Source organism: Granulicella rosea (assembly GCF_900188085.1).
GTDB classification, from domain to species: Bacteria; Acidobacteriota; Terriglobia; order Terriglobales; family Acidobacteriaceae; genus Edaphobacter; species Edaphobacter rosea.
The window spans coordinates 1-55,215 of record NZ_FZOU01000015.1; the positions used below are offsets into that span (position 1 = coordinate 1).

Genomic DNA, 55,215 nt, shown 5'->3' on the forward strand with positions numbered 1-55,215 from the left:
AGCGTCGATCTGGTGCTAAAGGCGGCGCAGGCCTTCGTACTGAATGGAAGTGCGGCTTGAGCATGAACGTTTCGGCAAAAGGCCTGCTGTTCGATTAGCACACATCGTAATCGCTCGCAGCGTTTGTCGAGTTCAAGTACACGAGGCACCCCCTCGACGAAATAAGCACGTTCATGCAGCACAAAGCCCCCGTCCATGTGAGCGGGGGCTTTGTGTTTGGGAACGGAATTACTCGTAGCGGAGCGCGTCGATGGGGTGGAGCTTCGAGGCGGTGTAAGCGGGGTAGAAGCCGAAGAAGACGCCGGTCGCCGCCGAGATCCCGAAGGCCATCGCAACCGAGCCGAGGGAGATATCCGCCGGCCATTCGAGCAGCGTGGAGACGATGTACGCCGCGGCAAACCCGAGGATGATGCCCAGCACGCCGCCGCAGACTCCGAGGGTGAGGGCTTCGACCAGGAACTGGTTGAGCACGTCGATCGAGCGGGCGCCCAGAGCGCGGCGGATGCCGATCTCACGCGTGCGCTCGGTGACCGAGATCAGCATGATGTTCATAATGCCGATGCCGCCGACCACCAGCGAGATCGCCGCGATCGCCGCGAGCAGAGCCTTCATCGTGTTGCCCGCGCGGTTCAGCGTGCCGGACATCTCTTCCATGTTCACGGCGTCGACCTTGGGCATGTTGGCGAGAATGAAGGCCGCAACCGAGGTGTAGAGACCCTTGGTGAGCGCCTCGGAGGCCTGCGTCTTGACGGTGAAGTCGTCGGCGACGCTGGTCTTGCCGGGCATCTGCAGGCCGGTGACGACGCCGGTGTTCTGCTTGGGCTTGTTCTCGTCCAGGTGGTGGCGCTGACGGAGCAGGGGAACAATGGCCTGCTGCACTTCTGTCGTCTTGCCTGCCTCGGAGGCGGCGACGGTGATGCTGTTGAGGAAGTTGATATTCAGCAGCTTCTGCGCGTTGGTGTAGGGGATGAAGACTGCCTCGGCCTGCGCGCCGTCCTCGATGGCCTTGATCCAACCCACGACCTTATAGGTCTGGTTGCGGACGAGAACGGACTTGCCAACAGGGTTCTCGTCGCCGAAGAGGCGGTCCTTCAGGGTGGGTCCGAGGACGGCGACGTTGGCCGCGTCGGAGACATCGCCGGATTTGAAGAACTTGCCCTTGCCCATGTTCCAGTTGTAGAGCTTCTGGTAGGAGGCGTCGACGCCCATGACGGCGACATACTCCTTGGCGCCTTCGACCGCGACCCAGCCCGTGCCCTTCACGTTCGCGCTGTACTGGGCGACGTTGGGGAGCTGGCCGATGGCCGTCGCGTCCTCCGCGTTCAGCGTGGTGGACGATCCGCCGCCGGTGGCGATGTTCGTGTCCTCGCCGCCCTTGGTGTAGTTGCCTCCGCGAACGAAGAGCAGGGTGGTGCCGGCGGATTTGACGTTGGAGCTGACGTTCGACTGCGCGCCGGTGCCGAGGGCGATCATGGTGAGGACGGCGGCGACGCCGATGGTCATGCCGAGCATGGTGAGCGCGGTGCGCATCTTGTTGCGGCCCATGGCCTTGATGGCGATTCGCAGGCTGGTCTGTAGCATGTTTCCTCCGGTGTTCGGCTGAATATGGTGGTGGTACTAAAAGCAGATCCTCCGCTACGCGAAGGATGACAACCAAAGGCTGATTACTCGTGCTTCAGGGACTGGATCGGCAGCACGTTCGAAGCCTGCCGGGCTGGATAGTAGCCGAAGAAGATGCCGACGGCGGCCGAGATGCCGAAGGAGATGAGGACGGCTGGAAGCGAGATCTTCGTCGACCACTGCACCGTCCTCGAGATGCTGATCGAGGTCGCGACGCCCAGAGCGATGCCCAGCAGACCGCCGACGATCGAAAGCGTCGAGGCTTCGAGCAGGAACTGGGTAAGGACGTCGCTTGCTCGCGCTCCAAGCGCCCGGCGGATGCCGATCTCGCGCGTCCGTTGCGAGACCGAGAGCAGCATGATGTTCATGATCCCAATGCCGCCGACTAACAAGGAGACAGCCGCGATGCTGGTCAAGAGAGCCGTCATCGTGGCCGAGGCCTGATCGAGCGTCTTGCCGAGCTGCGAGAGCGTGACCTTTTCGAGCGTGGAGACGTTGGCGGTGACGGCGGCCGAGACGTCCGGACGCATGCCGCCGCTGGTGAGCGCCTTGCTGGCCTCGCTGTTGACCTGGAAGTCGTCGGGCGCGGTGTCGGGTATCTTGTGGCGCTGGCGGAGCAGGATGGTGACCTGCTTGGAGACGCGGGAGACGTCGCCGGTGCTCTCGGTGGTGATGGTGATGTCGTTCAGCTTCGAGAGGTTCAGCAGCTTCTGCACCGTGGTGACGGGCATGTACATGGCGTCGAACTGGTCGTCGCCGGCGGCGGGAGTCAGCATCCAGGAGCCGGAGGTAAGGACACCGACGACCTTGAAGGGCTGATTCCAGACGGTGACGGTCTGGCCGACGGGGTTGCTCTTGCCAAAGAGGTTCTCGGCCACGATGGAGCCGAGGACGAGGACGTTTTCGGCATTCTTCTCCTGCCTGGCGGTGAAGTAGCCGCCGTGGGTGAAGCTCCAGGAGCGGCGGATGAGGGGCTGCGAGACGTCGTCGCCGTGCATGCGCGTGAACCAGCGCTTGCCGTTGTAGGCGATATGGGCGTTCTCGTGGAGGCCCTCGGAGACGTACTGGACGCCCTTCATCTTGCGGATGACGTTGGCGTCGTCGATGGTGAGGGTGGCGGCGGAGCCCAGGCCTGCCTCGGAGTCGCCCAGTCTCTGTTTGGAGACGGGGTGATCGTGGATGGCCATGGGGTCGTCCTCCGGGTGGAAGACGCGCAGAAGATGAGCGCGGTTTGGGCCGTCGGGATGGTAGGCGGCGCCGAACTCGATGGCGCCGTCACCTTTTGGCTCCGGTTTCTTGGCGAAGTTGCCGGCGGTGACGACGATGATGTTCATGCCGGCGGAGCGGACCTGATCCTGAATGGCCTGCTGGGCGCCCGAGCCGAGCGCGATCATCGTCAGGACCGTGGCCACGCCGATGGTCATGCCGACCATCGTCAGAGCCGTCTGTAACTTGTTCTTTTTGAGCGCCTTGACGGCGACTGACCAGGAGTTTCCCAACGTCATCGAATGGCTCCTAGTGGCTTCCCGCGGCTGCTGGCGCCATGACCGAGATCTCATCGAGTGCGATGCGGCGGCTCTCGTTGGCGACGTCGGACAGAATCTGACCGTCCTTGAACGAGACGATGCGCGAGCCGTAAGCCGCCACGTCATGCTCGTGCGTGATCAGCACGATCGTGATCCCGCGCTCGTCCTTCAGCTTCTGAAAGATATTCATCACCTCGACCGAGGTCCGCGAGTCCAGGTTACCGGTCGGCTCGTCGGCCAGCAGCATCGTCGGGTTGTTCAACAGTGCGCGGGCGATCGCCACACGCTGCTGCTGGCCGCCCGAAAGCTGGTTCGGGTGGTGATGCTCGCGACCCTTCAGGCCGACCGCCGCGAGAGCCGCCATCGCGCGCGACTTGCGCTCCGCTGCGCTCACCGCTCCGTCCGGGTTATAAAGCAGCGGCAGCTCGACGTTCTCAAGCGCGGAGGTGCGGGTCAGCAGGTTGAAGCCCTGGAAGACGAAACCAATCTGCTTGTTGCGAACGCGAGAAACCTCGTCATCCGACAGGTGCGAGACGTCCTTGTTGTTCAGAAAATACTGGCCGCTGGTCGGTTGGTCGAGGCAGCCGAGGATGTGCATCAGGGTCGACTTGCCCGAACCCGAAGGGCCGATGACCGAGACAAACTCACCCTCGTGAATGTCGAGCGAGATCGAGCGCAGGGCGTGTACGCTGATGTCGCCCATCTGGTAGGTCTTCGTCAGGTTGCGAATCGAGATTACGGGTTCCATCGTATGTATCCAATCTGCAGTAGGTCTGCGATGGTTGGGGTTGCCGGGAGTTGCCGGAGAGGGCGCGCGGCAGACTGGGGCGCCGCCCTCTCCACGTATGTTCGGTTCAATTCGTTCATGGGGCTAAAGCCCCATGCTTCCACCAAAGCCTATTGTTTGCCGCTCTTCGGGGGAACGGTGGTGATCTGAGAGTAGTTGTAGATGACGGCTGCGATCGACTTCTCAGCCGCCGCCATGCCGTAGGTCTTGCCCGCGCCTTCGATCACGTAATACTCGTTGGCCGCGTGTGCGCGTCCGCCGGAGCCTACGTTGCCGCCGGCGATGGGCAGGCCGATGGGGGTGATGTTGGGGTCGCCCTGCTCGGCGTTGGTGAACAGGTAGCTGGGCCATGCGCCGGCGCCGCCCGAGTCCATCAGGATCGAGTTGCCGTCGACGCGCTCGCGGGCCGGGCGGTTGAACTGCTGCGCCATCTTGTCGGCGGCGTGAGCGATGTCGGTGTCGTAGCTCATCTTCGACCACGGCATGTCGCCGATGAGACGGAGCTGGACGTCGGTGTAACCATTCTTGTCGAGCTGCGCGCGAATCTTCTTCAGGATGTCCGCCGAGTGCATGTTGGGGATGTAGCGGATGGAGTGCTTCGACGTGATCTTGTTGGGCAGGATCGCGCCGGAACCGCCGGCGTACATGTTGCCGCCCCAGATGCCGTCGAGGTTGAAGGCCGTGCCGTGGCGCGACATCATCGTCATGGTCAACGGATCGTCGGAGATGAAGCGGGCGACGCCGGCGTTTTCGGCTGCTTTCTTCAGGTCGACCTTCTTGGCCGCGTCGGTGAGGATCTTGGTCTCGGAGGCCGAGAGCGGCGCGATGCCGTCGGTCCAGCCGGAGATCATGGGCGTATTGCCATCTTTCGAGGTCAAAGAGGCGAGCATCTGGATGTGGCGCCAGGCTGGGCTATCGACCGAACGCTTGAAGATGCCGTGAATGTCCGAGACCGTCGGGCCGCGTCCCCAGGCCTTGCCCGAGGTGGTGAGCTCGATGTACATCAAGCCTTCGGAGCCGCCGCCGCTGACCATGGCGTCGGCGCTCTTAAGGAGCTCGGGGTGGGTCGTGACGAACTTGCGCAGGCCCATGGACATACGCTCTTCGTCGCCTTCGGCGATGAAGATGAGGTTGACAGGCAGCTTGCCCATCACCTGTTTCATGGAGTAGATCGCGTTATATTCGGCCATCTCGCCGCCCTTGGAGTTGGTGGCGCCGCGGCCGATGAGAACCTTCTTGATCGCGGGATCGAGGCCGGCGGTCTTGCCGTCGACGAGGCGGCCTTCAAATGGCGGGGCGACCCAGTTGTCGGGCTGGGTGACCGGCATGGTGTCGTACATCCAGTAGATGATGAGCGTCTTGGGCGCGCCCTGGTCGAGTTTGGCGTAGACGACGGGATTGCCGGGCTGGCCCCACTCAGTCATGCCCATGTCGTAGACCTTGGACTCCTGGCAGCCGAGCTTGTCGAAGAAGCCCTTGACCATCTCGGCCGACTCCGGGATGCCTTCGCCCGAGTTCGAGATCGACGGCTGCTGGATCCATTTCTGCAGGTTGACGACGTGCTCGTCGATGTGGCCGTCGATGTAGTCGAAGACCTTCTTCAGGTCGGGCTGGATGAGCGCATCGTTGATCTTGATGGTCTCGTCGCCGTAGGGACGGATGCCGAGCTTGGCCTCGGCCGGTCCGGCGGCAGGCGCGGCTGATTCCGTCTTGCTCTTACAGCCGGTAAACGCGAGTACGGCCGAGAGACCCAGAGCGATGCCCAGGGACCGGACCGAAGTGAGCGAGGAACGCATAACGCCTCCGTGTGCTGCGGATGAAGTTGTCGGGGAACGGGCGGGTTTGAGTCGCCGTTACCCTGCTATACGTTCGGCGTTCCGCGAAAGACGCGGCCAACGGCCGAAATCGTTGAAAACTCAAAACTCGCGTGTCTTGCCAGAGTAGCCGTTTCTTTGGGACCAGTTCTACAAACTACGGTTTGGGTTATGGGCGAGGGTGGAAAATCGTATGGCGCTCCACGTCCGATAAGTCAATTTATGTCCTTCGCTCTGTGGGGCCGGTCTATCGCTTGCCGCTCTTCGGCGCTACGGTGGTCATTTTGCTGTAGTTGTAAATCTCGGTGACGATCGACTTCTCCGCTCCGGCGAGGCCGTAGATCTTGCCCGCGCCCTCGATCAGCCAGAACTCGTTCGCCGCATGCGAGCGCCCGCCGAAGCCTACGCCGCCGCCCGCGATCGGCAGACCGATGGGGGTGATGTTCGGGTCGCCCTGTTTGCCGTTGGTAAAGAGATAGCCCGGCCATGCGCCGGCGCCGCCTGCGTCCATCAGGATAGACTCGCCCGCCGCCGGGATCGAGTAGGAGATGCCGAAGGCGTCGTACATCTTCTCGACCGAACGCGCCACGTCGGTGTCGTAGGACATCGTCGACCAAGGCATGTCCCCGATCAGCCGGACCTGCACGTCGGGGTAGCCGTTCTTGTCGAGCTGCGCGCGAATCTTCTTCAGAATGTCGGCCGAGTGCATGTTCGGCAGGTAGCGAATTGAATGCTTTGACGTGATCTTGTTGGGCAGAATCGCGCCCGATCCGCCGGCGTACATATTGCCGCCCCAGATGCCGTCGAGGTTGAAGGCGGTGGCGTAGCGCGAGTTCTTCAGCACGGTAAGAGGATCGTCCGAGATGAAGCGGGCGACGCCGAGATTCTCGGCGGACTTCTTCAGGTCCATCTTGGCGGCGGCAAGTTTGAAGTTCTCGAGTTCAGCCGTGCTGAGCGGCTGGATGTTATCCATGAAGCCGTCGATCCTCGGCGTATTGCCGTCCTTGGAGGTCAAGGAGGCCAGCATCTGGATATGCCGCCATGCAGGCGAGTCGACCGAGCGCTTGAAGGCGCCGTGGATGTCCGAGACCGTCGGGCCGCGTCCCCAGGCCTTGCCCGAGGTTGTGAGTTCGAGGTACATCAGGCCTTCGGAGCCGCCACGAATGCCCGAGGCGGCGGCGCCGTTGCCAGTCTGGCCGCCGAACATCAGCAGCGCGTCGGCGGGTTTGATGAGTTCGGGATGCGTGGTGACGAACTTGCGCAGGCCCATGGACATGCGCTCTTCGTCGCCTTCGGCCACGAAGATCAGGTTGACCGGCAGCTTGCCCATCGCGGCCTTCATGCTCATGATGGCGTTGAGCTCGGTCATCTCCGGGCCCTTGGAGTTGTTGGCTCCGCGACCGATCAGCACCTTCTTAAAGGCGGGATCGAGACCGGCGGTCTTGCCGTCGACCAGGCGGCCTTCAAACGGCGGGGCGACCCAGTTGTCCGGCTGCGTGACCGGCATGGTGTCGTACATCCAATAGACCATCAGGGTCTTGGGCGCACCTTCGTCGAGCTTTGCGTAGACGACGGGGTTGCCGGGCTGGCCCCACTCCGTCATGCCCATGTCGTAGACCTTCGACTCCTGGCAGCCGAGCTTGTCGAAGAAGCCCTTGACCATCTCGGCGGTCTCCGGAATGCCTTCGCCGGAGTTCGAGATGCTGGGCTGCTGGATCCACTTCTGCAGGTTGGTCACATGCTCGTCGATATGGTCGTCGATGTACTTGAAGACGGGCAGCAGCGCGGGCTCGATCTTGCTGTTATCGATCTTGATCGTCTCGTCGCCGTAGGGGCGGATGCCGAGCTTCGGGCCTGCGTCAGCGGTGGACGCAACGGTCTTCGGGGCATCCTGCTTGCAGCCTGCGAGGGCGAGGGTCAGGAGAGCGGAGGTTGCGACGAGCTTAGGGTAGCGCATGGACGTGGCTCCTGGGGTGGCCTTGGTGCGACGACGAAGACAAGAACAGAAGCAGATTCCCTGCGGGAATGACAAACAAGAAAAGTGAGGGCGGGGTTGTCTTCCCGCCCTCGGTGGAGTTAGTTGGCCGGCTTGCCGCTCTTGGTCGGAACGGTCGTCGTGTGTGCGTAGTTGTAGATGATCTCGGCGATCGACTTCTCCGCCGCCGCCATGCCGAGCGTCTTGCCCGCGCCTTCGATCACGTAGTATTCGTTGGCCGCGTGTGCGCGACCGCCCGAGCCGACGCGAGCGCCTGCGATGGGCAGACCGATCGGGGTGATGTTCGGATCGCCCTGCTCGGCGTTGGTGAAGAGATAGCCCGGCCATGCGCCGGCATTGGCCGAATCCATCAGGATGGAGTTGCCGTCGGCGTGCTCAATGTGCGGCAGGCCGAAGTGATCGCTCATCTGATCGACCGAGTGCGCGATGTCGGAGTCGTAGCTCATCTTCGACCAGGGCTGGTCGCCGATGAAGCGGATCTCGACGTCCTTGTAACCGTTCTTGTCGAGCTGCGCGCGGATCTTCTTCAGGATGTCGGCCGAGTGCATATTCGGGATATAGCGGATGGAGTGCTTGGACGTGATCTTGTTGGGCAGGATCGCGCCCGAGCCGCCGGCGTACATGTTGCCGCCCCAGATGCCGTCGAGGTTGAAGGCCGTGGCGTGACGCGACATCATGACCATCTTGAGCGGATCGTCCGAGATGAAGCGGGCGACGCCGGCGTTCTGCGCGGCCTTCTTCAGGTCGGTCTTCTTGGCGGCGTCTTCGAGCAGCTTCTGCTCGGAGGGTGTGAGCGGGGCGATGTTGTCGTTGAAGCCGTCGATCTTGACCGAGTTGCCATCGAGCGAGGTCAAAGAAGCGAGCATCTGGATGTGGCGCCAGGCTGGCGAGTCAACCGAACGCTTGAAGATGCCGTGGATGTCCGAGACGGTCGGACCGCGTCCCCAGCTCTTGCCCGAGGTCGTCAGCTCGATGTACATCAAGCCTTCGGAGCCGCCGAAGCCGAGCATCGCATCCGCCGGCTTGAGCAGCTCGGGATGCGTGGTGACGAACTTGCGCAGGCCCATCGACATGCGCTCTTCGTCGCCTTCCGCGATGAAGATGAGGTTGACCGGCAGGTGGCCGAGAGCCTGCTTCATCGAGAAGATCGCGTTGTACTGGGTGATCTCCGGACCCTTGGTGTTGGTGGCTCCGCGGCCGATCAGCACCTTCTTGATGGCCGGGTCGATGCCGGCGGTCTTACCGTCGACGATGCGTGCCTCGAACGGCGGCGCGACCCAGTTGTCGGGCTGCGTGACCGGCATGGTGTCGTACATCCAGTAGACGACCATGGTCTTCGGCATGCCTTCGTCCAGCTTGGCGTAGACGACCGGGTTGCCGGGCTGTCCCCACTCGGTCATGCCCATGTCGTAGACCTTCGACTCCTGGCAGCCCAGCTTGTCGAACAGGCCCTTGATCATCTCGGCCGACTCGGGGATGCCTTCGCCGGAGTTCGAGATAGACGGCTGCTGGATGACCTTCTGGAGCAGTTCGACGTGCTCGTCGATGTGGTCGTCGATGTACTTGAAGACCTTCTTGACGTCCTCGGGCTCCTTGGACATGTCGATCTTGCTGGTCTCGTCGCCGTAGGGGCGGATGCCGAGCTTGGGTTTGTCGGCGGTGGCGACGGGAGCTGCAGTCTCGGTCTTCTTGCATCCGGCGAGGCCGAAGGCGAGACCGAGACCGAGGATGCCGGCGGTGAGTGTGGCTGCTGTACGCATGAGACTTCTCCTTGGGGCTGCTGTGCAGAAATCGTGTCAGTGAATCGTTGTGCCGGGCGGCGGTTCGATCTGCATCCATCGCCGATAGGTCGCCCAGCGGTCTTCGTCATTGGCCAAAAAGCGGTTCAGGATATCCGGGCCGACCGTGTAGGTGACCATGTAGCTGCGGAACTCGTTGAGGTACTTCAGGGTCTCGAAGCCGCCGCCCATCAGGGCTTCGTCTTCGAGCGCCTGGGTGGCGCGGGCAAACTCAAGATCGCCGTCGACGTACCGGCGGGCGATGACCGCGATGGCGGGGTGAAGCTGCTCGACCAGTTGCTCGACCTTTAAGTAGCGGTCGATGTCTTTGGCGTCGATGCCGGCGATGGGCGCCAGCTCGTCGCGCTCGAAGCGAGCGCGCTCGGCCTGCGGAAACGCCATCTGGATGGCGATGGCCGCCGCGCTTTCAGATAACAAAGACTGCTGGCTGTACATCGGCTGGACGGTGAGCTCAAGCTCACCCTTGCCGCGTACGAGCGCGTCATCCTGGGTCATGTTGAAGGTGTGGTGGCCGGGGTAGCTCTCGTGGCAGGCAAGATCGAGCGCGCGGTCGAGGGTGACGGGAAGGTCCGTGTTGAAGGTAACGACGCTGTGATGATGGCCCTGGTAGAGGCTGTATCCCGCCCATGGCTCGTTGCCGGTGAAGACGACTTCGATGCTCTCGTCCGACGGTAAAGCGATGTGCTTCACGGTCTCGGCGCGACAGCCCGCAATGGCGCGGGCCATGACGGCGCGAACGCGGTTGCCGGGAACGACGTACTTCGATTGGAAGGTGGCGTAGCGTTCGGCGAGAGAACCGCGGCCGGGACCGAGCAGCGTGGAGATCTTCGCGCGAATGGCGGCGAGACCCTTCTCATCGTAGGACGCAGGCGAGACGATGCCGAAGGCGCAGCGCGACTCCTCGTCGAAGGAGGTGTGCGCGCCGGCAAGCGCGGAGGCGCGACAGGCGATGGACTGAAGCTGTCCCGCCATAAAGCGTCTGCGCGTCTCGCTCGTCTGGTCGTGTAAGGTCATGCGATTCAAATCCCCGATGAGATCCAACGATGACTGGCGAATCTGGGTGCTGCCTGGAGCCTGTTTGCGAATGTCGGCGACCCACGCGGGCGGGCCGTAAAAGTAATCGATCGAATCGGCGTCGTGCTCGCCGAGCGCGACCGCCAGCCGGACGTACTGGCGGGCGGCCGCGTCGAGCGTGAACTCCGGCGCCGGCTGCGGCGCCCTTTTGCATCCGGCGATGCACCATGCCAGGCCCAGCGCCGCGACCTGAACGTACCGGAGAGGAAGCGATTTGCGGCTCACTCGAAACGCAGCGAGTCGATGGGTAAGATCTGCGAGGCCTGCCGCGCCGGGTAGTAGCCGAAGAAGATGCCGATTCCCGCCGAGATCAAGAAGGAGACCAGAATGGCCGGCAGCGAGATACGCGTCGACCACTGCACCATCTGCGAGAGCGAACCCGAGACGATGCATCCGATGACGATGCCCAGCAGCCCGCCCGCAACCGAAAGCGTGATGGCCTCGAGGAGAAACTGGGCGAGCACATCGGCGGCCTGAGCACCGACCGCGCGGCGTATGCCGATCTCGCGCGTGCGCTGCGAGACCGAGAGCAGCATGATGTTCATGATGCCGATACCGCCGACGAGCAGGGACACCGCCGCGATGCTGGTCAGCAGCGCCGTCATCGTGGCCGAGGCCTGATCGAGCGTTTTGCCAAGCTGGTCGAGCGTAACCTTCTCGAAGCCCGAGACGTTGCCCACGACCGAGCGCGCGACCTCGGGCCGCATGCCGCCCTTCGAGAGCACCTTGCGAGCCTCGCTGTTGACGCCGAAGTCGTCCGGGTCCGCCATGCCGATGTGATGACGCTGACGCAGCAGCGCGATGATCTGCTTCGACACGCGCGTGACGTCGCCAGTGCTCTTGGTCGTGACCGTGATGGTGCTGAGGTAGTCGCGCTTCATCAGCTTCTGCATCGTCGTTACGGGCACGTAGACCGCATCGAACTGGTCGTCGCCGGCGGTAGGCCGGACCATCCAGCTCCCCGAGCCGATGACGCCCTCGACCTTGAACGAGACGCCGCGCACCATGACGGACTTCCCTGTCGGATCGACGTTTGCGCCGAAGAGCTTCTCGCTCGCAATCTGGCCGAGGACGATGACGTTGGCGGCGTTCTTCTCCTCGCGCTTCGAGAAGAAGCCGCCGTAGGGGAAGACCCAGCCGCGGCGAATGGAGGCCATGGTCGTATCGTCGCCGTGCATGGAGGTGACGTAGGAGTTCGAGCCGTTCTCGATGATCTGGTTCTCGTGAATGCCCGAGGAGACGTACTGAACGCCTTCGAGCTTGCGCATCTCAGCGGCGTCGTCCATGGTGAGCGTGGTGGCGGCGCCCATGCCGGCGGCGGAGTCGCCGGGGCGCGGCATCAGGCGGCCGGGGCCGGTCATCGTACCGCTGTCTTTGTTGACGATGACGGTGGGGTCGGCGTTGACGCCGGGTACGGACTGCACGCGCATCAGATGCGGGCGCATGCGCGGGTCATACGTCGCGGGGCGGAAGACCGGCTTGTGGAGGAACGGCTCGTACGCGGCGGCCGAGGCCGACGGACCTTCGACGCCATCCGCCGTCCCAAGCTCGACTTTGACGTTGTAGTTACCGGAGGTGACGACGAGCAGGTTCATGCCGGCGGAGCGGACCTGGTCCTGAATGGCCTGCTGGGCGCCGGAGCCAAGCGCGATCATCGTCAGAACCGTGGCGACGCCGATGGTCATGCCGACCATGGTCAGGGCCGTCTGAAGCTTGTTCTTCTTCAGCGCCCGGATGGCGATGCCCCATTGATGCTTGACCTGCGCCATCTAGTGGCTCCCTGCCGGCGCTGGCGCCATGACCGAGATCTCATCGAGCGCGATGCGGCGGCTCTCGTTGGCGACGTCGGACAGAATCTGCCCGTCCTTGAACGAGACGATGCGCGAACCGTAAGCAGCCACGTCATGCTCGTGCGTGATCAGCACGATCGTGATCCCGCGCTCATCCTTCAGCTTCTGGAAGATGTTCATGACTTCCACCGAGGTCCGCGAGTCCAGGTTACCCGTCGGCTCGTCGGCCAGCAGCATCGTCGGGTTGTTCAACAGCGCGCGAGCGATCGCCACACGCTGCTGCTGGCCGCCCGAAAGCTGGTTCGGGTGGTGATGCTCGCGACCCTTCAGGCCGACCGCCGCGAGAGCCGCCATCGCGCGCGATTTGCGCTCCGCGGCGCTCACTGCTCCGTCAGGGTTATAAAGCAGCGGCAACTCGACGTTCTCGAGCGCGGAGGTGCGGGTCAGCAGGTTGAAGCCCTGGAAGACGAACCCGATCTGCTGGTTGCGCACGCGCGAGACCTCGTCATCCGACAGGTGCGAGACGTCCTTGTTGTTCAGAAAATACTGGCCGCTGGTCGGCTGGTCGAGGCAGCCGAGGATGTGCATCAGGGTCGACTTGCCCGAGCCCGAAGGGCCGATGACCGAAACAAACTCGCCTTCGTGAATGTCGAGCGAGATCGAGCGCAGGGCGTGTACGCTGATGTCGCCCATCTGGTAGGTCTTCGTCAGGTTGCGAATCGAGATTACGGGTTCCATGGGTCTCCGTCCTTGCGGTAGTCATTCCTGGGGTGGACAGTTCAGACCGTACGACGTGGACGGTGTTGGCTTTTGGTTAAATGTAACCGAAAGCTCTTCGACTTCCCTGCTTCAATCTCGTATTCCATAGTTGGCCAAGCGATTTCATGTTCCGTACGGCAAGAACACTTGTTTTGTTAAGGGCATGGCTTCAGCCATGCCGCCCAGCCAAACTCGAATCCGGCTTTAGTCGCAATACAACAACAGCGTTTGCGGCACGGCTAAAGCCGTACCCCTAAGCGAAGCACTCTATGCAACCAGCTCGAGCGCGCTCTTCCACTCCTTGCCCTGCGACTGTGCGACGCCTTCGCAGGCGAGCGACCCCTGGAAGGTGTTGAGGCCCTCGGCGAGGCCGGTGCTGTGCTTGATCGCGGGAATCGGGCCCAGGTTTGCCAGCATCGCGACGAACGGAAAGGTAGCGTTGGTGAGCGCAAGCGTCGAGGTGTTGGGCACAGCCGCCGGCATGTTGGTGACACAGTAGTGGACCACGCCGTCGACCACATAGGACGGATTGGTATGGCTGGTAGGGCGGGCGGTCTCGATGCACCCGCCCTGATCGATGGCGACGTCGACGATCACCGAGCCGGGCAGCATGCGCTTGACCATGGCGGCGGTCAGAATCCTGGGAGCGGATTTGCCGGGGATCAGCACAGCTCCGATAACCAACTCGGACTGCTCGACTGCCTTCGAGACGTTATAAGCGCTGGAGGCAAGGGTTTTCACGCGACCGTTGAAGATGTCGTCTAGGTCGCGCAGGCGATCGAGCGAGAGGTCGACGATCGTGACATCGGCGCCCATGCCGAGCGCCATCTTCGCCGCGTTCGTGCCAACGATGCCGCCGCCGAGGATACAGACCTTCGCCGGAGGCACGCCCGGGACGCCGCCCAGCAGCAGACCGCGGCCTCCCTTCCCTTTTTCGAGATAGCTGGCGCCGACCTGGATCGACATGCGGCCGGCAACCTCCGACATCGGCGTCAGCAGCGGCAGGCTCTTGTTGATGCCCGTGACGGTCTCGTACGCAATGCCGGTGACCTTGTCGCGCAGCAGCCGCTCGGTGAGGCCGGGCAGTGGCGCGAGGTGCAGGTAGGTGAAGAGCGTGAGGTCCGGGCGAAAGTTCGCGTACTCGGCCTCGACCGGCTCCTTCACTTTGAGAACCATCTGGGAGTCGGCCCAGAGCTTGGCCGAGTGCTCGTAGATGCTGGCCCCGGCTGCAACGTACTCTTCGTTCGAAAAGGCGGAGAGCGCGCCTGCGTTGTTCTCGATCAGCACGGCGTGTCCGAGGTCCACCAGCGACTTGACCCCGGCGGGGGTAAGGGCTACGCGGGTCTCCTGATCCTTCAACTCTTTCGGTACGCCGACAACCATGGAAGGGGCTCCCTGCACGCTTTTTAGAGCGTGTTGTTAGATCGCATCACTGCGCCTTTTTGAAACCGAATGCGGTTATTCCAAGGCGATCGTGTTGCGAGTAGGTTTCGTAAGCGAGATTTGTGCGTCTACGCAACGAAACAAAGAGATTCAGTGATCTGTAAGCAAGTGAATATAAGGTAAACGGTTTGCGCAGCACACCGTTTGCAAAGCGCATGGTACGATTTGCTATATGAGCACAAAACGAGTGAACACTCCAATTATTGAGCATGAAACTCGCGCCACCGCACTCGATGAGATTGATACCGCCATTATCCGGGTGCTGCAACGCAAGGGTCGCGCGACCAACGACGAGGTAGGGGATGCTGTGGGGCTCTCCTCTTCGGCAGCCTCCAGGCGCATCCATGCGCTCGAAAGCCGCGGCGTGATTACGGGCTACCAGGCGCTGATCGAGAACAAGATTCTCGGCGCCGACATTACGGTCTTCGTGCGCGTCACGCTTGAGCGCCAGGCCGCGGCAGCGCTCCAGAACTTCGAGTCGGCGATCCGCCGGTGCAACTCGGTCGCGAGCTGCCACCTGATGGCCGGCGAGTACGACTACATGCTGCAGGTCAAGGTCGCGAGCATGGCGGACTACGAACGGCTGCACCAGCAGGAGCTCTCGCGCTTCCCTGGCGTCAGCCGCCTGGAGTCGAACTTTGCCGTGCGCGACGTCATTGAGCGCGAAATCGGGATTTGATGACGCTCGCGTAAGGCTTCGACGCAAAGCTAGAACTGGAAGTAGATGAACGGCCGGTAGCCCAGCGGCAGCATCGAGAGAGCGAGCGCCCAGATCATGCCATATACCAGCGCAAAGCGCTGCAGGCTTAGCCGCGTCATCCTGCCTTCGACGTCCGACTTTCGCATGATGAGCTGGCCCAGCAGCAGCACGGGTCCAAGCAGTGCGAGCCATGCCGGAATCATCTCGGCGCCTCCGTGGTTGAGTCCAAGGTAACGGCGGATCATCAGCCACGCCACCGGAAACGTGGACGCTCGAAAGAGAATCCAGCACAGGCAGACGAAGTTCAATGTGAGGAACCAACTGAGTATGCGACGGTAGGGCTCCTGCTCGGGCTTTGGCGGGAGATGTTTGCGAAACTCCTGATGAATCACCTGCGCGGCGCCATGCGCGCCGCCCCACGCAACGAAGGTCCATGCCGCGCCGTGCCACAGTCCGCCGGCCAGCATGGTGATCAGCAGGTTGCGATACACGAGGTACCGTGTGCGCATGCGGCTGCCGCCGAGCGAGATGTAGATGTAATCGCGGATCCAGAGCGAGAGCGAGATGTGCCAGCGTCGCCAGAAGTCCTGGATGGAGTCGGCCAGGTAGGGCGCGTTGAAGTTTGGCGCGAGCTTGTAGCCCAGCAGAGCCGCCACCGCAATCGCCATATCGGAGTAGCCAGAGAAGTCGCAGAAGATCTGGATGGTGTAAAGCCAGGTTGCATTGAGGCAGGAGAAAGCTGTGAACCCGGCCGGATGATGGAAGACCTGGTCGACGTAGGGGCTGATGTTATCCGCGATGCAGACCTTCTTGATGTATCCCAGTAAGAACAGGTACATGGCCTGCTTCGCTTCATCCAGCATGACCGTGCGGGAGGTCGCCATCTGCGGCACGAAGTATCTGGGCCGCACGATGGGGCCGGCGACCAGTTGCGGAAAGAAGCTGGAGAACATGAGGTAATCCCGCAGGCTGGAGACAGCGGGAATCTCATCGCGGTAGACATCGATGGTGTAGGACAGCGACTGGAAGGTGAAGAAGCTGACCCCGACGGGCAGGATGATGTGCAGCGTAGGTTCGTCCAGCTTCAACCCGGCGGCGCCGGCGGCTGCAATGGCCGACTCCACGAAGAAGTGAAAGTATTTGAAGAAACCGAGCACGATCAGGTTCATCGCGACGGAGAGCGTAACGTACATCCTGCGTGTACGCAGCGCCGCGGCGTCGGCGCCCTTCGCCTCTGCGATACGCAGGGCGAAGAACCAGTCGGCGGTGGAGATGCCACAAAGCATGAGAGCGAAGCGCGGATCCCACGAGGAATAAAAATAGTAGCTGGCAAGCAGCACGAACCATTTGCGCAGGTTGTTCGTGCGCAGCGACCAGTAGACCATCAGCACAATCGCGAAGAAGAGGAAAAAGCGAGGTTCTACAAAGAGCACGCGGTATCGGTCTCCACGCCGGATGGATGTCGAGGTAAAGTGCGAAGCCGGTTCATGAGCCGCATGCCGCAGGCGCTCCATGCGTGGCGTACCATTCGGCCAGCTTCCGGCCCATCAGGGTGGAGACCATCCGCGCCCCTTCGCCGCCCAGGTGTGCGTCGTCGTGCCAGATTCCGGGGACGTAAAGCTCCGGATACAGATCCGGCCGGCCGAGGTTGAGGATCGGCACATCGCGTCCTCCCACCGTGATGTGGTCGGGATAGCTCTTGATCTCGTCCACATCGCCAAACCTGGGCCATTTGATGTAGACGAAGGAGAGGTGATGCACTGGACTGGCGGCAACCAGTTGTTCGATGAGGGCGAAGTGGCCACGCAGCACCTCGCCCTTTGCCACGGCAGGCTGCACGGGGCGGTTCGCAATCAACCGCGCAATGCCGTTCGTATCGGGCGCCAGAGCCCTCTCCAGGTGAAGTCCGCGGCGATCGTCCTCGGTCTGACTCAGCATCGTCTCCGCGTTCAGCGAAGGCGAAAAGATAAGGCTAGAGAGCATGCCGATGTTCAGGTAATGCAAGCCCATCGCCGCCATCGCGAAGCCCGAGCGTCCCCAGCGCTGCGTGACCGGCATGGCCAGGCTGGAGAACTGGCTCATCAGCCGCATCGTGGGCCAGTCGTAGATATTGATGGCGCGCGGATGCATCAGATGATTGCCGCCGAAGTTGGCGCCGGCATCAAGCTCCAGCAGGATCAGGCAAGGCTGAGGCTGGGCCGGCGTCGTGAGTTGTTCGACAAACGACTTGGCCATCGCGCGCTGCTCGGACTGACTTCCGCCCGCTACGGCGAGGTTGACAGAGTGCGTGGGCTCGGGCGTCTGGCTCATAATAGCGTCGAAGGCGCGCGGATCAAAGCCGTTGTTGATGTGGCTGGAGCCGAAGGCGGCAGAAAACTCGTCCCCATGCAAGCTCTGGAGCATGGCCAGCTTCTCGCTCCGCAAGTCCGCGTGCAGGCGGATGGTATCGTGGACTCGCGCAACGATCAGAGCATGAGTGACTGTAGCGGCAAACAGAAGACCGACGGTAAACAGGCCAAGGGCTTTGACTATCTCTCCAAGCCGGGGCTTCTCATCAGGAACTGCAGGCGTACTTTCCTGGCGGGTCTTCACTGAATTCTTACCGTCCAAAGAAGATAGCTGAGCGTTAAGTATACAGGGCACGAATTTCCGTCCGATCGACAGCTGTATACCGTCCGCGTATCGCCGTGGGGCTCTCCTCGTCGGCTGCCTCGCGGCGCATCCATGCGCTTGAAAGCCGGGGCGTCATTACTGGTTACCAGGCGCTGATCGAGAACAAGATCCTCGGCGCGGGCATTACTATCTTCGTGCGGGTGACGCTCGAACGCCAGGCCGCGGCGGCGCTGTAGAATTTCGAGTCGGCGATTCGCCGCTGCAACTCGGTCGCAAGCTGCCACCTGATGGCTGGCGAACACGACTACATGCTGCAGGTGAAGGTCGCGAGCATGGCCGATTACGAACGCCTGCACCAGCAGGAGCTGTCGCGCTTTCCCGTGGTCAGCCGGTTGGAGTCGAACTTCGCCGTGCGCGACGTGATCGAGCGTGAGATCGGCATTTAGCACGGCGATTCGATTACAGGTGCTTGCGCAGAATGTCGTCCACCCTCGCCTGCCAGCCGGCGCCTGAGGATCTTAGGGAGTTCACTACATCGGGCGACAGCCGTATCGACACGGGAACCTTTCTGGGCGCCTTTTGCGGTCCGCGTGTATGAGCTTTAAGCGCGGCTTGTAATCCTGCGGGCAGGCCACTCATGGGAACAGCGCGGGCGAAATCCTGCTGGGTCCACTCCGGATTGTCGCCTTGCTCAGCGGGCTTCGCGATACTCTTTTTGCTCATGTTTGGTTGCCTTCCGCAGACTGATAGCGCGAATCGTTTCGTCTTCCTGTGTGAACACCAGAGCGTAAATATGAGCCTCGATAAAGCCGATGGCGCGATACCGTATCTCGCCATAGTCTTCCCGGTCATCGACGGTATAGAGAGCGGAGTCGAAATCGAACTCTTCGGTACGGGCCAGGGAAATACGATGCTTTCGCTTGTTGATGGCATCTTTCGATGGGTCGAATTCGATCGCCACAAACCTGATTGTATATACATTCACGATGAATTCAACGAACAATGCGCGGAAGTTCCCATGCCCTGACGTGCATACGCTGGATATATTTCACAGAACATGGGAGCGGGTGGGCTTCGTCCGTCATAGACTCATCTGTATGGATAGGACGGTTTCAAGGACATGAAGATTGCAGTAGTCGGTTCGGGTTACGTTGGGTTGGTCGCGGCTGTCTGCTTTGCTGAAATGGGTCACGACGTCATCTGCGTCGACAACGACGAGCGCAAGGTCAAGGCGTTGCAGGGTGGCGACTCGCTCATTCACGAGGAGTATCTGCCTGAGCTGCTGAACCGGTATCGCAATACCAAGGTTCTGTTCATGACCGACCTTGCGGAGGCGACGCGCGAGTCCGAGGTGATCTTTATCGCCGTTGGTACGCCCCAGTCGGATACGGGCGACGCCGATCTGTCGTACGTCGAGGCCGTTGCATGTGAGATTGCGCGTTCGCTCACCAGCTACAAGGTACTGGTCGAGAAGAGTACCGTACCCGTCTACACGAACGAGTGGATACGCCGCGCGATCGAGCGCAACGGTGTCGCACGCAGCATGTTCGACGTGGTCTCAAACCCTGAGTTCCTGCGCGAAGGCACAGCCGTCGCCGACTTTCTCCACCCAGACCGGATCGTGGTCGGCGCAGACTCCGAGCGCGCCACCAAGCTGCTGCAGGAGATCTACGCCCCGCTGACCGAGGGCAGCTACTACCGCCGGCCGGATGCGATCACAGGCAGCTGTTCGGCTGAGGCGCTGCCTCCGTTGCTCATCACCTCGACCAAGTCGGCCGAGATCATTAAACATGCGTCGAATGCCTTTCTCGCGCTGAAGATCAGCTTCATCAACGCCGTCTCGAACCTGTGCGAGGCAGCCGATGCGGATGTCGAACAGGTCGCCATGGGAATGGGTCTGGACTCACGGATCGGCCCCAGGTTTCTGCGGCCGGGGATCGGCTATGGCGGCTCGTGCTTCCCCAAGGATGTCGCGGCCTTTCGCTCCGTTGCGGGTCAGCTTGGCGTCGACCTCGGCATTCTGGCCGAGGTCGAGAAGATCAACGCTCAGCAGAAGAAGCGCTTTCTGTCGAAGGTCCGCGCAGCACTGTGGACGCTGCGCGGCAAGCATCTCGCCGTGCTCGGCCTGGCGTTCAAGGGAGGCACGGACGATATCCGCGCTTCCCCTGCCATTGACCTCATCGGAATGCTGATCGGCGAAGGCTGTTCGATTACGGCCTACGATCCAGCGGCTATCGAACGGGCCCGCGAGAAGATGCCGCCAAGCGCCTGCCTGAAGTATGTCGACGATCCGTATGTCGCGGCGAAGGACGCCGATGCCCTGCTGATTCTCACCGACTGGAGCGAGTTCGGCAGCCTCGAGCTGAAACGTCTCTACAAGACCATGCGCTACCCGATCGTCATCGATGGCCGCAATCTCTACGAGCCGAAGGTGATGCTCGATAAAGGATTCACGTACGTCAGCATAGGGCGCCCAACCCTGCACCAGGCACGCTAAGGCCAACTAAAATACCGTACCGATGCGTAAAGAGCCCTCTGCCCACTCCGGCAGAGGACTCTTTTGTCGCGTTTTGCGACAGTGCGCTACACCCAGGTAACGAACGCTTTGCACGCGGTGTACGAAAGCGGCATTGCGTCCATTACCTCCGTGTAGAGCAACCTGAGACAGCGACCGCAAGACAAAACGCAGCACCGATGAACCTCTTGAGCGCAGCGCTCAGGACGGACATGATCGACCCCTTCGGCCAGCCCATCCTCTACATGCCCATGGTCAGCGCCGGACGTGGCAAGGTCACTGGCGTCGAGGTGCAGTACGACACCGATCTGCACCGCCGTATCTTCGCGCAGATCAATGCGAGCTCCAGCAACGTCCAGCACCAGGCGCTCGACGGCGTATGGCGCCGCGCCAACTTCGACATGCCCGTCATGGCCAATATACTGGCCGGCGTTAATCTGACCCGACGTCAGATCCTCACCAGGTCCGTATGAGCTCACCCAGCTGGGCCGCCAGATGGACGGCGGTATGTGGAGCTTCTGAACGTTTAGAACGACCCTGCCCATCAGCCCCTCCGCCAGCGGGGGGCTTTCTACGTTGCTTTTCTCCGCAACCATAATAGAAGGGCGTCGATTCTTTTTGCCGTACCCAGGGTATGTTTCACCCCCTGGGTACGTTTCAACCATGGAGCCCTGTCCACGTTTCGTACGTAGGATAGAGCACCCTTCATACCCTCCCCTGTGGATGAAACATCCCCACCCCCAGGGGTCGTTTCATCCACACAGCTTAAGCAATATCTTAGGGAAGTGTTTTTAATGACAATCGGAAAGAAACGAGCGACGGCGACGTTTGACCTTGGTTCTGTCCGAGATGCTCCGAATCCAAAAAATCCATATTGGAAGGCCTTGTCGATTTCTGTCATGGGTTGTGTACTTTTACCCTTGTCGCTGCCGATATTATCCAGTAGGGTTACCTTCATGAGAAAACCATCCCCGCGAAATGTGTCCATCTGGCTGCGATCGGCAGAGGTAGCGTCGGTCCTGGGAATCTCTCACCGTACTCTCATGCGTAAGCTCGCGGCAGGAAAGGTTTTAGAGCCCGCGCGCGATCCAGAAAACAATTACCGGCAATGGCGGCCGGAGGAAGTAAACGCCATTCAGCAGCAGCTAATGAGGGAAAAAGCATGATTCGTCTCGTCATCTCCAACCAGCGTGGCGGCGTCTCGAAGACCACGACCACCACTACCCTTGCCCGGGAGTTCGCCGACCGCGGCAAGCGCGTCCTGGTGATCGACACGGACCCTCAGGGATCGATCAGCAGCGTGCTCGGACTCAAGCCCGAGTATGGCCTGTACAACTTCGTCATCGAGAAGCTCCGTTTCGACGACTGCATCGTGAAGATCAGTCCGCAGCTCCATGTCCTCTGCTCCAATCGTGAGACGACCAAGGTCGAGACGATCCTGATGGGAAACGTCGCGCGCGAGCACGCCTTCAGTCAGCTCTTTTCGCAGGTCGAGAAGGACTACGACGTGGTCCTGATCGACGTCAGCCCGTCGATCACGCTGCTGCAGACCTGCGCCATGGTGTACGCGGAGCGGGTGCTCATCCCCATTGGCATGGACACGCTCTCGTTCCAGGGTGCGATGGCCTCGATCGAAGCCTCGAAGTCGCTCAACCAGCTGCTGAAGGCAAACATCCGCACGGTCGGGCTACTGCCAGTGATGGTTGACCGGCGCCTAGCCATGACGACGACGGTTCTTGAAGGCCTCGAAGGTCTGTCGCAGGGAACGAAGATTCCGATGCTGCACCCGATCCGTACGGACCAGAGCGTGACCAAAGCCGCTCGTGCGGCGCAGTTCATCGTCGACTACGACCCCAAATGCAAGGCAGCCGAAGACTACCACCAGGTGGCGGATGAGTTGGAGAAGCTGCTCAAGGAAGATTTGAATGTCACAGCTGCCGCGTAGCTCACGCAGACAGAAGATCGAACCCCTGAACTGGACCGAGGCCGCACAGGCTCCGGCCCTGAAGGGGATGACTTCGTTTCTGGATGTGAGCGCAGAGGATGTCCGCAACGGAACCTTCCATAGCTTTGGCCCGCACTTTATGGGCAAGCATGTTTCATCCCCTAGAGATGAAACATCCCCAGGGGATGAAACATCAGTTGATCGTTCTGCATCCCGTCAGATCCGTTCGTCCAGTGCAGTCACTCCTATTACGGTCAGGAAGCTAACGACATCGACTGCTCCGCACGATCTGGCAGAGCCCGTATCGCGCGCAGGGGTGGAATTGTACCCAGGGGTGCTTTCATCCCCTGGGTATGAAACGTATATAGGCTCTGATGAGCCTCTTGCCGCCGACCTCGCACCGCAGGTTCGAGATGGTTTGACCCCTGGGCGTGGCCGTTCCAAGGTAAGGCGTTGTGTGCTGGCTCAGGATGGCCACTCGCTCGGCGAGGAGGCGATATACCAGGTGATGTGGCGCGCCGGACGGCCTGAGAACAACGACCCGAACTGTGCCCGCACGATCCGGATCGGTGCGGCAGACATCGGCTGCAAGGTCAATATGGCGAAGAAGAATGTGCGCCAGAACATCTCCCGGCTCTTCGAGAAGCTAGCGATCGAGATTCTCGAAGACTTCGAGACCATGAGTTCGCAAGCCCGGCTCTACCGGGTCTACTCGTATAAGCAGATTCTGGAGCGCAGGCGTGCGGCTGGGCTGGACTACGTGCTGCGCAATAAGGGGGTAGTGTTCTGCACGGCGGATGGAGAAGAGGTTGTTTCATCCCCTGCCTACGTTTCATCCCCAGGGGATGAAACGTATATACGTCCTGCTGCTCCGAAGAAGCGCCGCGCTCCGCAGCCTCCCAACGCACTGGCTCCGCTTCATCCAGCCCTTCGGCAGGCAGCGCCGCAGGAGAGCTCCGAAAGCATGGACGTCGAGATCGTTTCGCAGGCGCTCAATCGGTACTGGCCTGTCGATCAGCCGGCGGCCGAGCAGCTGATTCGCGACTGTCGCCGCATCCGTCCCGATGCGACGGGGGAGGAGATATCCTTCTTTGTCCGTGAGAAGCTTGAGCTGGCGCGACAGAACCGGAATATCGCCAACCCGATTGGCCTGATCCTTGCGACCGTGCCCCAGTCATTCGTAGGCGCCACCTTTCTCGGCTTTCGCGAGCGCATGGGGCGTCAGGCAATGCTCGCGGCGGAGGAGCAGCAGCGGAAGCAGCAGGAACAGGCGGAGCTTTCGACCTGGCTGCTGAACGAGCGAGAGCGCTACGAGACGATCGCGGGAGACCCGGATCGCTCGGACAGAGAACGGATCAACGCGGAGAATCGCTTGCGTCAGCTCGCGTCGTGGAACCTGTAAACCTCGTATTGAGGCAGGAAATGAGACGATCAAGCCCTAAGGTATAGCTGCGCGTATGCGCATCTTCGGAGGGTGAGTTCGGTTTTGGAACAACATAAAGCGGGTCGTGATCTTTGGCGCGACGTTCGCTGTCCGTTCTGGAACCTGCAGACGGAGCTCGACGGGCGCGGCGTTGAGGACGCCATCGCTGCCGCCATGCTCCCCGAGAAGCAGTTCGAGAACGGATTCTTTACCGATGCGCCGCGTCGCGTTCTGGCAAATCTGCTCAGAAAAGGAGGCTCGGTCGCGACGCTTCTGGAGTGGATGGCCGAGCCGAGACCGTTGCCTCCTCCTACTGCTGTGCCGGAGCCGGCTTCCATCCCCGACCCACCTCCTCCTGAGAATCGAGGACGCGGAGCCGGAGCGCGCAAGTCCGCCTTCAAGAAGAAGCACAGTGCGGGACGGGAATGGAGCCTCAACCTCAACGTGCCCATCAGCAGAGCAGGGCTCAATCGGAACAACCTCTTGAGCCTCCAAAGCTAGATACCCCTCGTCTCTCGACGCCAGAAACTTATGACTTCCAATCGGCGGATGGTGCAGGTAAGCCACAATTCCCGGATAGCTATAGCCTCACGGCGCGTTCAGATAGCGATACATGTCCGACGCTTCCATCGACTTTCGCGGCAGCAACCAACCAGTAGAGCGGCGGAACTGCGAAAGCCCGTCGATAGATGCGCGAACGCGTAAGTATCGGACAGAAACGCAGCGTTTTCAGCCGGATACACATCGAGCCTTCGGGGCCGCGCCGAACCTGTACTGTAAAGCCGGGACGGGGAACGGAAGTGCTACCATTAAGTCCTGACACGTCTAGCCGCCAGAACGAACTGCTTTCCGTTGAGGCATTCCGCTGCGAACCGTCGCATCGAGGTTTCTACCCAGGCATGTAAGTTTGACACGGGAATGCTCGAAATGGAGCTGGATTGTTCCTTACCCAGATGCAGAACAGTAAAACCCAAATGGCCGCCACGGGTCGTCGGAGTTCGCGCAAGACGGGATGCGGCATATCGTTTGGAGCGGTGACGGTTGTGTCGCAAGGGAGATCGTAATGAAGCGTAACGTTCCTGTCCTAGCTCTTTTCGTCCTGTGCGCTTCGAGTGGCGTTGTCCATGCACAGACGCTCCCTGCAGGCCCGGAGCCGCAGCTCCATCTCGCTTTGAACAATTTCTCGACGCCTGAAAGCCTTCATCTCACATCCTCCGATACGGAGCCGGCTGCCAGGGCAGTCGAGACATCGGAGGCGTTTCGCGCCGCGTCCTGGCATGAAGGCCTGTTCAAGAAGCGTCAGGGCTTCAAGTTCGCGGGCAACCGCAGCTCGGTCTATCTCCCCGACGATAGCTGGATCTACCCCGAGATGACGCGGCTGTATTCGATGGGCTATGTCGACTCGATGTATCTAAGCATGCGGCCGTGGACGCGTCTCAGCCTGCTGCACATGTTGCAGGAGACGCAGGACAACATCATGAGCGGCTCGAACGAAGAGGCGAAGGAAATTCTCGCCGTCGTGCTCCGCGAGCTGACCGACGAGGAGACCGTAAACGCCCATTCTGGCGGAACGATCTATGGCGTGGACTCCATGTACACGCGGATGATGGGCATCGCCGGCCCGTCGCTGCGCGACAGCTACAACCTGGGCCAGACGATCGTCAACGACTACGGCAGACCGTATCAGCCGGGATTCAACACCATCGATGGCGTCTCGACGACAGAAGAAAAGGGACGCTTCTCGCTTTACATCCGCGGCGAGTATCAGCATTCGCCCTCCGGTACGGGATACTCGCCCGAACTGGCGAACACACTCTCCATATTGGATATCGGTCTGCCGTATATCGCGCCCAACGCGCCGCAGGCCACCATTCCCGCCGGCCCGATCGCCGCGCAAAATCCCTTCCGGCTGGTGGAGGCGGTGCTCTCCTTTCACTTCCTCAATCACGAGATTTCGGGCGGCAAGACCGATTCATGGCTTGGCCCCGGTCAGGGCGGATCGCTCGCATGGAGCAACAATGCGGAGAACATCTACTCCTTCCGCATCGATCGCGTGGAGCCGTTGTACATCCCGCTACTCTCCCGCGTGCTCGGCCCGGTTCGATACAACTTCATGTACGGAAGCCTGAAGGGACACACCGCGCCGAACAGCCCGTATGTTCACGAGGAGGCGTTCTCCTTCCGGCCAACCAAGAACTTCGAGTTTGCGTTCGAACGTACGGTGATCTTCGGCGGGGAAGGCCATACGCCGGTGACCCTGCATACCTTCCTGCGAAGCTTCTTTTCGCTCTCCGACGTGGAAGACGACCCCGGCGTGAAGCTGATTGGACAGGATCCCGGCGCCCGCTTCAGCGATTTCAGCTTCTCCTGGCGGCTGCCGTTTATCAGCAAGTACGTCACCCTGTACGCCGACTCCGAGTGCCATGACGACGTGACGCCCATCAGCGCACCACGCCGCGCGGCTTACCGGCCGGGATTCGTCATCTCGCAGATTCCGGGTGCGAGGAAGATGGAGTTGCGGGTCGAAGGTCTGGATTCGAACCAGCCGACAACCCGCAGCAACCTCGGCCACTTCACCTACTTCGAAGGCTTCCAGCCGCAGGGTTACACGAACAAGGGATTTATCATGGGCGACTGGCTCGGTCGCCAGGCGGTCGGCGAACAGAGCTGGCTGACCTACCATCTCTCGGGCAACGAGCTGGTCCAGTTGGAGTATGTGCACAAGAAGAATGCGCACGACTTCACCGAGGGCGGAACGACGCAGAACCAGTTCAAACTGAGTGTGGTGAAGCGGTTCAAGAAGGATCTCGAGCTGAACGCCTGGGTACAGCAGGAGCGCTTCAAGGCGCCTCTGTATCTTCCCGGCGCGCGGAACAATACGACGGCGGTGGTTCAGTTGACGTACTTCCCGAAGCTTCGCCTGGCGGGGCTGGGCAAGGACTAGCGATTACTTCGTTGTCTGAGCGCCTGCCACGAACCCGCTCTAAAGTATCGGACGCCGCAGGGTAAATCGTTGCCCACCTGACCGAAGCGCGAATCTTCGGCTTCGCTCAGGTGGGCGGATTGCTGCCAACGAACGGCTCACCAACTTAGTGAGTGATCTTGCGAATCCGCTGGTTGCCGGAGTCCGAGAAGTAGATGTTGCCCTTGCTGTCGGTCACGATGCCGGTGGACACGTAGTAGTTGAAGTTGACCTGCCCGGCCGACGCCAGGCCGCCATCGCCGGTGAAGCCCAATACGCCGTTGCCGATGATGGTGTTAATGATTCCTGCCTGCGAGACGACGCGAATCCGATCGTCGCCGGTGGCTATATAGACGTTGCCCGCACTGTCGACGGCAAGGCCGTAGGGCTGATAGATGGTTGCTGACGCACCGGTGGCGCTGCCTCCGTCTCCGGAGAAATAGCATGGATAGACGGTGTAGTAAGAGGGTGAGCCAGCCAGCATTGTGACGATACCCGCCGGATTCACCTCCGCTACGTGGCAACGCTCGTCGCCGACGTACAGGTTTCCAGAGGCATCGATTGCCACGGAGAAGATTTTGTTGAATGCCATGTTGGTTGCGAGGCCGCCGTAACCCCAGTCATTCGAGCCGCCGCCGACGACGGTGTTGATGACGCCGCCCGGGGACAGCCTGCGGATACGGTTGTTGGTGTAGTCGGCGATGTAGAGGTTGCCGGCTCTGTCGACCGCGAGGCCAACGGGGTTGGCCAGCATCGCGCTGGTCCCCTGGCCGCCGTCGCCGCTGAAGCCCGATATGCCCGTGCCTGCGACGGTGACGATGATGCCATTGGGTGAGATCCTGCGGATGACGTTGTTACCCGTGTCGGCGATGAAGATGTTGCCGGTGAGATCGACCGCGACCGATCTTGGCGCGTTGAGCCATGCCGCCGTCGCCTGGCCGCCATCGCCGTAATAGCCCGTTGAGCCGTTGCCCGCCACGGTGGTGATGATGCCCGCCGGGGTGACCATGCGGATGCGATTGTTCGCCGTGTCGGCGATGTAGAGATTGCCGCTGCCATCCATGGCGACTCCGGTCGGATTGTTGACCGAGGCGTTGATGCCGGGGCCACCGTCTCCGCCATAGGTGGCGGCGCCGTTGCCGATGACGGTGTTGATGATCCCGGCGGCGGGGTTGATGTAGTACCCGGCGGTTGCGGTCAGGCTGGCGGTGTAGCTTGCAGAGAGCGTGATGGCGTTGATGGTCTCGGAGCTCGAGACGGTGACTGGCCCGGTGTAGAGGGTGGAGGCAGAGGTGGGATTGGACCCATCGGTGGTGTAGTAGATGGGGGTTCCCGAGGTGGTCGAGATCGTCACCGTCTGGGCCGCGGTGAAGGTTCCGGCTGCAGGCGAGAAGGTCGGGGTTGCGGCGGCTGGTAGAAGGGTGACGCTATAAGCGGCGCTGCTGACAGAGCTTGCGGCATAGCCGCCGCCCGAGGCGAAGGCCTTGACGGTCTGCGAGGCAGAGATGGCGATGGGTGCGGTGTAGAGGGTAGACGCCGCGGTCGGCGTGGAGCCGTCGATGGTGTAGTAGATCGGCACGCCGGGCGAGCTGGTCGAGAGGGAAAGATACTGCGTGGAGGTGTAACTTCCGGAGGCGAGCGAGAAGATCGGCGCGGAGGCGGTGAAGGCGTTCGAGTAGCTCACCTTACGGACGCGCTGATTGTAGGTGTCGGCGAGGTAAAGATTGCCAGTCTTGTCGACCCACATCCCGGTGGGGTTCAGGGTGGAGAAGTAAAGAGACGCGGTGGTCGCGTTGACTCCGTCTCCGCTGTAGCCCGAGCCGCCGTTTCCTGCAACCGTGGAGATGATGCCGCCCGTAGTTACCTTACGGATACGCTCGTTGCCGCTATCGACGATGTAGAGATTGCCGGCGGTGTCGGCGAAGATGCCATTCGGAAGATTGAGGGTTGCACTGGCGGCGGCGGCTCCATCGCCGGAGAAGCTCTTCGTGCCGGTGCCGGCGAAGGTGGAGATGATGCCAGCGGCGTTGACCTTGCGAATGCGGTTATTGCCGATGTCGGCGATGTAGACGTTGCCGCTGGCGTCTGCCGCGATGCCTCCGACGTTGGCCAGCGAGGCGCTGGTTCCGATGGCTCCATCTCCGCTGAAGCCCGTTGTGCCGTTGCCCGCGATGGTGGAGATGATGCCGGAGGTGTCGATCTTGCGGACCCGGTAGGTGCCTGCGTCGGCGATATAGAGGTTGCCATTGCTGTCGAACGCGAGGGCCTGAGGGTATGCTAGCTCGGCGCTGGTCGCTGCGCCACCGTCGCCGGTGAAGCCTCGGGTTCCGTTGCCTGCGATGGTGGAGATGATGCCTGCGGGGGTGACCTTGCGAACGCGGTTGTTGGTGCTGTCCGCGATATACACGTTGCCGCTGCTATCGACGGCAACGCCTAAAGCAGCGCCAATCTGCGCGGCGCTGGCCGCTCCGCCGTCTCCGCTGAATCCGGAGACGCCTGTGCCGGCGAAGGTGGAGATGACGCCTGCCGGCGTGACTTTACGGATGCGGTAGTTGTTCCAGTCGTCGATATAGACGTTGCCGCTGTTGTCTACGGCCACCGCATACGGGGAATAAAGCTGGGCGCTGGTGGCGGCGATGCCGTCGCCGTTATAGCCCGAGGTTCCAGTGCCTGCGATGGTGGTGATGATGCCGATGCCCTGGTTGATGTAGTAGCCGCCGCTCGCAACGGAGCTGGCGACATAGCCGGTAGGCGCGGCAAAGGCGTTGATCGTCTCGGAGGCCGCAACTGTGATGGCGCCAGTGTAGAGCGTGGATGAGGTGGTGGGGGTCGAGCCGTCGGTGGTGTAGTAGATGGGGCCGCCGCTGCTGGAGGTAAGGGTGACCGTCTGTCCCGCAGCATAGTTGCCCGGCGCGGGCGAGAAGGTGGGTGTGCTGGCGACCTGCGGGAGCGAGATGACGTAGTTCGCGATGGCGACTGAGCTGTTGTTCAGCAGACTGGTTTGGACGGCGATTGCCTTCAGGGTCTCGGATGTACGGACCGTGACGGGAGCGCTGTACAGAGAAGACGTCGTTGTCGGCGTCGTGCCGTCGGTGGTGTAGTAAATCGACGCGCCCGTTGTCGCGGTGGTGATGGCGACGACCTGGACCGAGGTGTAGATTCCGGAGGCGACGGAGAAGGTCGGCGTTGCGGCATATGCGTTGGAGTAGGTTACCTTGCGGACGCGCGAGTTGGCCCAATCGGTGAGGTAGAGGTTGCCTATGCTATCGGCGAAGATGCCGGTAGGGTTGTTCAACTCTGCGGTGACCGCATTGATGCCATCGCTGTTGTAGCCTGCCGTACCGTTTCCGGCGACGGTGGTGATGATGCCGGAGGGATCGACCTTGCGGAAGCGCTGGGCGTCGGCGAAGTAGAAGTTGCCGGCCGTATCGACGTTCACGGTAAATGGCTGGTTCAGGGTCGCGCTGGTGGCGGCGAATCCGTCGCCGGAGAAGCCTTGGACACCAGTGCCCGCGACGGTGGAGATGACGCCGGCGGAGTTCACCTTGCGGATGCGGTTATTGCTTTCGTCCGCGATGTAGATATTGCCGGCGCCATCGACCGCGACGCCCGAGGGGTAGGACAGTTGGGCGCTCGTGGCCGGTCCGCCGTCTCCGCTGAAGCCCGCCGTGCCGTTGCCGGCGACGGTAGAGATGATGCCTGCGGAGTTGACCTTGCGGATCTTGTTGTTGCCGATGTCGGCGATGTAGAGGTTTCCGCTGCCATCGACCGCGACATACAGACGGTTGGACAAGGTGGCGCTGGTGGCCAGTCCGCCGTCGCCGCTGGAGCCCTGGGCGCCTGTGCCTGCGACGGTGGTGATGTTGCCTGTCGTATCGACCTTGCGAATGCGCAGGTTTAAGCTGTCTCCTATATAAAGGTTGCCGGCGCTGTCGATGGCCAGGCCTTCCGGATAGTTGAGATACGCGGTGGTTGCTGGGCCTCCGTCGCCCCCATAGGCAAGATGGCCTGGGCTGCCCGCGATGATGGAGATGACGCCTGCGGGGGTGACCTTGCGAACGCAACTGCAGGAGCCCGCGGCATTGGTGATGTACAGGTTGCCGCTGCGGTCCATGACGGTGGTGTAGGGGAAGGCGAGCTCCGCGCCGGTCGCCTGGCTGCCATCGCCTGTGTATCCGGAGATTCCATCGCCGGCAACAGTGGAGATGATACCGATGCCCTGGTTGATGAAGTAACCCGCGCTGACGACGGAGCTGCTGGTATAGCCCGTGGCGGTGGCAATGGCGTTGATCGTCTCGGGCGTCGAGACCGTAATGGGACCGGTGTAGAGCGTGGACGAGGTGGTAGGCGTCGAGCCATCCGTCGTGTAATAGACGGCGCCGCTGATGGGGGCGGTAATGGAGACCGTCTGGGCGATGGAGTAGTTGCCTGGTGCAGGCGAAAAGGTGACCGCGCCGGGGTAGGGCAGCGATCCGGTGATCGTGTAGGCGGCGCTGGCGACGGGGCTCGATGTGTAACCGGCGCCGGTGGCGATGGCGTTGACGGTCTGCGAGGCGGCGACGGTGATGGGCGCGGTGTAGATATTGGACGAGGTGGTGGGCGTGGAGCCGTCGGTCGTGTAGTAGATCGACGTATCGGGAGAGCTGGTCGAGATGGAGACGGTCTGAGCGGCGCTGTAGCTTCCGGCAGCCGGTGAGAAGACCGGAGTGGCGGCGGCGAGCCCGGTCGAGTAGGTGATCTTGCGGACGCGCTGATTGTAGGTGTCGGCGAGGTAGAGATTGCCGAAGCTGTCGATCGTCAGCGTATCTATTGCATAGTAAACAAAGCTGAACGAAGCGGCCAGTGGACTGCCTCCGTCGCCGCCGTATGATGGGGTGCCGCCTTTTCCGGCGACGGTGGAGATGATGCCAGCAGGTGTGACCTTGCGGATGCGATCGTTGTCGGTGTCGACGATATAGAGATTTCCGGCCGTATCGAAGGCGATGCCACTTGGATTGTTGAGCAAAGCGGCGCTGGCGGGGCCGCCGTCACCGCCGAATCCCCCCGCTAAACCAGGCGTGCCGGCGCCTACGGCGGTGGTCAGATAGCCGGTGGTATCTACCTTGAGAATCCGGTTGTAGGCCGGGTCGGCGATGTAGAGATTGCCGCTGGTGTCTAAGGCGATGCCACCAATCTGATAGGACAACTCGGCGCTGATCGCCGGTCCATCGCCGGAGTAGCCTGCCGTGCCATTGCCCGCAATGAGGGTGAGCCCATGGGTAATGTGGTCCATCTTGTAAACTCGGCTACCGATGCCGCTGAACTGGCCTTGGCCTGGGTAGGTGAAGTAAATATTGCCTGCCTGATCGAATATGAAGGACTGGCTGGCCCCCGCGACAACGGTGGAGATAACACCGTCCGGCGCGATCCTGTGAATAGATCCGTCCGAGAAATAGACGTTGCCACTGTTATCGACGACCACGCCTCCTGGGTATCCGATCTGTGCGAGCGTGGCCGGTCCACCCTCGCCGGTGCTTCCGGAGACGCCCGTGCCGGCGATAGTGGAGATGATGCCTGCCGGAGTGACCTTGCGAATGCGGTAATTGACCGAATCAGCAATGTAGAGATTGCCGCTGCTGTCAACCGCAGTCGCCGTTGGAGTGGAGAGCGGTGTGCTGGTGGCGGGGACGCCATCGCCGTAGTATCCCGTCTCACCATCGCCGGCGATGGTGTTGATGACGCCGACGCCCTGGTTTAAGAAGTATCCGCCGGCCGTGACCGTACTGCTGGCATAGCCGGAGGGGAAGGAGATGGCGCTGATTGTCTCGGAGGTCTGGACGGTGATCGGACCGGTGTAGAGCGTGGACGAGGTGGTGGGGGCGGAGCCGTCGGTGGTGTAGTAGATGGCTCCTGTGGTGGAGGAGATCGTCACCGTCTGTCCTGCGGCGTAGTTGCCGGGCGCGGGCGAGAGGATGGGCGCCGAGGCGACCGGAATCTGAATGACATAGGCCGCAGAGGCGACGGCGCTGTTGTTGCTGTAGCCGGGCAAGACCGCAATGGCCTTGATGGTCTGCGAGGTGGTGAGAGTGATGGGGCCGGTATAGACCGCTGAGGTCGTATAAGCCAGGGTCGCGGTCGGAAGGGAGCCGTCGGTGGTGTAGTGGATCGTTGCGCCCGGGGTCGTGGTGGAGAGGCTTATAACCTGGGCCGAGGTGTAGGTTCCGGCCGCGACCGAGAAGGTGGGGGTGGCGGCGGCATTTGGATTGAAGTAGGTAACCTTACGAATTCGATAGTTAGCCGTGTCGGCGATATAAAGATTGCCAGTGCTGTCAACGCCTACTCCCTGGGGAACATTCAATTGGGCGGTCGTCGCGCTGATGAAGTCGCCGTTGTAGCCTGCGGCTCCGGTTCCGGCGACGGTTGTGATGACGCCGGACGAGTCGATTCTGCGGACCCGCTGATTGTCCATGAAGTAGAGGTTGCCGGCTGCGTCGGAGCTGATGTAGGTCGGCCCGTAGAGAGTGGCGCTGAGGGCTGGCCCTCCGTCGCCGGTAGAGCCTCGAACACCCGTGCCAGCGATTGTGGTGATGATGCCGTTCGTGTCGACCTTGCGGATTCTATAGTTGGTCGAGTCGGCAATGTACATATTGCCGGCTGCGTCGAACGCAACGCTGTTGGGGGTTAACCCGGCGCTGGTAGCCGGTCCTCCATCTCCGCTGAAGGCCGCCGAGCCATTGCCCACGACGGTGGTGATGATGCCCGAGGCGTCGACCTTGCGAACCCGGTAGTTTCCGGTATCAGCGATATAGGCAAGGCCTGTGTTATCTAAGCCGACGGTAAAAGGGGTGGTGAATTTCGCGGCAGTTGCGAGCCCTCCGTCTCCGCTGAAGCCCACGCCGCCAAAACCCGCGATGGTGGAGATGGTGCCCGCCGTGGTGAACTTGCGAACGAGGATATCGTTCTGATCCGCAATATAGAGGTTGCCGCCCTTGTCGAAGGCAATGTTGGATGGGCTGCTAAGGGCAGCGGGAATTGTCAGGGTGGAGATGACGCCTGTGGGGGTAATCTTCCGAATGATGTTGCCGCTGACGAAATAGAGGTTGCCGCTGCCGTCGACCGCTGGGGCTATGCCGTAGATCTCTGCATTGCTGGCCTGGGCTCCGTCGCCCGTGTCTCCATCGATTCCGCCCGCGTAGGTGGAGATGATGCCGCTGCCCTGGTTGATGAAGTAGCCCCCGCTGACGATGGAGCTGTTGACGTAGCCGGTAGCAGTTGCGATGGCGCTGATGGTCTCGGATGCCGGGACGGAGATAGGCGCGGTGTAGCGTGTGGACGAGGTGGTGGGCGTCGAGCCGTCCGTGGTGTAGTAGATGGCTCCGCTGGTGGGGGCGGACAGGGTCACCGTTTGGGCCGTGGCGTAGTCGCCGGGCATCGGGGAGAAGGTTACCGCGCCGGGGTAGGTCACAGGCGTGATGATGGTGTACGCCGCGCTGGCGATAGCGCTGGGCGCGCGGTTCAGGTAGGCGACGGCCGTGAGGGTTTCGGACGCAGCGATGGCGATGGCGCCGCCGGAGTAGACGGAGGAGAAGATCGTCGGCGTTGTGCCATTGGTGGTGTAGTAGACCGTCGCGCCGGTTGTGGTCTCGGCGATGGTCGCCGTCTGGGCGCCGGTGTAAGTTCCGGCCGCGAGCGAGAAGGTCGGCGTCGCGGGCATGGGGAGGATCGGCAGGGTCCAGTCGGGATTCGGCGCTGGAAGGGCCGGCTGGAAGGGTGCGTTGGCGGTGCTCAGGTTAAACAGATTGGCGACGTTCAGGGTCGGATTCTTGAGGATATTGAGGATGGCGCCGACGGTTTCGGTGGGCGCCGTGCCATTGGCAGGCGTCGTGTATTGCAGCAACATGCCGCAGTTGCTGCCGTCCTTGGCGACGCCGCCGGTCGAATTGATGCAGGCTGCAAGGATGTTCGCCAGGGTGTCGATCTCGACGCTGGAGGCGTAGTATCCGGCGGGCAGCGTCGTGCCGGGAGCTGTGCCGCTGGCCACGTTCACGTACTCGGCGGCCAGCGAGAAGGCTGATGCCAGCGATGTTGCATCGCTGGTTCCGGAGCCGATGGCCGCATACGAGGCCATATAAGGATAGAGTGCGGCGGTCGAGCCGACGGTGGTGACCTCGTTGAGCGTGATGAAAGTAGCCGGCGTAAGCGAGCCGCAGGGTCCGAGCGCGGCCAGCAGGATCAGGTCGGAGTTGTTGACGGGGCTGGCGAAACCGGGATTGCCGCCCGTGCTGACGAGGTAGACCTCGGTCGAGGCGCTGGGGCAGGTGTAGTCGCCGGTGATGCCGAACGTGCCTACGGGCAGGCTGTTGAGCTGGTTTCCGGCGTTGGCGTTACTGTTGGACGCGTTGCCGGAGCCGTCGCTGGTGGTGACGGTCTTGGTCAGCAACGCCTGCGACGGGGAGCCGTCTCCGGTTGCGCCCACCGCATAAAGCTGGATAGTGGCACCGCTGACGGGCTGCTGCCCGCCATGCACCAGACCCTTTATCGCATACCCGGTGGTGCTCACGGGAGTTGGCGTCGGGGTGTGGGTGCAACCGGTAAGGGCGAGGCAGGCGGCAAACGCGACGGAGAAAACTGCCGCCGTCGACGTTTTTACGCTGGACGCGGTAGACGCAAAGGCGGACAGGCGGAGCTTGAACATGGAAATCCTCGTGTGCAAGCTGTTCTACCCATCGCCTTGTGTAAGCGTGGGGATTGTTTGCAGGTATGCCGAGAATTTACTTACTCGTTCATGCGTTTTACACGGTCGGCGCCGGTGATGACCTTAGCCGCCATCGAGCTCGCGATGCGCCGCAGAACGCTGAAGGCCACGCGAGGAAGACCCATCTTCAGGTTACGGCGTTGTGCTCTTGCGGCCTGCAGAATGAGCTTGGTTTTATTGCGGCCGCTGGTGGCTTCCGCTGTAAATTCATTCTCGCTGAAAAGAATATCAGCCGACTGTAACTTCAGCGTACGCGACATGCGAGTGACGACGTCGTAGTCGGCGCAGATCGTATAAGTCATATCGTAAGGAAACTTCGCATGCTCGCGGCGATCGAAGATGGTGGCTTGGTGCAGGCCGGGCTGGCCGTGCCAGAGATAGCTGGGATCCTTCACCTTGCGCTTCACCTGCATCACGCCGAAGCTCATCAGCGAGCTGCAGAAGAGAATTCCCGGCCTGTCTTTGACGAGGACTTCTTTCGCCTCGGCGAGGGCAGTGGTGGTCGCAAGGCGGTCGCCGCTGTTCAGCAAGATGACATACTCGCCGGTCGCGCGAGCCAGCCCCTTGTTCATGGCGTCGTAGATGCCTTTGTCGCGCTCGCTGACAACGGTTACGCGCGGGTCGTCCCAGGTTCGCGCGAATTCAGGTGAGCCATCGGTCGATCCGCCGTCGATGACGAGCCACTCCCAGTCCGCGCATGTCTGCCGGCTGAGAGACTCCCTGGTCCGCTTGAGACCGTCCAGGTTGTTCCAGACCACGGTGATTACGGAAAAATAAGGGGACGATGAGGAGGGGGGCGCCGGCTGGGAGGGAAGTGTGGGGGTTGGATCGATCATCGGAACGGACTTCCTTATTTGAGGTTTTTCTAAAGGTCTTTGGAAGAATGCTCCATAACACGGATAAGGCGTATCTCAGATCTTGTTTGCGAGGGAAAGGTCGATGGCGCCAGGGTTCGTTTGTGACTGCCAGCTCTGTTTCACCCGTGAGGGCCTCGAAAGAGTCCATGCCGGGTTGTTCGATTTGAAGCGCATGGAGACAATGAAGATAGCGATCAGCAGGGAAGATTCGATACTGAGAAAGCTGCTGGAGGCGCCTGTCGCCAGAATAAGATAACTTCCGGCCAGAGCCATGGACGTATCTCTGCGTCGCAAGCATCGAATGATGAACAGAACAACCATCGTAAAAGGCACCAGCGCCATGAAGCCGAAATACATGACGAACTCGTAGACGCCGTTGGTGATCTTGGCCTCACGGAAGTCCAGGAGCTCTGCCGAAGAAGCATTTCCAACGACCGAGGCATTGGCTCCAATCGGGACGCCCATGGGGTAGTGCGGCAGCAGTCCTTTCAGCACGAACAAAGGCAGGACGGTACGCACCAGGGTCGAGTTGTCGCTTTCGCCGCCTACGCCGACCTCCAGCCGCTTTTCAAGCAGCGGCCATGCGATGGCAATGATCAGAAGAGCCGCGATGCCGAGTCCGACGATCGATTTCTTCATACCAGCCGCATAAAAGACCATTGCGGTTACGACGAGAATGATGATGCTGAACGAGCTGCTGAAGATGAAGGCCATCGCGGTATAGGCAATAAAAGTGTAAGGCTTCTTATCGCGGACCAGCAGCATCATGGCGAGCGTACTGGTGACGCGACCGAACATGGAGGGCTCGTAGTAAGAGCCCACGGCGCGCGTTGCATCCGAGGCTAATACATTGGTATAGCCTTCGAAGAAGTTATTGATGGAGATAGGTTGAATTAAGGTGTATCCGATGGTGGTGCCGAGAAACGTAAGACCTATGTATTGCAAAGCGCCCAATGCAAGCAGGATCCACAATACTTTATCGGGACGCATATCGCGAATCACCGAGCGCCGCTGAAAGGCGCACCAGATCACAACGACAGAAACAAGCCAAAGCGCATAAGATGAAAGAAAGCGCGTGATTCCGAGCGAATAAGTGCTTCTGAACGCCACATGTGCTAAATAGACCAGAATAGGGTAGAGCGCCATCGAGGCAAGCTCGAGCGTATAGCGTAAATTCTTTCCGTTGGCGATGAAGGTGGCAACGATGAAGATGGGCACATATAGGCTACCCACGGTCACGGCATAGGTTCCCACCATAAGGATCTTGGCATAGAGCAAAAAAACGACGAGCGAGAGTCCTACTTTACCCATGCGGGGCGCTCCTGGCGAGGACGTACATTTGGGTAATTCTGTGTCGGGTCATAGGATTACTCGGGGTTACGAAGCGGTGGGAAGCATCTCGCGATAGAGCTGGATATGGGTGTCCGCCATGGTTTTGCCGGAGAAGATGGCGAGTGCGCGGCGGCTGAGTTCGATGGAATCCATACCACCATAGAGTTCTTCGATTTTGTCGTTGGCGATGACGTCGGCCATAGCCTGCCGGTCGGGCAGCGTGCGTCCGCCTACCTTGGCGAGAATCTCATCAGTTGCCGGGGAGTTGTATGCCAGCACATGACATCCGGCGGTCAGCGCCTCGATGACTGTAAGGGGTGCATTGTCCGATGTGGAGCAGAAGACCAGGGCGCGTGCGCGAAGCAGGATTTTGACCATCTCTTGACGTGCCCGCACTTCGCCCAACTCTTCGACATTGGAGTAATGGAATGGATTGTTACGGCCCGCCAGGATCAATGGAATCTCGGGCCGATTCGCGAGCTTCTCCACGAGGGCGTGATCGACCTTGACGACGGAGTTCAGGTCGGCGGCGGAAAACAGGAAGCCTCGGCGCGCGGCGACGGTATCCCGATTCAGAGTCTCTTCTTCCAGCGCAGCTTCAAACTCGGCGTCGATGGAGTTCGGCACTACCTGGATCGACGTATTGGGGAGAACGGACCGGTAGTTGCCTGCCAGATGTTCCGCTGGACAGAGGAAGCGCGGGGCAGGAAGACGTGCGATTGCTGCCAGTTTTTGCTTCCGGCGCAAACGCGATATATCGAATACTGTCTTGAGATCGTTGAAGCGCAGTTGACCGCACTCGCCACATCCACGTTCCCATCCGGTGCATCCCGCAAGCAGCCCGCAACGTCCGGTAATGAACCACCAGTCATGTGCCGTCAGTACGATAGGTTTGCGATGGCGGACGACGAGATCGACGAGATGGCTCCAGTTCAAATAATAATGATGCGGTGCGTGAACGTGGACGATGTCGGCTGCTTGGATGGCGCTCTCCAGCAGAGCCGGACTGCTGGTGACCATGTCGTATCCGAGCAGGGTGTGGCTTATATAGTTGGTCATCACAGTGGCTTTGGTTGCCAGTCGCTGGATGTTGGGGTCGCCTGCTACGGCGGGATCGTTGGTGACGCCGGAGCCGTATCCATAGAGTAGGCGGCTATCGACGCCAGCCCCCCGTAGCCGCTTGTGAAGGTCCAGCGCGACTCGTCCGGCTCCTCCCTGAGAAGCACGGATGTTTAACAGCAATATCTTCACCAGAAGCTCCTGTGCGATCTCGTCTCAACAGTTTACAGGAAGATGCAGACAGAGCGAGGCTTCCTCGCGAGGGTCGTGGAGCCCCCTGAAGGCGGCGGGTCGGGGGTGGTTCGGTCTGGTATATTCTAAGAGATCAAGGAAGAGCACCCCAGACCATATGGCTTTTGATAATAACGACGCGTCCATTGCGAGCGATTTAAACGACGCGGAACAGGGATCGAGCGACCTAACCCTTGAAAGCGTTTGGGAGTTCCTGCGACGGCGCAAGATCTGGATCGCGCTCGGCATCGTGTTGGGTTTCCTGTCAGGCCTGGCGGTTTATCTCCATACGCCGCCGCTTTATACGGCAACGGCCATCGTCGAGTTGAATAAAGACTCATCCTCCGGGCTCGGTCTTCAAGAGCTTTCCGGTTTGAGCGACTCGCTGAGCGGCGGGATGGAGCTCAACACCGACATGTTGACCCATCAGCGGATTCTACAGAACGACAATACGGCCCTGTCGGTGATCTCCTCGCTAAATCTCATGCAGGAGCCTCCTTACAACGAGATCCCCAAGGGGAAGCTGCATGATGTGTACGAGCGTGAGCGCAGCCTGCCGCTCAAGGATGCACCTTATACCCGCGACCGCGTCTTGGCGATCTTTCATAAAGGACTCCAGGTAGAGGTACTGAAAAGTACGCGCCTGCTTGCCGTCTCTTACACCGACACGGATCGCAACCGCGCCAGCAAGATTGCCAACTATGTCGTGCAGGCGTACCTGCAAGACAATACGGAGAACCGTTACCAAGCGACCTCTATGGCGTCTACCTGGCTCACGACGCAGCTTGAGGATCTGAAGCGGAAGATTGAAGAGAATCATCGCCAGGTCGCGGCTTTTCAGCAAAAATCCGGCATTGTCTCCGAAGGAATGAGCGCCCCCGCTCCATCGGCCGGCGGTGGAGCGCGCGGCAATATCGGAGCGATGGCGCCGAGCGTCGACAGCACGGCGTTTCAACGGTTGAGCGCACTGAACGAAGAGCTGACCCGTGCTGAGGTAGCCCGCATCCAGCGGGAGGCTCTGTACCACATTATCCAGACCAATGATGTCGATCTGGTCCTGAACAGTGCCAGTTCGCTGGGTGCCGGTCTGGCCGGCGGCAATGAAATGCGCGTGTTGGGTACTTTGCGCGAACAGGCCTCGGCGATCAAAATCCGGATGGCCTCGGAGTCGGTCAAATTCGGCTCTCAGTATCCTGCGGTGCTGGAGCTGCAGAACCAGCTCAACTCCATCGATGCGCAGGTTCACGAGCAGATGGTCCGCCTGAACTCCGAGACCAGAAGCAGCTATCTGCTGGCCAAGGCCGATGAGGACGGGATACGGAAGCGCGCGACCGATCAGCGGCAACAGGTGCTCGAACTGGGCAACAGTCTTACCGCGTTGACGTTCCTGCAGCAGGAAGAGAACACCAGTCGCGGTCTGTATCAGGATCTTTATACCCGTTTGCAGGAAGCGAGTATCTCTGCCGGCGTACGGTCGACGGATATGGTCATTGTCGATCCCGCCCGTCCGCCGAGCCTGAACTCCTCGCCCAACGCAAGCCGCCTGCTGGCGACCGGCACCGCTGCCGGTCTTCTGCTGGGCCTGCTGATTGGCATCGCGCTTCACCTGCGGGATCGATTTCTTTACACCATCGAAGATTTCCAAGCTGCGTGGTCCGCTCCCGTGATTGGAGTCGTTCCCCATTTTGTGGAGAACGGCCAGAGCAAGAATGTTCCCGCTTCTCCAGACAAACAGGAGGATGCCGCCTGGCTGATTCGCGCTCCTAAGTCGAAGTCGGCGGAGAGCTATCGGCAGATTCGCACCGCCATTCTTTTTTCAAGAATCGACGATCCGCCGAAGGTCATTCTGTTCACCAGCGGCATCAGCGGCGAAGGCAAGTCGACGACGGCCTACAACATGGCGGTGGCGTTCGCGCTGCAGACCAAGCGGGTCTTGTTGATCGATGCTGATATGCGCCGGCCGACGATCCGAGAGCGTGTCAACCTGCAGCAGGGACGCGGTCTGAGCGATCTGCTCAGCCTGAACCTGGAGCTCGACGAGGTGCTGCAGCAACACCCGAACCAGGACAATCTCTTCATCATCGAAGCGGGCACCATCCCGCCCATGCCCGCAGAGCTGCTGGGGTCCAAGCGCTTCCTTGCGATCCTCGAAAAGGCGCGCAAAGAGTTCGACTACGTGCTGATCGACGGCCCGCCGGTTTTGCTGGTGACCGATCCGCTCCTGATCGCCCCGCATGCCGATGCGATCGTCGCGGTGTTCCGTTCAGGCAGGTCCACCAAGCAGGTCGTTCGCGCAACGGCTTCGATGCTGCGGCAGTATAGCGGCCGTCTGCTGGGCTATGTCGTCAACGATGTGGAATCAAATCAGACGGCGTACGGTTACGGTTATGGTTACGATGCTTACTATCAGTAAATGGATCGACCAACCGGTCCAAAGGGTGAGATTTCAAGGGGTGAGAGCGGTGGCAAAAAAAAGTCTTCTGTACTCAGTTTGCCTGCCGAGCATATTCTTTCTCGCCGCATTCTGGTGCACTCTTGCGTCCGCCCAGACGAATACCTCCGTTGGCGCCAATTTAGATCAGCAGACGACCTCGCCTTCCCGGGGATCGTCCGCTTCCGCCTCCAGCTCCACCGGCCCTATCGCACTCCCGGAAAATTTCGGCCAGTTGCGCATCGGAGAGGCGTTCCTGTTGAACTTCGAAGTGGACGGCGTGCCGGAGCTATCGCAACAACTCACCGTCGAGGGTGGGAATATTGTCGTTCCTCTCCTTGGTCCCGTGCAGGTCGAAGGCGACAGCCTGAGAACCGCCGAGGGTAAGATCGCGAAGTTGCTAGTCGATGGCAAGTTGCTGAACAATCCGCTTGTGCATCTGCGCATCCTGCAATTTTCAAAGCCCTATGTGACCGTCGCCGGAGAGGTGCAGTCGCCCGGCCGTGTTCTGCTTCTCAGTCCACGCAGTGTGGTCGATGTGCTGGCGCTGGTTGGCGGCGAGACCACAGCGGCAGGCGGAACGGTGGACATCCGACGTATCGGAGCAGCGCCCGACACCGAGATCGAACAGGTGCCTTACACCAACGGAAGAGACTCCGCCGTGGCCCGCAACACCCTCGTCTATCCGGGAGACGAGGTCTACGTCCGCAGATCGGGCGTCGTGTACGTGCTGGGCGAGGTGCAAAAGCCCGGCGGCTATCTGATGGTTCACTCCGGCACGCTCTCGGTGGCCGAGGCAGTCTCGCTCGCGCAGGGCACGACGGCGATCGCCTCACTGGGCGAGGCGGTGGTCATACGCCGCAACGACAATAAGCTGGAGCGGATCACGGTGTCGCTTAAAAAGCAGGAGCGCGGCGAGGACGAAGCCGTCCAGCTAAAAGATGGCGACATGCTCTACGTGGCGACGAACAAGATCAAGTCGGCCTTCGTCACAACTCAGGGCATCATCGGCGCGGCCCTGGCCTCCGCCATCATCGCCTCATCGCAGCGATAGCCATCGAAGCTCAGGGGCGAGCGGGCAAAGGCTCGTCTTGCCTTGAGGCCTCACTTCCGGCAGGCATCGCGAAGTTATTCCCCTCGCCCAGAAGAAGCACATGCTGAAAGTAAGGATCGCTGAAATCCTTCAGGTTGATCTGCACCTTCCCATCGGCGTCGCGAACGTGATTGCGCTCCAGCTCGACGACGAAGCGGCCACCGCGCTCGTTCGGCGACCGCCCCGCGCCCAGATCGAGGTTCAGGCCGTTCTCTCCTGCTGGAGATAGGACATCGTTTCCGATGAGCGTATAGGAACACACGCCTGTATGCCGGATCGTCCCACGCACAATGATATTGTCCCTGATGATCGACTCCACCGCCTGATGGTTGGGCGATGGAGCCTGCCACGTACAGATATCCAATATCCCGGCCGCGCCGATCACCTGATTGCCTACAATGATGTTCTGGCCGCCGCTGGGAATGAAGCGGTTCTGAATGACGCCGGCCATAATCAGGATCGTGCCGTACCGTCCGCTCTCCGAGATATGGTTTCGGCTGACCGAGCTGTCGTACGAGCCGACTAGTTGAATCGCCGCCACATCGATCGAATCCGAGCCATACATCGGATCGACTTCTGTAATTTTGTTGTCGTCTATCTCGGCACTTACACAGACCTCGCAGTGAAGCGCCTGCCGGACGCGGCGAACGGTATTGTGGACGATCGAGATACGGTCTTGCGCGTGGATCGGAACATCTGCATACGGGCCTTCCCCCGCCACTCCAATGCCGATCCCCTGGTTGACCAGCTTTCCATGCACGAGGTCGATCCTGTTGTCGGCAATGGAAAGCTGGCCGTCTCCGTAGCCGATGTTCCACTCGATGGCGTCGCCGCTCAGATCGAAGAACTGGTTATGGTGTATCTCGGCGAATTGCACGGTGTGCGCCGCAGTGGAGCTGTCTCGCAGGATGCCGAACTGAACCTTGCTGAAGTAGACGTCATGGATATCGAGCGTGCTGATGCCCTCTGCGGTCGGAGCGATCAGAATCGCTTCGTTGAGTTGTTTGTCGCCGTCGCTGACAAATCGTATTCCCGAGATGGTGACCCGGCCCTGTTGCACCCTGATGCCGAAGACATGGCCGCTGCCATCGTCCGTCATGCCGATGGAGCCGGTTCCCGATGCGGTCAGATCGCCCAGTGCGTTCAGTCTGCCGCCGGCGCCTTTGAGCGCGCCATCGAGCGTGAGTTGCGTAGCGGAAGGGAGCCGTAGTTCGCCATGAATGGACAGGGTGCAGTTGACTGGAATATAGACACGCTGGCCTGTGCGGGCGCCCGCATCGAATGTCGCCTGCAGCGCCCTGGTATCGTCTGCCTTGCCATCGCATGCAGCGCCATGATCTCTCGGAGACTCTGCGGCCGAAACCCCGATTTCAGTTGTGGCTGAAGGCAGCTTCGGCAATCCGCTGGCATAGATCGCTTCGCAGGCCATGCAGAGCATGGAAGCTGCGCAGAAGAAGCTGTGGCGAACGCTTGCACGCATCGTGCTGCACCTCATGGTCCTTCTCAGTGTAATCTCGCGTGGCGATGAGACCGGGTTTCGCCGGTATGTCTTTGAGACGCAGGCGTTAAGCCCGTTTGGTATATTTGTACTGTGCCTCCCACTCACTCCCTCAGATACCGTCCCGATATAGATGGGCTACGAGCGATTGCGGTACTATCCGTCATTGCGTTCCATATCCAGTTTGTGTTCGCTCCCGGCGGCTATGTTGGAGTCGATATCTTCTTCGTGATATCGGGGTATCTCATTACTTCGATTCTCGTTCGCGATATCTCGAACGGTCGCTTCAGTCTTTCCACCTTCTACGAACGACGCTGCCGCCGCATCCTGCCGCCGCTCGTCGTCGTTCTGCTGGGAACGATCGCACTGGCATACATCTATCTGCTGCCGGTCGATCTGATCGACTATGCGAAGTCGCTCTGCGCGACCGTCTTTTCCGCCTCCAATATCTATTTCTGGACCAAGGAAAGTTACTTCTCCGCTTCGGGGCCCTTGCTCCATACCTGGTCCCTGTCGGTCGAAGAGCAGTTTTACGTCGTCTTCCCGCTGTTCCTGGCGACTGTCTATCGCTATAAGCGCGATTGGATGGCCCGTGCCATCGTCGTGGTCGCGATCCTTTCCTTCTGTCTCAGCGTTTACAGTCAGTACCGCTGGCCGACGACGAACTTCTATATGCCGACGACCCGTGCATGGGAGTTGATGGTCGGTTCCATCGTTGCCCTGCGGGCCTTTCCTCACCCGGAAAAGCCGTTGACCAGAGCCATGATTGCCGCGCTCGGCCTTGCCTCCATGCTGGTGCCGATCCTGACGTATACCGCGGCCACGCCTTTTCCGGGATTGGCGGCGCTTCCGCCTTGCCTCGGTGCCGCGCTGGTCATCATCAGCGGCGAAGGCGAAAAGCCGACATGGCTGGGGTCGATTCTCTCGCTGCGCCCGATCGTCTTTGTCGGCAGCATCTCGTACTCTCTGTATCTTGTGCATTGGCCATTGATTATCTTTGGCGAAGATGGCTTCCTCCACTTCGTCAGCCTGTCGCACCGGGTCAACCTGCTGATCTTCATTGCAACATGTCTCGCGCTGGCCTCTCTGATGTACTACTTCGTCGAGAACCCGTTCCGCGCGAAGAAGATACTCGGCAGCAAGCCCAGCATCCTGATCGCCAGCGGCATCGGAATCGCCGCGATTGCGGCGGTCGGCCTCTCCATGCTGGCTCTCCACGGCATGGCGTCCCGGTATCCGCCGGAGGCGCTCAAGATCGCGCGTTGGTATCGCGACCCAAGCGAGATTGCGCAGTTCCGCCAGGGAACCTGCTTTGTCGCGTTCCCGGAGCCTTACTCGGAGTACTCCCCGGCGACCTGCCTCCACCTTGATCCGCAGCGCAAGAATGTTTTGCTGATGGGCGACAGTCACGCTGCGGCGGCCTGGGCCGCGCTCTCGGCCGACATTGCGCCTGCCAATCTGCTGCAGGCCACTGCCTCCAACTGCAAGCCGTTTCTGCTGAAAGGCGCACGCACCGACTGCGCACAACTGATGGCGTATGTCTTCGGGCAGTTTCTACCTAGGAATAAGGTTGACGCGATCGTCGTGACCGCGCGCTGGAAGGACTCCGACCTCGTCGAACTGGCGCATCTGGCGGACTGGGCGCACAAGAACAATACGCCGCTCATCGTGCTCGGTCCGGCGGTGGAGTATGACGCGCCTCTGCCGGTCCTGCTGGCATACGGCATTCGCGCCCACGATGCCGGCCTGGCCAATAAACACCGGATCACCCTGATCGATGGATTGGACAAACAGATGCAGACGGACGCCGCAAACCTCTGGCACGTGCCCTATATCTCTTTGGTAAATGCGACGTGTACAGCCGGCACGTGCGTCGAAACGGTGCCCGAACACGGTGCGGCCGGGGGGGACTCCGTTCCCATGCTGTTCGATCACGATCACTATACCCAAACCGGTGCCGCCTATATCTTCGCCTGCCTGCGCCAGAGCGGGCAGCTCGACGCCGTGCCGCGATGATCCAGAAGATCAAAAGATCGCTCGCCAACCTGACGCTTAAGCCCTTCGACACCTCGACCGAGGACGGGCGGGCGCGGGAGCGGATGCGCCGTGTGTTTCTCACCTCGCTGGCCTCTGGCGTCTCGAAGGTCATCAGCGTCGGCGGCACGCTGGTCTCGGTGCCGTTCACGCTGCGCTATCTCGGGCCGGAGCTCTACGGCGTATGGATGGTGCTGGTCTCGATCATCGGCGCCATGAGCTTTGCCGACCTCGGCATCGGCAACGGCCTGATGAACGCAGTCGCCGACGCCAGTGGCAAGGACGACCGCGTGGCACTCGAAGAGGCCATCTCCAGCGCCTTCTTTCTGATGCTGATCATTGCAGGGTCGCTTACGCTGATCGGCGTGGTCGCCTACCCATTCCTGCCCTGGCCGCGGCTCTTCAACGTGCGCCCCGACCTGGCCGTGCAGGGCGCGCATGCCTTCGTCGTGCTCTACGCCTTCTTTGTCGCCAATATTCCCCTGGGCGTCATTCTGAGAATCCAGTCGGGACTGCAGCAGGGCTATCTTTCGAACATCGTCGCCGCAGCGGGCAGCGCACTCGGACTCATCCTGCTCTTCGTCGTCATCGTCCTGCACGGCAGCCTGTCATGGCTGGTCTTCGCCTCAAGCTGCGGCATCGTCGTCGCTACGCTGATCAACGGTTATCTGCTCTTTCGCGAGATGCCCTGGCTTCTGCCCCGGTGGGCGACGTATCACGGCACGACGTCGCGGCGGTTACTGCAAAGCGGCCTGATGTTTTTCATCCTGCAGACCGCCGTTGCGCTGAGCTATACCTCGGACAATATCGTCATCGCGCAGGTCAAGGGCGCGGCCGCAGTCGCCGTGTATTCGGTTCCGCAGAAGCTCTTTGCCGTCATTTCCATGCTTATCTCCATGGTGCTTCTACCGTTATGGCCGGCGTATGGTGAGGCGGCCTCGCGTGGAGACGTAGGCTGGGTACGGAGTACCTTTCTCAATTCTCTGAAGACGGCTTTTACGTTCTCCGCGCTCGCTGGCACGTTCTTTGTACTGATCGGTCCATGGCTGCTGAAGCATACCGTCGGCCGCGAGGTTCATCCCTCGATCGCGCTTTTAATCGCTCTTGCCGTCTGGAGCGTCATCGCCTCGATCTCCTCCTGCTTCTCCATGCTGCTGAACGGGGCAGGTGTGCTGAAGGTACAGTCGATCGTCGCCATCTTTGTCAGCCTCGCAAACCTGGGGCTTTCCATCTACTTCACGCGCCGATTCGGCATCATCGGCGTCTGCCTGGGCTCCATCCTCACTCAACTGATCATCACGCTGCCGATCCAGAGTGTCCTGATTCGCAACCTGTTGCGCGATATGCGGATCAAGACGGTTGCGGCCAGTTCCTAGGGAACTTCTGAATAAGCCCGTGTTTTGAAACGGCGGGACTTCAGTCCCGCCGCAAATCATTCGGAATGAATGCGGCTTTAGCGCTTTAGCTGCCGAGGGAATGCTGGTCACTTGATCAGAACTACCCTAGCTAGAACAGAAGGCCTGCCGCGATCTCTCGGCGGCAGGCCTTTTGCAGCAAATCACACAGCGTTAGAGGAAGGTCTTCGCCAGCTCCCAGGTTCGGCCGATGCCTTCTTCGAGACCGACCTTGTGATGCCAGCCCAGATCGTGCAGACGGGTGACATCCATCAGTTTGCGCGGCGTTCCGTCCGGCTTGGTCGTGTCGAAGACCAGCTCGCCCTCAAAGCCCAGCACCTTCGAGACGACCTCCGCCAGCTCGCGGATGGTGACGTCTTCACCGGTTCCGATGTTGATCAGCGGGGGACCGTCTTCGTTCATCAGGCTGCCGAACTTCGTTTCGTCCAGATTCATCAGGAAGATGCACGCCTCGGCCAGATCGTCCGAGTACAACAGTTCGCGGCGCGGCGTGCCTGTGCCCCAGACCGTGATGTCCTTCGCGCCTGCGGCCTTGGCCTCGGCTGTCTTGCGGATCAGCGCCGGCAGCACGTGCGAGTTTTTCAGATCGAAGTTGTCGCCCGGACCGTACAGGTTAGTCGGCATCGCCGCCAGGTACTTCGTGCCGTACTGACGGTTGTAGCTCCAGCACATCTCGATGCCGGCGATCTTGGCCAGCGCATACGGACGGTTGGTCGGCTCAAGCGGACCGGTCAGCAGGCAGGTCTCCGGCATCGGCTGGGGCGCCATCTTCGGATAGATACAGGAAGATCCGAGGAAGAGCAGACGTGTCACATCGACGTCGCGGCTGGACTCGATGATGTTGGTCTGGATCGTCAGATTGTCGCGAATGAAGTCCGCCGGATAGGTGTTGTTAGCGAGAATGCCGCCGACCTTCGCTGCGGCGAGGAAGACGTACTCCGGCTTCTCATCGGCGAAGAACTTCGCGACCGCCTCATGGTCGAGCAGGTCGAGCTCGGTCCGTGTGCGCGTAAGAATGTTGGTGTAGCCCTGTGCGGTGAGGCCGCGATGAATCGCCGAACCGACAAGACCACGGTGGCCGGCGATGTAGATGCGCGCGTCCAGGGGCATGAAATGGGAAGACATAGCTCACTCCGTTCGATCATGGGATGTTGCAGGGAGGCGCAAAGACGCAAACGGCGCACCCGAAGGCATCCAGCTTGGTCGCTCTTCTGACTTGAAGCGCAGCCTGGGGCGGCAGAAATCGCCGCCCCAGGCTGCCGAGGTGCTAGGTCTCGCGAACGTTGTACGCCTTGTAGCCATGCTTGATGACCAGGGCGTCGCGCTCGGCGGCGGCCAGATCGCTCGCAACCATCTCCTTGACGAGTTCGTCGAAGCTGGTGCGGGGAACCCAGCCGAGCTCGGTCTTCGCCTTGGTCGGATCGCCCAGCAGGGTCTCGACCTCGGTCGGGCGGAAGTAGCGCGGATCGACGGCGACGACAACCTTGCCATCCTTGTCCACGGCCTTCTCGTCCACACCAGTGCCAGACCAGGTCAGGTCCAGCTCCAGCAGCTCGCAGCAGCGCTGGATGAACTCGCGCACGCTGTACTGCACGCCGGTCGCGATGACGTAATCGACGGGCTTCTCCTGCTGCAGCATCATCCACTGCATCTCGACGTAGTCGCGGGCATGACCCCAGTCGCGGCGAGCATCCAGGTTACCCATGAAGAGGTTTTCCTGAAGGCCGACCTTGATGCGCGACAGACCGCGCGTGATCTTGCGGGTGACGAAGGTCTCGCCGCGCAGCGGGCTCTCATGGTTGAAGAGCGTACCGTTGCAGGCGAACATGCCGTAGGCCTCGCGGTAGTTGACCACGATCCAGAAGCCGTACATCTTGGCGACGGCGTAGGGCGAACGCGGATAGAAGGGAGTCGTCTCCTTCTGCGGGATCTCCTGCACCAGACCGTAAAGCTCTGAAGTCGACGCCTGGTAGAACTTCGTCTTCTTCTCGAGGCCGAGGATGCGGATGGCCTCCAGCAGACGAAGCACGCCGAGCGCGTCCGAGTTCGCCGTGTACTCCGGCTCTTCGAACGAGACCTGCACATGCGACTGCGCGGCCAGGTTATAGACCTCGTCCGGCTGAACCTTCTGCATGATGTGGATCAGCGACGTCGAGTCCGTCATATCTCCGTAATGCAGAAAGAACTTAGGATTCGGGTTATGCGGATCCTCATAGATGTGGTCGATACGCGCCGTGTTGAAGAGCGAGGTGCGACGCTTGATACCGTGAACCTCATACCCCTTCTTGAGGAGAAATTCCGCCAGATACGCGCCGTCCTGCCCGGTCACTCCCGTGATCAATGCCTTCTTCAAAACGCACTCTCCTGCCCGAGATTCAAATTCAGATGATTTGTACTAGGTTACCTTGTTCTGAGATTTTGGTGCATATAGAAACGCACATCTAAATCCCAACCAGCCGGAGATGTCAACCGGCACAACACTCGGTACTATAAACCAATCCACCTCTTTCCACACGCTCCAATCGAGATTGGAGCCGAGGGCGAAGGTGAGTTTACTTTTTTGTCGTGAAAACAGCGAAGGCTTGTTCTACGTTCACTTTACGGCAGCATCCGGGGAAACTCAATATCCCTCTTGGTGGGCAGGCACATACCTCCCACATGAGAGCATTGGAATACACAACCTCGAAAAGAGATCGCGTAGGATAGAGACCATGCATGATTCAGGAGGCCAACGGCGATACCAGGACCTGTCTCGGTTTACCGTACCGGCGAACTTCCGAGGCAAGCCAGCGTGGTTCGTTCAGATCTGGTGGATCGTTCAGACGCTTCTGTTTCATCCTTCGCCGCAGGGAATGTATGGCTGGAGAGCGTTTCTGCTTCGGGCCTTTGGCGCGAAGATCGGCAAGAATGTCATCATTCGACCGTCCGTTTCGATCGTTTACCCATGGAATCTCAGCATCGGCGACTATGCCTGGGTCGGAGACGAGACTGTACTTTACACACTCGGCCGTATCTCGATCGGCAATCACGCCGTCGTCTCGCAGCGAAGCTACCTCTGCGCCGGCAGTCACGATTCGACCAAAATCGACTTCACCATCACCAACGAACCTATTTCGATCGAGGACGAATGCTGGATCGCCTCCGATGTGTTCGTCTGTCCGGGAGTAAATATAGGATTTGGTACCATCGTTGCAGCGCGGAGCACCGTAACACGAAGTCTTCCCAGCGACTCGATCGCCATGGGTTCGCCGGCCAGGGTGGTAGCTCCACGGAAACCGAGCCACCAGTAAGCGTTCTTGCTCCTCCATCGCAAACGTATGAGAACGATGAGTTTATGATGGGGCCTGGCGAAGGCGTGTCCGTCCTGCGCGGTAAAGATTCGATCTAAGGGATAAAGTGCGCATTCTCATTTACGGCTTAAATTACTCGCCCGAACTCACTGGCATCGGTAAGTACTCGGGTGAGATGGGTGAGTGGCTAATCGAACGCGGACATGAGGTTCGTGTCGTGACGGCGCCGCCGTACTATCCCGCGTGGAAGGTCTGGGACGACTATCTTCCCAACCGGTACCGCACGGAAAAAGGCGCCAACAACTCCGTCGTCTACCGTTGCCCCATTTATGTTCCCGCAGTGCCGACCGGCATGCGCCGCATGGCCCATCTGCTCTCGTTCATGTTGAGCAGTCTTCCCGTGCTTGGCAAGCTCGCCACCTGGGAACCGGATATCGTCATCACGGTTGAGCCGACCTTCTTCTGCGCTCCCATCGCCCTGCTCTTCGCCGCCTTCGGCAAGAGCGCCTCCTGGCTTCACATCCAGGACTTTGAGGTCGATGCGGCCTTCGATCTCGGTCTGCTGCCCGCCGAGGGCTTTCTGCATTGGTTAGCGCTTGAACTCGAAGACTTCTTTACGCATACGTTTTCGCGCGTCTCCAGCATCTCCAGGAAGATGGTGGAGCGCGCCGTGATCAAAGGCGTCGATCCCGCCAACGCCGTGCTCTTTCCCAACTGGGTCGACACCGATTTCATCCACCCACTCACCGGCCCCAACTCGTTTCGCAGGGAGCTGAGGCTGGACGATAAGATCGTTCTTCTTTACTCCGGCAACCTGGGTAACAAGCAGGGTCTCGAGATCCTCGATCCGCTCTGCCAGTCCTTCAAGGACAATGACCGCGTCCACTTCCTCATCTGTGGCGATGGCGCGCTGCGTCCCCATCTTGAAGAGCTTGCAGGCCGGCAGACCAACATCACACTGCTTCCGCTGCAGCCCCTCGACAGGCTGAACGAGCTGCTGAACGCCGCAGACATCCATTTACTGCCACAGCGCGCCGGCGCCGCCGACCTGGTCATGCCTTCCAAGCTGACGGGGATGCTGTCCAGCGGCCGCCCTGTCGTCGCCACCGCCGTCCCGGACACTCAGGTGGCGTACATCATCGCGGGAGACAAGGGACACGCTCCGGCCGGTCTGATCGTCAACCCAGACGATGCCGTCGCCTTCCAGGGTGCGATCCAGAAGCTCATCGACGACCCGGAACTTCGCGCCACCCTTGGCGCCGCGGGCAGAGCATTTGCCGTCGATCAACTGGGCAAGACGGCCATCCTGCTTCGCTTCGAACAAAGCCTGTTGGAGCTGCGCGCGTAAGCTGTATCGATTTCGGTCAGCCGTCTTTCGCTATCCACTACCCACCACAAACGCTCATCATCCCGACCGAAGCAGCGGACAGTTTTCATCGTTCGCCACGCTCAGGAGGATGAGCGTTTGTGGCTGTATCTATTCGCTACGCCACCCTTCGAAAGCCTCCATCTCCAGCGTGAGGACCATCCGAAAACAGGGCATTTTAGCCCCTGCTGGACGCCCTGCGCTACACGCTGGTAATGCGTCCGCGAAGGCCTGTGTACGAATGTGGCAGCGGGCCCGGTACTTTGGTGTGGCACGTTACTGTCCGCCTCCCCCAGCCCAAAAGTCGACGCCGATGAACGCCCTGAGCACGGTGCTCAAGGAGAGTTCGTATGAAGATCAAAGGGTCGCAGAAGGCAGTAACGGTTGCGGTTTGTGGGTTGGCGATGGCGGCAGTATCGAGCGTTTCGCGCGCTCAGCAGATGACGGCATTGACGCTTCCGAATGCGCTGCCAACGGCCACAAGCACCTCGCCGCTGCCCGATGCTCCGATGCCGGCGGTCAAGTCCGCCGAGCCCGTCGCTCCGCGTGAGAGCGTGATGCAGAACATCGATGTGAGCGTTCGCGACGATGTCCATGCACAGTCGCCGGACGAGGGCGTGGCCCTCCATGCGACCGCCCAGGAGGTCAGCCTCGCGGCCGGTGCCTACAACGACGTTCCGCGCTACCTCCAGACCATGCCCGGCGTCTCCTTCGACACCGATGCGCGCAACACCTACCTGGTGAATGGCGGCAACGCGATGGAGAACACCTTCGTCCTCGACGGCGTCGAGATGCCGAACATCAACCACATCAGCACCAACGGCTCCTCTGGCGGATTCGTCTCCGTCATCGATACGAGCGCCATCTCCGACATCACCCTGCACAAGCAGCTTTATGGTTCGGAGTACGGCGGAACCCTGTCCTCGGTGCTCGATATGCACACGCGTGTGCCCGAGAGCGACCAGCGTCACGGCGAGCTCGACCTGGGCTATGCCGGCTCCGGCTTCGTGCTCGAGCAGCCCATCGGCCGCATCGGTTCGACTCTGACCCAGTATCGCCACAGCATCGTGAACTATCTCACCAATGACATCGGTCTCGACGGTGTGCCGGATTACCACAGCATTCTTTCGACCTCGACCATTGCGCTCAGCGACCGCGACACCATCAAGACGCTCTATCTCTCGTCGGGCGACACGCTGAACATCTCGCCGAACACCGAGGACCCGGATGACCCAAACATTCTGAACACGCGCTTCGGCGGCAACCGCAGCACCGGCGCCGTGACCTGGCACCGCGCGGAGAAGAACGGCGGCAGCGATCTGCAGCTCAACTACTCCAGCGTGACCAGCACCACCAGCCAGACCAGCGCCTATAACAACGATGCGCCGGTCTACAGCGATCGCCTGAACGAGACGCCCATCACGATGAAGTACGACGCCTATCTCGAGACGAGCCGCGTTCACGTACAGGGCGGCTTCACCTGGAGCCATCACAGCATTGACTACAACATCAACCAGGCGCAGGGCTTCCCGACGCCGTACAGCCAGGATCCGACCCCGGTCGACGCCTCGAACACCTCCTACAACGGCGCTCCACACAACTATGCCGTGTACGGTGAAGGCACCGTGCGTGCGGTCGGCAAGCTGGAGCTACAGGCAGGCCTGCGCGGCGAGCACTGGGGCATCAACAACTCCGCCGCCTGGATGCCGCGTGCCGGCGCCAAGCTCGGCCTGGGCAAGCGCTCGTTCCTCTTCGGCGGCATCGGCAGCTACAGCCAGATGCCCTCGCTTCCGATCATGCTCGGCTACGCCTCGAACATCGGCCTGAAGCCGATGCGCAACGTGCAGACGCAGTTCGGCTTCAGCGCGATCGACAGGTTCGGCGGCCACTTCATGACCACCGTTTACACCCGCCGCTACTCCGACTATCCCGTCTCCACGCAGTTCACCTCGCTCAGCCTGGCCGACATGGTCGACTCCTTCGGACAGCCGTACCTCTACATGCCGATGGTGAGCGCGGGCCGCGGCAAGGTGCTCGGCTTTGAAGCCCAGTACGAGACGAACATGAAGCGCCGCGTCTTCGCGCAGGTCAACCTCACCTCGCGCTCGGTGCAGCACACCGCTCTCGATGGCGTCTGGCGCCGCGCGAACTACGACATGCCGATCCTTGGGAACCTGCTGGGCGGCGTACGCCTCAGCCGCCGCCAGGTCCTGACCGGACGCTACAGCTACCACTCCGGCACGCCGTATACGCCGTTCCTGCTCGACGAGTCGTACAACCAGCAACGCGAGATCTACGACCTGTCGCAGGTCAACGCAATGCGCGGAACCAGCTACGCCCGCATGGACCTTCGCTATGAGATCAACCTGCCCGTGCGCCACAAGAACCTGAAGATCTACTCCGGCATGGAGAACGTGCTGGGACGCAGCAACTTCTACCAGTACGTGATGCTGCACGATGCATACTGGGGCCACACGCCCTACGCTCTGACCCAGATGGGACGCTACATGGACGGCGGTATGTCCTGGAGCTTCTAAGGCGCAATACCCGTCGAACGGAGAAAGCCAGAGGCCGAAGCCTCTGGCTTTCTTTATTGAGCCGGGGCAAAAGATGGGTTTTGACGCAAGCGGCCAAGCATGTGGAGGCTACCCTTTACAAGACGAGGCTAAGCCTTCGACATCACATCAATATCTCTTTGATATAAGTGCAATATCTTTTAGCGCATAGAGTCTCAACGAACCATATGAGGCGGAAAGCAAATGCAACGGCAGCCCGCATCGATGGACTGAAGCACTTGCTAAGGATAAGTGGCGTGCCTGAACGCAGACGCACAAAGCCCCCTGCAGCATTCGTGTAGGGGATGAAGACGGCCTCGGCCTGAGCGCCGTCCTCGATGTCCTTGATCCAGCCGACGACCTTATAGGTCTGGTTGCGGACGAGGACGGACTTGCCGACGGATTTTCGTCGCCTTGGCGGCAGACTATTGTTGCTTTTTCCTCTGCGCTCGACACCTTTTTCCAATAAGATAAGGCGCTATGAGCATAGAAGCAGGTTCCGGGATCCGGTTTGCGCCGGTGATTTTGGCTGGCGGCAGTGGGACGAGGTTCTG

General features: G+C 60.7%; 36 protein-coding genes and 1 pseudogene. 16 read left to right on the top strand and 21 right to left on the bottom strand.

Annotation, left to right across the window (positions count from 1 at the left end; all coding sequences use genetic code 11):
- Positions 1-228: 228 nt before the first annotated feature.
- From CHB87_RS21015 to ald, 10 genes are all read right to left on the bottom strand, one after another.
- Entirely contained in the window at positions 229-1,581 is a 1,353-nt protein-coding gene (locus CHB87_RS21015) for an ABC transporter permease (protein ID WP_089410423.1), read from the bottom strand.
- 83 nt (positions 1,582-1,664) lie between these two features.
- Positions 1,665-3,125 carry an ABC transporter permease gene (locus tag CHB87_RS21020; protein WP_176441906.1) on the bottom strand — a complete coding sequence of 487 codons (1,461 nt, stop codon included), beginning with the start codon at positions 3,123-3,125 and terminating at the stop codon, positions 1,665-1,667.
- 10 nt (positions 3,126-3,135) lie between these two features.
- On the bottom strand, positions 3,136-3,894 hold the full coding sequence (locus CHB87_RS21025; RefSeq protein WP_089410425.1) for an ABC transporter ATP-binding protein: 759 nt from the start codon (positions 3,892-3,894) through the stop codon (positions 3,136-3,138).
- 149 nt (positions 3,895-4,043) lie between these two features.
- Positions 4,044-5,729, bottom strand: a complete 1,686-nt coding sequence (locus CHB87_RS21030; RefSeq protein WP_089410426.1) for a M20/M25/M40 family metallo-hydrolase — start codon at positions 5,727-5,729, stop codon at positions 4,044-4,046.
- 265 nt (positions 5,730-5,994) lie between these two features.
- Complete coding sequence (locus CHB87_RS21035; RefSeq protein WP_089410427.1) at positions 5,995-7,704, bottom strand: M20/M25/M40 family metallo-hydrolase; 1,710 nt, start codon at positions 7,702-7,704, stop codon at positions 5,995-5,997.
- Positions 7,705-7,823: 119 nt separating this feature from the next.
- A complete protein-coding gene (locus CHB87_RS21040) occupies positions 7,824-9,503 on the bottom strand; it encodes a M20/M25/M40 family metallo-hydrolase (protein ID WP_089410428.1) in 1,680 nt (559 codons plus the stop codon).
- A 36-nt stretch (positions 9,504-9,539) separates the two neighbouring features.
- Complete coding sequence (locus tag CHB87_RS21045; RefSeq protein ID WP_089410429.1) at positions 9,540-10,841, bottom strand: hypothetical protein; 1,302 nt, start codon at positions 10,839-10,841, stop codon at positions 9,540-9,542.
- Positions 10,838-12,385 (bottom strand): ABC transporter permease, encoded by a 1,548-nt coding sequence (locus CHB87_RS21050; protein WP_089410430.1) that lies wholly within the window; start codon positions 12,383-12,385, stop codon positions 10,838-10,840. The genes CHB87_RS21045 and CHB87_RS21050 overlap by 4 nt, the downstream gene beginning before the upstream one ends.
- Entirely contained in the window at positions 12,386-13,144 is a 759-nt protein-coding gene (locus CHB87_RS21055) for an ABC transporter ATP-binding protein (RefSeq protein ID WP_089410431.1), read from the bottom strand. It abuts the gene before it with no gap.
- A 288-nt stretch (positions 13,145-13,432) separates the two neighbouring features.
- Complete coding sequence (ald, locus tag CHB87_RS21060) at positions 13,433-14,548, bottom strand: alanine dehydrogenase (protein WP_089410432.1); 1,116 nt, start codon at positions 14,546-14,548, stop codon at positions 13,433-13,435.
- Between the two features lie 232 nt (positions 14,549-14,780).
- Between ald and CHB87_RS21065 the strand changes: the two genes are divergently transcribed.
- Positions 14,781-15,287 carry an Lrp/AsnC family transcriptional regulator gene (locus tag CHB87_RS21065; protein ID WP_089410433.1) on the top strand — a complete coding sequence of 169 codons (507 nt, stop codon included), beginning with the start codon at positions 14,781-14,783 and terminating at the stop codon, positions 15,285-15,287.
- Positions 15,288-15,316: 29 nt separating this feature from the next.
- On the opposite strand, the gene CHB87_RS21070 is transcribed toward CHB87_RS21065, so the two are convergent.
- Positions 15,317-16,741 carry an MBOAT family O-acyltransferase gene (locus tag CHB87_RS21070; RefSeq protein ID WP_176441907.1) on the bottom strand — a complete coding sequence of 475 codons (1,425 nt, stop codon included), beginning with the start codon at positions 16,739-16,741 and terminating at the stop codon, positions 15,317-15,319.
- A 52-nt stretch (positions 16,742-16,793) separates the two neighbouring features.
- Entirely contained in the window at positions 16,794-17,711 is a 918-nt protein-coding gene (locus tag CHB87_RS21075) for a hypothetical protein (protein ID WP_142988470.1), read from the bottom strand.
- Positions 17,712-17,995: 284 nt separating this feature from the next.
- Between CHB87_RS21075 and CHB87_RS22400 the strand changes: the two genes are divergently transcribed.
- Both CHB87_RS22400 and CHB87_RS21085 read left to right on the top strand, forming a co-directional pair.
- A complete protein-coding gene (locus CHB87_RS22400) occupies positions 17,996-18,157 on the top strand; it encodes a hypothetical protein (protein ID WP_176441908.1) in 162 nt (53 codons plus the stop codon).
- 12 nt (positions 18,158-18,169) lie between these two features.
- Positions 18,170-18,367: pseudogene (locus tag CHB87_RS21085) on the top strand (Lrp/AsnC ligand binding domain-containing protein); the annotation flags it as partial.
- Positions 18,368-18,380: 13 nt separating this feature from the next.
- Here CHB87_RS21085 and CHB87_RS22960 read toward each other — a convergent pair.
- Positions 18,381-18,644 (bottom strand): BrnA antitoxin family protein, encoded by a 264-nt coding sequence (locus tag CHB87_RS22960; protein ID WP_089410438.1) that lies wholly within the window; start codon positions 18,642-18,644, stop codon positions 18,381-18,383.
- Entirely contained in the window at positions 18,613-18,882 is a 270-nt protein-coding gene (locus CHB87_RS21095) for a BrnT family toxin (protein WP_089410460.1), read from the bottom strand. Before CHB87_RS21095 ends, CHB87_RS22960 begins: the two co-directional genes overlap by 32 nt.
- 159 nt (positions 18,883-19,041) lie before the next feature.
- On the opposite strand from CHB87_RS21095, the gene CHB87_RS21100 reads away from it, so the two are divergent.
- From CHB87_RS21100 to CHB87_RS21125, 6 genes are all read left to right on the top strand, one after another.
- Positions 19,042-20,418 (top strand): UDP-glucose dehydrogenase family protein, encoded by a 1,377-nt coding sequence (locus CHB87_RS21100; protein ID WP_089410439.1) that lies wholly within the window; start codon positions 19,042-19,044, stop codon positions 20,416-20,418.
- Positions 20,419-20,615: 197 nt separating this feature from the next.
- Positions 20,616-20,909: a hypothetical protein gene (locus CHB87_RS21105; RefSeq protein ID WP_089410440.1), complete on the top strand. Its 294-nt coding sequence runs from the start codon at positions 20,616-20,618 to the stop codon at positions 20,907-20,909.
- A 689-nt stretch (positions 20,910-21,598) separates the two neighbouring features.
- Positions 21,599-22,381 (top strand): ParA family protein, encoded by a 783-nt coding sequence (locus tag CHB87_RS21110; RefSeq protein ID WP_176441909.1) that lies wholly within the window; start codon positions 21,599-21,601, stop codon positions 22,379-22,381.
- A complete protein-coding gene (locus tag CHB87_RS21115) occupies positions 22,362-23,783 on the top strand; it encodes a hypothetical protein (RefSeq protein ID WP_142988471.1) in 1,422 nt (473 codons plus the stop codon). Before CHB87_RS21110 ends, CHB87_RS21115 begins: the two co-directional genes overlap by 20 nt.
- Positions 23,784-23,867: 84 nt before the next feature.
- Positions 23,868-24,305 carry a hypothetical protein gene (locus tag CHB87_RS21120; RefSeq protein ID WP_089410443.1) on the top strand — a complete coding sequence of 146 codons (438 nt, stop codon included), beginning with the start codon at positions 23,868-23,870 and terminating at the stop codon, positions 24,303-24,305.
- A 670-nt stretch (positions 24,306-24,975) separates the two neighbouring features.
- Complete coding sequence (locus tag CHB87_RS21125; protein WP_245818161.1) at positions 24,976-26,748, top strand: capsule assembly Wzi family protein; 1,773 nt, start codon at positions 24,976-24,978, stop codon at positions 26,746-26,748.
- 145 nt (positions 26,749-26,893) lie between these two features.
- Here the strand turns inward: CHB87_RS21125 and CHB87_RS21130 are convergent, their stop codons facing one another.
- The 4 genes from CHB87_RS21130 to CHB87_RS21145 form a co-directional block, all read right to left on the bottom strand.
- A complete protein-coding gene (locus CHB87_RS21130; protein ID WP_089410445.1) occupies positions 26,894-35,440 on the bottom strand; it encodes an NHL domain-containing protein in 8,547 nt (2,848 codons plus the stop codon).
- 80 nt (positions 35,441-35,520) lie between these two features.
- Positions 35,521-36,258 carry a glycosyltransferase gene (locus tag CHB87_RS21135; RefSeq protein WP_176441910.1) on the bottom strand — a complete coding sequence of 246 codons (738 nt, stop codon included), beginning with the start codon at positions 36,256-36,258 and terminating at the stop codon, positions 35,521-35,523.
- Between the two features lie 153 nt (positions 36,259-36,411).
- A complete protein-coding gene (locus tag CHB87_RS21140; RefSeq protein ID WP_089410447.1) occupies positions 36,412-37,668 on the bottom strand; it encodes a hypothetical protein in 1,257 nt (418 codons plus the stop codon).
- A gap of 66 nt (positions 37,669-37,734) precedes the next feature.
- The gene (locus CHB87_RS21145) at positions 37,735-38,940 is read right to left on the bottom strand and encodes a glycosyltransferase (protein ID WP_142988472.1); all 1,206 of its coding nucleotides are present in this window, start codon (positions 38,938-38,940) and stop codon (positions 37,735-37,737) included.
- Positions 38,941-39,097: 157 nt separating this feature from the next.
- On the opposite strand from CHB87_RS21145, the gene CHB87_RS21150 reads away from it, so the two are divergent.
- Together CHB87_RS21150 and CHB87_RS21155 are read left to right on the top strand one after the other, a co-directional pair.
- Complete coding sequence (locus CHB87_RS21150) at positions 39,098-41,392, top strand: GumC family protein (protein WP_176441911.1); 2,295 nt, start codon at positions 39,098-39,100, stop codon at positions 41,390-41,392.
- Positions 41,376-42,464 carry a polysaccharide biosynthesis/export family protein gene (locus CHB87_RS21155; protein WP_342743597.1) on the top strand — a complete coding sequence of 363 codons (1,089 nt, stop codon included), beginning with the start codon at positions 41,376-41,378 and terminating at the stop codon, positions 42,462-42,464. The genes CHB87_RS21150 and CHB87_RS21155 overlap by 17 nt, the downstream gene beginning before the upstream one ends.
- Positions 42,465-42,474: 10 nt before the next feature.
- On the opposite strand, the gene CHB87_RS21160 is transcribed toward CHB87_RS21155, so the two are convergent.
- Positions 42,475-43,983 (bottom strand): hypothetical protein, encoded by a 1,509-nt coding sequence (locus CHB87_RS21160; RefSeq protein WP_089410451.1) that lies wholly within the window; start codon positions 43,981-43,983, stop codon positions 42,475-42,477.
- A gap of 111 nt (positions 43,984-44,094) precedes the next feature.
- Between CHB87_RS21160 and CHB87_RS21165 the strand changes: the two genes are divergently transcribed.
- Complete coding sequence (locus CHB87_RS21165) at positions 44,095-46,017, top strand: acyltransferase family protein (protein ID WP_176441913.1); 1,923 nt, start codon at positions 44,095-44,097, stop codon at positions 46,015-46,017.
- Complete coding sequence (locus CHB87_RS21170) at positions 46,014-47,411, top strand: lipopolysaccharide biosynthesis protein (protein WP_089410453.1); 1,398 nt, start codon at positions 46,014-46,016, stop codon at positions 47,409-47,411. The genes CHB87_RS21165 and CHB87_RS21170 overlap by 4 nt, the downstream gene beginning before the upstream one ends.
- A 192-nt stretch (positions 47,412-47,603) precedes the next feature.
- Here the strand turns inward: CHB87_RS21170 and CHB87_RS21175 are convergent, their stop codons facing one another.
- Positions 47,604-48,575 carry a GDP-L-fucose synthase family protein gene (locus tag CHB87_RS21175; RefSeq protein WP_281252380.1) on the bottom strand — a complete coding sequence of 324 codons (972 nt, stop codon included), beginning with the start codon at positions 48,573-48,575 and terminating at the stop codon, positions 47,604-47,606.
- Between the two features lie 142 nt (positions 48,576-48,717).
- Positions 48,718-49,803 carry a GDP-mannose 4,6-dehydratase gene (gene gmd, locus CHB87_RS21180; RefSeq protein WP_089410455.1) on the bottom strand — a complete coding sequence of 362 codons (1,086 nt, stop codon included), beginning with the start codon at positions 49,801-49,803 and terminating at the stop codon, positions 48,718-48,720.
- A 358-nt stretch (positions 49,804-50,161) separates the two neighbouring features.
- Between gmd and CHB87_RS21185 the strand changes: the two genes are divergently transcribed.
- From CHB87_RS21185 to CHB87_RS21195, 3 genes are all read left to right on the top strand, one after another.
- Positions 50,162-50,740, top strand: coding sequence for a putative colanic acid biosynthesis acetyltransferase (locus CHB87_RS21185; RefSeq protein ID WP_089410456.1), 579 nt, complete (start codon positions 50,162-50,164; stop codon positions 50,738-50,740).
- Between the two features lie 106 nt (positions 50,741-50,846).
- The gene (locus CHB87_RS21190; RefSeq protein ID WP_089410457.1) at positions 50,847-52,088 is read left to right on the top strand and encodes a glycosyltransferase WbuB; all 1,242 of its coding nucleotides are present in this window, start codon (positions 50,847-50,849) and stop codon (positions 52,086-52,088) included.
- A 368-nt stretch (positions 52,089-52,456) separates the two neighbouring features.
- Positions 52,457-54,643: a TonB-dependent receptor plug domain-containing protein gene (locus tag CHB87_RS21195; RefSeq protein WP_089410458.1), complete on the top strand. Its 2,187-nt coding sequence runs from the start codon at positions 52,457-52,459 to the stop codon at positions 54,641-54,643.
- The last annotated feature ends 572 nt before the right edge of the window (positions 54,644-55,215 follow it).

Excerpts from the sequence above, each read along its gene's own strand:
- CHB87_RS21185 (WP_089410456.1), top strand. The coding sequence starts at position 50,162 with ATGCATGATTCAGGAGGCCAACGGCGATACCAGGACCTGTCTCGGTTT.
- CHB87_RS21195 (WP_089410458.1), top strand. The coding sequence starts at position 52,457 with ATGAAGATCAAAGGGTCGCAGAAGGCAGTAACGGTTGCGGTTTGTGGG.
- CHB87_RS21015 (WP_089410423.1), bottom strand. The coding sequence starts at position 1,581 with ATGCTACAGACCAGCCTGCGAATCGCCATCAAGGCCATGGGCCGCAAC.
- CHB87_RS21030 (WP_089410426.1), bottom strand. The coding sequence starts at position 5,729 with ATGCGTTCCTCGCTCACTTCGGTCCGGTCCCTGGGCATCGCTCTGGGT.
- CHB87_RS21065 (WP_089410433.1), top strand. The coding sequence starts at position 14,781 with ATGAGCACAAAACGAGTGAACACTCCAATTATTGAGCATGAAACTCGC.
- CHB87_RS21140 (WP_089410447.1), bottom strand. The coding sequence starts at position 37,668 with ATGGGTAAAGTAGGACTCTCGCTCGTCGTTTTTTTGCTCTATGCCAAG.
- CHB87_RS21110 (WP_176441909.1), top strand. The coding sequence starts at position 21,599 with ATGATTCGTCTCGTCATCTCCAACCAGCGTGGCGGCGTCTCGAAGACC.
- CHB87_RS21115 (WP_142988471.1), top strand. The coding sequence starts at position 22,362 with ATGTCACAGCTGCCGCGTAGCTCACGCAGACAGAAGATCGAACCCCTG.
- CHB87_RS22960 (WP_089410438.1), bottom strand. The coding sequence starts at position 18,644 with ATGAGCAAAAAGAGTATCGCGAAGCCCGCTGAGCAAGGCGACAATCCG.
- CHB87_RS21155 (WP_342743597.1), top strand. The coding sequence starts at position 41,376 with ATGCTTACTATCAGTAAATGGATCGACCAACCGGTCCAAAGGGTGAGA.
- CHB87_RS21150 (WP_176441911.1), top strand. The coding sequence starts at position 39,098 with ATGGCTTTTGATAATAACGACGCGTCCATTGCGAGCGATTTAAACGAC.
- CHB87_RS21020 (WP_176441906.1), bottom strand. The coding sequence starts at position 3,125 with ATGACGTTGGGAAACTCCTGGTCAGTCGCCGTCAAGGCGCTCAAAAAG.
- CHB87_RS21025 (WP_089410425.1), bottom strand. The coding sequence starts at position 3,894 with ATGGAACCCGTAATCTCGATTCGCAACCTGACGAAGACCTACCAGATG.
- CHB87_RS21075 (WP_142988470.1), bottom strand. The coding sequence starts at position 17,711 with ATGCTCCAGAGCTTGCATGGGGACGAGTTTTCTGCCGCCTTCGGCTCC.
- CHB87_RS21160 (WP_089410451.1), bottom strand. The coding sequence starts at position 43,983 with ATGCGTGCAAGCGTTCGCCACAGCTTCTTCTGCGCAGCTTCCATGCTC.
- ald (WP_089410432.1), bottom strand. The coding sequence starts at position 14,548 with ATGGTTGTCGGCGTACCGAAAGAGTTGAAGGATCAGGAGACCCGCGTA.
- CHB87_RS21040 (WP_089410428.1), bottom strand. The coding sequence starts at position 9,503 with ATGCGTACAGCAGCCACACTCACCGCCGGCATCCTCGGTCTCGGTCTC.
- CHB87_RS21170 (WP_089410453.1), top strand. The coding sequence starts at position 46,014 with ATGATCCAGAAGATCAAAAGATCGCTCGCCAACCTGACGCTTAAGCCC.
- CHB87_RS21050 (WP_089410430.1), bottom strand. The coding sequence starts at position 12,385 with ATGGCGCAGGTCAAGCATCAATGGGGCATCGCCATCCGGGCGCTGAAG.
- CHB87_RS21130 (WP_089410445.1), bottom strand. The coding sequence starts at position 35,440 with ATGTTCAAGCTCCGCCTGTCCGCCTTTGCGTCTACCGCGTCCAGCGTA.
- CHB87_RS21105 (WP_089410440.1), top strand. The coding sequence starts at position 20,616 with ATGAACCTCTTGAGCGCAGCGCTCAGGACGGACATGATCGACCCCTTC.
- CHB87_RS21175 (WP_281252380.1), bottom strand. The coding sequence starts at position 48,575 with ATGTCTTCCCATTTCATGCCCCTGGACGCGCGCATCTACATCGCCGGC.
- CHB87_RS21035 (WP_089410427.1), bottom strand. The coding sequence starts at position 7,704 with ATGCGCTACCCTAAGCTCGTCGCAACCTCCGCTCTCCTGACCCTCGCC.
- CHB87_RS21055 (WP_089410431.1), bottom strand. The coding sequence starts at position 13,144 with ATGGAACCCGTAATCTCGATTCGCAACCTGACGAAGACCTACCAGATG.
- CHB87_RS21100 (WP_089410439.1), top strand. The coding sequence starts at position 19,042 with ATGAAGATTGCAGTAGTCGGTTCGGGTTACGTTGGGTTGGTCGCGGCT.